The 51683-nt window shown below is 37.2% G+C and carries 45 protein-coding genes; 20 read left to right on the forward strand and 25 right to left on the reverse strand.

From position 1 onward, the window contains the following. Window positions 1-77: 77 nt before the first annotated feature. Window positions 78-1907 carry a malto-oligosyltrehalose trehalohydrolase gene (treZ, locus tag CY0110_RS18340; protein ID WP_008277014.1) on the reverse strand — a complete coding sequence of 610 codons (1830 nt, stop codon included), beginning with the start codon at window positions 1905-1907 and terminating at the stop codon, window positions 78-80. Window positions 1908-2609: 702 nt separating this feature from the next. Between treZ and CY0110_RS18345 the strand changes: the two genes are divergently transcribed. From CY0110_RS18345 to CY0110_RS18355, 3 genes are all read left to right on the forward strand, one after another. Then, a complete protein-coding gene (locus tag CY0110_RS18345; RefSeq protein WP_008277015.1) occupies window positions 2610-3071 on the forward strand; it encodes an NfeD family protein in 462 nt (153 codons plus the stop codon). A 51-nt stretch (window positions 3072-3122) separates the two neighbouring features. Beyond that, complete coding sequence (locus tag CY0110_RS18350; protein ID WP_008277016.1) at window positions 3123-4094, forward strand: SPFH domain-containing protein; 972 nt, start codon at window positions 3123-3125, stop codon at window positions 4092-4094. A 192-nt stretch (window positions 4095-4286) separates the two neighbouring features. Next, window positions 4287-5234: an NAD(P)-dependent oxidoreductase gene (locus tag CY0110_RS18355; protein ID WP_008277017.1), complete on the forward strand. Its 948-nt coding sequence runs from the start codon at window positions 4287-4289 to the stop codon at window positions 5232-5234. A gap of 32 nt (window positions 5235-5266) precedes the next feature. On the opposite strand, the gene CY0110_RS18360 is transcribed toward CY0110_RS18355, so the two are convergent. Then, window positions 5267-6118, reverse strand: coding sequence for a tetratricopeptide repeat protein (locus CY0110_RS18360; protein WP_008277018.1), 852 nt, complete (start codon window positions 6116-6118; stop codon window positions 5267-5269). Between the two features lie 157 nt (window positions 6119-6275). Between CY0110_RS18360 and CY0110_RS18365 the strand changes: the two genes are divergently transcribed. Next, on the forward strand, window positions 6276-7496 hold the full coding sequence (locus CY0110_RS18365; RefSeq protein WP_008277019.1) for a DUF790 family protein: 1221 nt from the start codon (window positions 6276-6278) through the stop codon (window positions 7494-7496). A 63-nt stretch (window positions 7497-7559) separates the two neighbouring features. Here the strand turns inward: CY0110_RS18365 and CY0110_RS18370 are convergent, their stop codons facing one another. From CY0110_RS18370 to CY0110_RS18380, 3 genes are all read right to left on the reverse strand, one after another. Continuing rightward, window positions 7560-8213 (reverse strand): hypothetical protein, encoded by a 654-nt coding sequence (locus CY0110_RS18370; protein ID WP_008277020.1) that lies wholly within the window; start codon window positions 8211-8213, stop codon window positions 7560-7562. Between the two features lie 12 nt (window positions 8214-8225). Further along, window positions 8226-8996, reverse strand: a complete 771-nt coding sequence (locus CY0110_RS28025; protein WP_008277021.1) for a hypothetical protein — start codon at window positions 8994-8996, stop codon at window positions 8226-8228. 112 nt (window positions 8997-9108) lie between these two features. Then, window positions 9109-10509, reverse strand: coding sequence for an ABC transporter substrate-binding protein (locus CY0110_RS18380; protein WP_008277022.1), 1401 nt, complete (start codon window positions 10507-10509; stop codon window positions 9109-9111). A 138-nt stretch (window positions 10510-10647) separates the two neighbouring features. On the opposite strand from CY0110_RS18380, the gene CY0110_RS18385 reads away from it, so the two are divergent. Together CY0110_RS18385 and CY0110_RS18390 are read left to right on the forward strand one after the other, a co-directional pair. After that, window positions 10648-13014 carry an ATP-dependent helicase gene (locus CY0110_RS18385; protein WP_008277023.1) on the forward strand — a complete coding sequence of 789 codons (2367 nt, stop codon included), beginning with the start codon at window positions 10648-10650 and terminating at the stop codon, window positions 13012-13014. Between the two features lie 121 nt (window positions 13015-13135). Next, the gene (locus CY0110_RS18390; RefSeq protein WP_035799939.1) at window positions 13136-13483 is read left to right on the forward strand and encodes a hypothetical protein; all 348 of its coding nucleotides are present in this window, start codon (window positions 13136-13138) and stop codon (window positions 13481-13483) included. 65 nt (window positions 13484-13548) lie between these two features. Here the strand turns inward: CY0110_RS18390 and CY0110_RS18395 are convergent, their stop codons facing one another. The 11 genes from CY0110_RS18395 to CY0110_RS18450 all read right to left on the reverse strand — a co-directional run bounded on the left by CY0110_RS18395 (window position 13549) and on the right by CY0110_RS18450 (window position 27533). Then, window positions 13549-14763 (reverse strand): homocysteine biosynthesis protein, encoded by a 1215-nt coding sequence (locus CY0110_RS18395; RefSeq protein ID WP_008277025.1) that lies wholly within the window; start codon window positions 14761-14763, stop codon window positions 13549-13551. Between the two features lie 115 nt (window positions 14764-14878). Next, on the reverse strand, window positions 14879-15916 hold the full coding sequence (locus CY0110_RS18400) for an AI-2E family transporter (protein WP_008277026.1): 1038 nt from the start codon (window positions 15914-15916) through the stop codon (window positions 14879-14881). Window positions 15917-16168: 252 nt separating this feature from the next. Next, a complete protein-coding gene (locus CY0110_RS18410) occupies window positions 16169-17347 on the reverse strand; it encodes an amino acid ABC transporter permease (RefSeq protein WP_008277027.1) in 1179 nt (392 codons plus the stop codon). Window positions 17348-17566: 219 nt separating this feature from the next. Beyond that, window positions 17567-18616, reverse strand: coding sequence for an amino acid ABC transporter substrate-binding protein (locus CY0110_RS18415; protein WP_035799944.1), 1050 nt, complete (start codon window positions 18614-18616; stop codon window positions 17567-17569). 202 nt (window positions 18617-18818) lie between these two features. Then, the gene (locus tag CY0110_RS18420) at window positions 18819-20327 is read right to left on the reverse strand and encodes a site-2 protease family protein (RefSeq protein ID WP_008277029.1); all 1509 of its coding nucleotides are present in this window, start codon (window positions 20325-20327) and stop codon (window positions 18819-18821) included. 53 nt (window positions 20328-20380) lie between these two features. Next, window positions 20381-21298: an N-acetylmuramic acid 6-phosphate etherase gene (gene murQ / locus CY0110_RS18425; RefSeq protein WP_008277030.1), complete on the reverse strand. Its 918-nt coding sequence runs from the start codon at window positions 21296-21298 to the stop codon at window positions 20381-20383. Between the two features lie 5 nt (window positions 21299-21303). After that, window positions 21304-21699, reverse strand: a complete 396-nt coding sequence (locus CY0110_RS18430; protein WP_008277031.1) for a DUF3110 domain-containing protein — start codon at window positions 21697-21699, stop codon at window positions 21304-21306. 188 nt (window positions 21700-21887) lie between these two features. After that, entirely contained in the window at window positions 21888-22703 is an 816-nt protein-coding gene (locus CY0110_RS18435; protein ID WP_008277032.1) for a hypothetical protein, read from the reverse strand. Between the two features lie 108 nt (window positions 22704-22811). Further along, the gene (locus CY0110_RS18440) at window positions 22812-24374 is read right to left on the reverse strand and encodes a CPBP family intramembrane glutamic endopeptidase (RefSeq protein ID WP_008277033.1); all 1563 of its coding nucleotides are present in this window, start codon (window positions 24372-24374) and stop codon (window positions 22812-22814) included. 23 nt (window positions 24375-24397) lie between these two features. Then, entirely contained in the window at window positions 24398-25945 is a 1548-nt protein-coding gene (locus tag CY0110_RS18445) for an ArnT family glycosyltransferase (protein WP_008277034.1), read from the reverse strand. Window positions 25946-25958: 13 nt separating this feature from the next. Beyond that, on the reverse strand, window positions 25959-27533 hold the full coding sequence (locus tag CY0110_RS18450) for a hypothetical protein (protein WP_008277035.1): 1575 nt from the start codon (window positions 27531-27533) through the stop codon (window positions 25959-25961). Window positions 27534-27655: 122 nt separating this feature from the next. On the opposite strand from CY0110_RS18450, the gene CY0110_RS18455 reads away from it, so the two are divergent. The 4 genes from CY0110_RS18455 (at window position 27656) to CY0110_RS18470 (ending at window position 32713) form a co-directional block, all read left to right on the forward strand. Continuing rightward, window positions 27656-28999, forward strand: coding sequence for a histidine phosphatase family protein (locus CY0110_RS18455; RefSeq protein ID WP_035799946.1), 1344 nt, complete (start codon window positions 27656-27658; stop codon window positions 28997-28999). A gap of 283 nt (window positions 29000-29282) precedes the next feature. Then, on the forward strand, window positions 29283-31223 hold the full coding sequence (locus CY0110_RS18460; RefSeq protein WP_008277037.1) for a transglycosylase domain-containing protein: 1941 nt from the start codon (window positions 29283-29285) through the stop codon (window positions 31221-31223). Between the two features lie 9 nt (window positions 31224-31232). Continuing rightward, a complete protein-coding gene (locus CY0110_RS18465; protein ID WP_008277038.1) occupies window positions 31233-32165 on the forward strand; it encodes a bestrophin family protein in 933 nt (310 codons plus the stop codon). A gap of 20 nt (window positions 32166-32185) precedes the next feature. Then, window positions 32186-32713: a hypothetical protein gene (locus tag CY0110_RS18470; protein ID WP_008277039.1), complete on the forward strand. Its 528-nt coding sequence runs from the start codon at window positions 32186-32188 to the stop codon at window positions 32711-32713. A gap of 182 nt (window positions 32714-32895) precedes the next feature. Here the strand turns inward: CY0110_RS18470 and CY0110_RS28030 are convergent, their stop codons facing one another. Then, the gene (locus CY0110_RS28030) at window positions 32896-34419 is read right to left on the reverse strand and encodes a diguanylate cyclase domain-containing protein (protein WP_008277040.1); all 1524 of its coding nucleotides are present in this window, start codon (window positions 34417-34419) and stop codon (window positions 32896-32898) included. 301 nt (window positions 34420-34720) lie between these two features. Then, window positions 34721-35533 carry an SDR family NAD(P)-dependent oxidoreductase gene (locus tag CY0110_RS18480; protein WP_035799958.1) on the reverse strand — a complete coding sequence of 271 codons (813 nt, stop codon included), beginning with the start codon at window positions 35531-35533 and terminating at the stop codon, window positions 34721-34723. A gap of 532 nt (window positions 35534-36065) precedes the next feature. Between CY0110_RS18480 and CY0110_RS18485 the strand changes: the two genes are divergently transcribed. Continuing rightward, window positions 36066-37070 carry a zinc-dependent alcohol dehydrogenase family protein gene (locus tag CY0110_RS18485; RefSeq protein ID WP_008277042.1) on the forward strand — a complete coding sequence of 335 codons (1005 nt, stop codon included), beginning with the start codon at window positions 36066-36068 and terminating at the stop codon, window positions 37068-37070. Here CY0110_RS18485 and CY0110_RS18490 read toward each other — a convergent pair whose 3' ends face one another. Beyond that, entirely contained in the window at window positions 37071-37853 is a 783-nt protein-coding gene (locus tag CY0110_RS18490; RefSeq protein ID WP_035799949.1) for an RNA polymerase sigma factor SigF, read from the reverse strand. Between the two features lie 469 nt (window positions 37854-38322). On the opposite strand from CY0110_RS18490, the gene CY0110_RS18495 reads away from it, so the two are divergent. From CY0110_RS18495 to feoB, 8 genes are all read left to right on the forward strand, one after another. Further along, window positions 38323-39051 (forward strand): Bax inhibitor-1/YccA family protein, encoded by a 729-nt coding sequence (locus CY0110_RS18495; protein WP_008277044.1) that lies wholly within the window; start codon window positions 38323-38325, stop codon window positions 39049-39051. A 116-nt stretch (window positions 39052-39167) separates the two neighbouring features. Next, window positions 39168-39344, forward strand: coding sequence for a chlorophyll a/b-binding protein (locus CY0110_RS29635; RefSeq protein WP_008277045.1), 177 nt, complete (start codon window positions 39168-39170; stop codon window positions 39342-39344). A 258-nt stretch (window positions 39345-39602) separates the two neighbouring features. Further along, entirely contained in the window at window positions 39603-39890 is a 288-nt protein-coding gene (locus CY0110_RS18505) for a hypothetical protein (protein WP_008277046.1), read from the forward strand. Window positions 39891-39957: 67 nt separating this feature from the next. Then, window positions 39958-41046, forward strand: a complete 1089-nt coding sequence (locus tag CY0110_RS18510) for a WD40 repeat domain-containing protein (protein ID WP_008277047.1) — start codon at window positions 39958-39960, stop codon at window positions 41044-41046. A gap of 14 nt (window positions 41047-41060) precedes the next feature. Next, window positions 41061-41342: a DUF3288 family protein gene (locus tag CY0110_RS18515; RefSeq protein WP_008277048.1), complete on the forward strand. Its 282-nt coding sequence runs from the start codon at window positions 41061-41063 to the stop codon at window positions 41340-41342. A 52-nt stretch (window positions 41343-41394) separates the two neighbouring features. After that, window positions 41395-42168, forward strand: a complete 774-nt coding sequence (larB, locus tag CY0110_RS18520; protein WP_008277049.1) for a nickel pincer cofactor biosynthesis protein LarB — start codon at window positions 41395-41397, stop codon at window positions 42166-42168. A gap of 428 nt (window positions 42169-42596) precedes the next feature. Beyond that, window positions 42597-42833: a FeoA family protein gene (locus CY0110_RS18525; protein ID WP_008277050.1), complete on the forward strand. Its 237-nt coding sequence runs from the start codon at window positions 42597-42599 to the stop codon at window positions 42831-42833. A 21-nt stretch (window positions 42834-42854) separates the two neighbouring features. Beyond that, window positions 42855-44861: a ferrous iron transporter B gene (feoB, locus tag CY0110_RS18530; protein ID WP_008277051.1), complete on the forward strand. Its 2007-nt coding sequence runs from the start codon at window positions 42855-42857 to the stop codon at window positions 44859-44861. 294 nt (window positions 44862-45155) lie between these two features. Here the strand turns inward: feoB and CY0110_RS31720 are convergent, their stop codons facing one another. From CY0110_RS31720 to CY0110_RS18560, 6 genes are all read right to left on the reverse strand, one after another. After that, window positions 45156-45662 carry a (R)-mandelonitrile lyase gene (locus CY0110_RS31720; protein WP_008277052.1) on the reverse strand — a complete coding sequence of 169 codons (507 nt, stop codon included), beginning with the start codon at window positions 45660-45662 and terminating at the stop codon, window positions 45156-45158. 40 nt (window positions 45663-45702) lie between these two features. Then, the gene (locus tag CY0110_RS18540) at window positions 45703-46446 is read right to left on the reverse strand and encodes an SDR family oxidoreductase (RefSeq protein ID WP_008277053.1); all 744 of its coding nucleotides are present in this window, start codon (window positions 46444-46446) and stop codon (window positions 45703-45705) included. A gap of 46 nt (window positions 46447-46492) precedes the next feature. Further along, window positions 46493-47260, reverse strand: coding sequence for an SDR family oxidoreductase (locus CY0110_RS18545; protein ID WP_008277054.1), 768 nt, complete (start codon window positions 47258-47260; stop codon window positions 46493-46495). 337 nt (window positions 47261-47597) lie between these two features. Next, complete coding sequence (locus CY0110_RS18550) at window positions 47598-48764, reverse strand: zinc-dependent alcohol dehydrogenase (RefSeq protein WP_008277055.1); 1167 nt, start codon at window positions 48762-48764, stop codon at window positions 47598-47600. Between the two features lie 291 nt (window positions 48765-49055). Further along, on the reverse strand, window positions 49056-49463 hold the full coding sequence (locus CY0110_RS18555) for a hypothetical protein (RefSeq protein WP_008277056.1): 408 nt from the start codon (window positions 49461-49463) through the stop codon (window positions 49056-49058). Between the two features lie 32 nt (window positions 49464-49495). Next, window positions 49496-50188 (reverse strand): SRPBCC family protein, encoded by a 693-nt coding sequence (locus CY0110_RS18560; protein ID WP_008277057.1) that lies wholly within the window; start codon window positions 50186-50188, stop codon window positions 49496-49498. Between the two features lie 743 nt (window positions 50189-50931). Here CY0110_RS18560 and CY0110_RS18565 point away from each other — a divergent pair. Beyond that, window positions 50932-51683 (forward strand): transposase family protein (locus CY0110_RS18565; protein WP_008277058.1); only part of this gene is annotated, 752 nt, incomplete at its 3' end.

Below are 51683 nucleotides of genomic sequence, written 5' to 3' on the forward strand. Positions count from 1 at the left end.
TGAAAGCGGTAAGTTGCTGAAGGAATACGCATATTTTTTTTGAGTTCAATAGTTAATAGAGTTAGTTTGAATTAGTTTTATTTAGTCTCATAAAGAGATAAACTGCAAGCAGGAATTTCTAGAGTTGATGATTGAGATAATTTTGTTGGTAGTGTTGAGCCTTTTCCTAGCCATTTTTCTTCTGAGGAATCTAACTGCTTTTCCCAGTTTTTTTGAGAAGGATTAAACTCATAAGAAATTGCATTGAAATCAAAGTTAACCAAACAAATGATTTGATTATCTTTTTGATAACGAGTGATAACAAGAAGATTGCCTTTAGGGTTAACTTCAACCTCTAGATTTCTGTCTTTCCTATAAGCTAAGGCTGGAATTTGACGACGTAACTTAATTAAAGTTTGGTAAAATTGATATAAAGTTTTATGTTTTTCTTCTTTTCGTTTTTGCCAGTTAAGGGTTGATTTTCTAAACGTTTCTACACTAGCTGCATCTGGTGGCTCACCTACTTCGTGAAACGCTTTAAATTCTTGCTTTCTTCCTTCCCTTACTGCTTTAACTAAATCTGGATCTCCATGATCAATAAAGTATAAGAAGGGAGCATCTTCGCCATATTCTTCACCCATAAATAACAAGGGAATATAAGGGGAAAGCAAAGTTAATCCTGCTGCTATTTTTAACTGTTCAAAGGATACTAATTGAGAAAGCCTTTCTCCTAACATTCGGTTTCCAACCTGATCGTGATTTTGATTACATACAACAAATTGATAAGGAGGACAATGACTGGCGGAGTTACCGTGATATCGCTGTCGAAATTCTGAATAATCCCAACTGTAAGCAAACCCTTCTTTTAATACTTTTGCTAATGATTTTAGCTCAGTAAAATCTTGATAATATCCTTTATTTTCTTGAGTTAATAAGGTGTGTAAGCAATGATGAAAATCATCACTCCACTGAGCATCAATTTCATAACCTCCCTGTTCACTTTGATCAATGATTTTAGCATCATTTAGATCACTTTCTGCAATTAAATAAAATTTTCTATTTTTCTTTTTAGATAGCTGATCAACTACCTCAGCTAATTCTTTTAAAATATGCTTAGCTCCAAAATCATAAATAGCATGAATAGCATCTAATCTTAGTCCATCGATATGATAATAATCTAACCAATAAAGAGCATTTTGAATAACAAAATTACGTACACCATCACTATAAGAATCATCATAATTTATGGCACTTCCCCAAGGTGTTTTATATTTTTCTGTAAAATAGGGAGCAAAGTCTCGAATATAGTTTCCTTCTGGTCCAAAATGATTATAAATGACATCAAGAATGACCCCAATTCCCTGCTGATGACAAGCATTTACTAATTTTTTTAATTCTTCTGGGCCGCCATAAGAATTTTGTACAGCAAACCAATAAGCTCCATCATAACCCCAGTTTCGTTCCCCTGGAAATTGTCCCACTGGCATTAATTCAATTATATTAACGCCCAAATCTTTTAAATCAGGTAAACGATCGATAATAGCTTCAAAAGTCCCTTCTGGTGTAAAAGTTCCTACGTGTAATTCATATATAATTAAATCTTCTAAATTAATATTTTCCCACCCTTGATCTTGCCAATTGAACTCATTATGAGCAACGACTTGAGACGCTTCATGGACACCATTGGGTTGAAAATGAGAAGCAGGATCAGGACGTAAAACTTCACCATCAAGTTCATATAAATAATGAGTTTCTGAGGTTACATTATCAACAGTCGCTTGCCAATATCCTCGCTCTTGTTTTTCTAGCTTAATTAGTCTTTTTTCAGGGAAAACTATTTGTAAGTTAACCTGTTTTCTTAAAGGAGACCAAACAGTAAATTGACCAACATTATTATCTAAATATGTAGCTCCAATGGTTCGATACATTGCTTTTTCTGATCTATATTTTCTTAATAGGAATATTTGACTTTATTTCTTATAAGTAGAAACAAGTGATTTCTCTTATAAAAATCATAATAAAATTTAGTAAAGCAATAATTTTTAATTTCTTTACAAAACCTTACATAATGAACTATTTTTATACTTTATTAGTGGTTTGTCAAGTTTACGTTGTGTTGTAAAAATAGAGAGAGCTTATGTAGTGTAATGTATGAAGTCTAAAACTAGCTTTAATTGACAAAAAAGAGACTATTATACTTAGATATTAAAATCTTTAGTAATAGCGGAAAGAGTATCGATATTGACGTAAATATTATAGGTACTAAGGAATAGGCAATAGGGAATAGGCAATAGGGAATAGTAAGCAATCAAAAGTGTATTTTTCAGAGTTGGAAACGTTCTAAAATATAGTTAAAAAAATAAAAGACAGATAAGAAGATATAATTTTGTGAGTCACTACCCATTTGAGTAAAATAACCGTGAACAGTCAAAAGGGTAAAGCGTCAATGTTTGCAATGTTGAATAATAGACTTAAAGTAATCATTTTAAATTTTCCTTAAGAAAGGTGAATTTTAACTTTTTGGTGTAACCTATTCAGGTTAATAGAGTTATCATAAGAAAAGATGTAAAAGTTGATAATTTTATCAATGATCTAGGTAAAGACCTAAAATTTAGTATGTCAATTTTGTTATGTCTTCTAGCTATATTCCTATGGTAAGTCCAGCCTTACTTTGGTTAATCGCCGGTGCTATTTTGTGTTTTTCTGAAGCAGTTTTTCCCGTTGCTTTTGTCGCTTTTATGATGGGAATTAGTGCTATTATCGTAGCAGCGATCGCTTTAGTGATTCCTTCGTTTCCTGTACAAGTCGTCTTATGGTTAAGTTTATCAACCATTTCAATTGTAGGATCAAGACGTTTTATTCCCAAGAAAAAATCATTAAACTCAATAGTAGGTGATGCACAAGAAGGGGAAACATTAACAGAAATTCCTCCAGGTAAAATAGGAAGAGTTTTATACGAAGGTAATTCTTGGCAAGCCATTTGTGCCGATCATACTATATCAATCTCATCTAATCAAAAAGTCTATATTATTAATAGAAAAGGCAATACTTTAGTGGTTTTACCAGAATTTTTGCCCAGTTCTTTAGATTAGTTGACTTTGGTTTGTTAAACTTAAAATAATTATTATCAAGGAGCGATTAAAATGGGTCAATTTTTCTTTTTTGTGATTCTAATTTTGGGCGGTTCGACGGTTTTCGGAAGTGTAAAAATTGTGAATGAGAAAAATGAGTATTTAATAGAGAGATTAGGGAGTTATAATAAGAAACTTAGTCCGGGATTAAACTTCGTTGTTCCTTTCGTAGATCGAGTGGTTTATAAAGAAACGATACGAGAAAAAGTTATCGATATTCCGCCCCAATCTTGTATTACCAAAGACAATGTTTCTATTACCGTTGATGCCGTGGTTTACTGGCGAATCATGGATATGGAGAAAGCTTATTATAAAGTTGAAAACCTGCAATCGGCTATGGTTAACCTAGTGTTAACACAAATTCGCTCAGAAATTGGTAAACTCGAACTTGATCAAACTTTCACCGCCAGAACCGAAATTAACGAGATATTATTAAGGGAATTAGACATATCTACTGATCCTTGGGGCGTGAAAGTAACCAGGGTAGAATTAAGGGATATTATGCCCTCAAAAGCAGTGCAAGATTCTATGGAATTACAGATGGCAGCAGAACGAAGAAAACGGGCTGCTATTTTAACCTCTGAAGGGGAAAGAGACTCCGCTATTAACTCAGCCCAAGGTAATGCAGAATCAAGAATTTTAGAAGCAGAAGCACAGAAAAAAGCGGAAATCTTAAAAGCAGAAGCCGAACGTCAACAGCAAATATTAAAAGCAGAAGCGATCGCCAAAGCCATTGATATTTTAACTGAAAAAATCAAAACTGATCCCAACGCCCGCGAAGCCTTACAATTCCTGTTAGCACAAAACTATCTTGATATGGGGGTCAAAATTGGTAGCAGTGACAGCAGTAAAGTCATGTTTATGGACCCAAGAAACATCATGTCAACCTTAGAAGGAGTGCGATCGGTGGTAGGATTTCAATCTGATGAATACCAACAATTAACTCAAGACTTAGATAATATTGATCGTCATTTATCTGAGTAATTTATCAATGAATAATGAATAATTAACAATTAATAATTGTGTGATTGTATTTTCAAGAATCAGTAAAGGGAATTAAAAATATAGAATTAATTTCTACATTTTTAACAACTGATGACTGGTAACTGCTTTAAGAAAAACTAATGATTAGTTATTCACGACTCATTATTAATCAATACAATTATCCCATTAAATATGAAATCTAATTCAGTTCATCCTATTATCGGTCTGATTGGTTGTGGCAACATTGGAGGAAAACAGGCAAGAAACTTTCTTGCTCATGGTTATCAAATGTATGTTTACGATATCAACCCCGATAGGATGATTGAGTTAGAGGGACTAGGAGCGAATATAACTCACAGTTGCACTGAGGTGGGTCAACGTTGTGATATTGTTTTTACCGCCTTACCAACGCCTGCGGATGTCATGGAAGTTGTACTGGATGGTAAAAAAAACCTCAGCCAAGGGTTGCAACCTCACACCATTTATATTGACATGACCACCAATGACCCAGACGTGGTAATAAGAGTATATCAAGTCTTAAAAAAGCAAGGAATCAAGATGTTAGATGCTCCTTTTAATGATAGTCCTGTAGGGAGTCAAACATCGGAAGGAGTCGGACTAGCTTTATTGTGTAGCGGTTCAGAAGAAACATTTAAACAAGTTGAACCCGTATTACAATTAATGGCCGATGATCTCATTTATTGTGGACATATTGGCCAAGCTACCCAATGCAAACTTATTCATAATGCTGTTAATGCTGTTGCTGTACAAGCGGTTAGCGAGGGTATTACTTTAGCTTTAGCTCAGGGTATTGACCTATCAACCATTTGGGAGGTTTTACGGATGGGTGCATTTGGTCAAAATGCTGGAGATATTCACGGACTCCCTTATTATTGGTTTTCACGACGGTGCGATGATATAAGCCAACACCCTGCTTTTACAGTTAAACTACTGCATAAAGATTTGAAACTGACGTTAGCGATGGCCGCACACAAGAATATTCCTGTCCCTCAAATGAGTTTAATGATGAAAGACTATGAAGAAGCTATGCGCCGAGGTTGGTCTAACTATGCAGCGACTAAAGTGCGTTGTCTTCAAGAAGAAAGAGCTTCAGTTGTAGCTGATACAAATATCCCCTAGACATTTCTAGGGGAATAAGTATTCTAAATAATTTATTCGCCTAAGAACTCTTTTAAGCGATCGCTTTGCCAATAACTATTAAAAATCTCGTTATTTTTAGCCAGTTCTAGTATCGTATTAGGGGCGATATCAAGGGCTTCTAATAAGCAGTTAATGGCTTCATCTTGGTTATTTAAAGCTGCATGACAATGACCTTGATAATACCAAGCATATTGATCATTAGGTTCGGCTTCTAAGGCTTTTTGATAACAATTAATGCCTTCATCAAAACGGTTCAATTGTTGTAAAATTTGTCCTTGTTGATACCATCCCCAATAATCATGAGGTTTGACTAATAAAGCTTTTTCGTAGTTTCCTAAAGCTTCTTCTAAGTTGCCTTGATGGCGTAAACAGTCTCCTCTACGATACCATGACCAATAATCATTGGGTCTAATGGTTAACGCTTGATCATAAGCTGCGATCGCCTCAGAATAGTTTTCCCATAAACGATAAGCTTCTGCGATACGATATTGCGCCCAATAATCCTCTGGATAGATTAATAAAGCATTTTTAAAGCAGTTAATAGCGTTTTCGTACTCTTTTAACTCTTCAAGATGGATACAGCCTTTATCATACCAAGACCAATAATTGTTTGGTTCGATTTTAGCTGCATTTTCGTAGCTGACGACAGCTTCTTCGTAGCGGCCTAACTCTTCTAATGTCATACCCTTTTTATACCAAGCCCAATAGTCATTTGGATAATATTCTAAAGCTTTTTCGTAACACATTAACGCTTCTGGATAAAGTTGATCCATACGCAGTCTATTTCCCTGTTGATACCAATTTTGATAACTATCGGGACGACATTCTAAAGGGCGGTAAACGGTCGTTTTAGTCTGTTCCATCGCTATGAAAGAAGATAGTATTTATACTGTATAACAATTTATTAAGTCTCTAATGTAAAATTTGCATTTAAGGATTCAAAAATAACACAATAGTTGATCAGTGAGCAGTTAGTTAGTCATCAGTTCATTTTGTAGAACAAATTAGATAGAATTTATTATGTTACCTTCCGATTTATTAATGTATCGTTATAGTGGAGACACTATTATCCCCAAACGTTTACCTCTAAATGATAGCACAATTAATTTAGCTGCTGAACAAATTGATTGTTTTTTAAACTGTGTTGATCAGACGCAAAAACAGTTAAATGAAAAATTATCAGAATTAGAAGGCGATAACCCAAATTATCGGGTAAAACGAGGATTAGCTCATTTATTAAAAAATCATTTTTCTACTTTTGAAATTGTTAGTCCCCTCGAACCGAAAGAATTAAGACAAAAAGTATTTAGTTGTTCTGCCGAATCTTTTCCTATTCCTCAAAATAGACCAAAATTATTAGATAAAGTAGCCAGTTTACTAACAGAAGAATTACAACGAGAAGTGTTACCCAGTGAAATTGAACTGGGTTTATATGCTGATTTACAAGAAAATAGAATATTAACCAGTTTTGAACCACCCGAACCAGAAACGTTAATCCATCGTTATAATTTATCGCAAATTCAAGGGGTTTTTTACCGTTCCAATTATATTGTCATTAACGCTCATCGCAATGATCCAGGAGAATATAAACTATTATTTCGTTATTTAAAATTGTTTCAATTAATGGCATATATTGAAGGCGATGCAGACACCGGTTTTACCATTACTATTGATGGTCCAACCAGTTTATTTAAAGCCAGTACCCGTTACGGTTTATCTTTAGCCAAGATGATTCCTGCGTTACTTCATGTGAGTAAATGGAGTCTGAAAAGCAAGTTACAAACCAAAGATTCTTATACAGGAGGCACTAAAAACAGTTATTTTAATTTAGATGATCATTGTGGTCTAGTTACTCATTATTCTAGGGGCAAAACCTATGACAGTATGCTAGAAGAATCCTTTGTTAAACGCTGGAATAAATTAAAAACTGAGTGGCAATTAGAAAGAGAAGTTGACTTAATTCCGATTCCTGGAAGTGTCATGATTCCTGACTTTAGATTAGTGCATCCTGACGGGAGGGATTATTTATTAGAAATTGTGGGTTATTGGCGACCTGAGTATTTAAGAAAGAAGTTTTATCAAGTAAAAAATGCTGATAATGATAATATTATTTTAGCCATTTCTGAGCGCTTAAATTTAGATAAAGCAGGGGTCAATTTCAATGAAACGCCAGCAAAAGTTATCTGGTTTAAAGATAAGTTAAATCCTAAAACTGTGTTATCTTTATTGGAGGATACTTGATACTATTCCCTGAAAAGATAATCTATGACAATAGTAATTTAGTAACATACAACTAACTACTATTTAACGTGAACTTGTACGTTCGATAGTTTCATCATCTATTGTTTCTTCTAAATATTTAATCACCTTTTCAAACGCTTTTTCAGTTTCAGAATTATATTTTGTGTGTGAAGTATAAGATTGCTTAGTAACTTGGTTACTTCTTATATTGTCTAATTCTTCTTTCAAAATTACTACAATCTGTTGGGGCGTAAAGGAAGCTGGAAAAAGATCAGATTGATTTACTAGGTATGGGTTTTTTATAATAGTTTCCCTATCTGGTAAAATACGCTGTATCTGGCATAGACTCATGTCGTATAGTCCGATTGCTTTGAGAAGGTTCCTCTGCTTATTCTTCCTAATCATAGCATTGGCAACTAAAGCATCTAGTTGAAATCCTGTAACAGTTTCCTTATCTTTATTCTCCTTCATGATGACATCTTCATCTTGGAAAAAACCAACCAGTGGTTTAGTTAGTGTTACAGTTTCCTTATCTTTATTTGCCTCCGTAGCAACATCTGGGATAGCAGTCTTTTTCTGTTGCTGTATGTAGTCTCGCATATTTCTAACAGTTTCCCTATCCTTGTCACTGGCTTTTTTTATTTTTGATCCTAAATCCCAAATAGTTACACCAAGGGTTGCCGAGAGGAGTATAATAGACAGAGTCAAGGGTTCCATAATTGATACCTCTTAGGGGCTATATGATATTATAGCTTGAGCTACAAGAAGAATTAAAAAAATTATAACGAAAGGTAAAAAAGTAAAGGATATTTGTCTTTCATAAACATTATCAAATTGATCTTCTAATCTCTTTATCTCATTACTGTCATTATCCATTTCAGCTTTCTTTAGTTCCACGAAGCCATCATTCAGTTCTGAAACTGCTTGTTTAGCATTGCCAAAATAAAACATTGCAAAAATAACAAGCCATATTATCTGTAATATTCCTAAACTGAGTATTATTGCCAATATATTACCAATAGACTGAAAATCTTGAGAACTTTCCAGACTTGACCATTTATCAACTACAAAATTAACTTCATCACCTATAGTATCAAAAACTAGGATAATTCCAATAAAAATTAACTCGCTATCTACCACTAAAGACTTCCAACGGTATTTTCTCCAGAAGTAAGTTCTTGGGTCTTCAGGTTGACCATTCAGGTTAATTTTATTTAAGAGAGATTGAATATTAAAAAATTTATAAATAATTGGGAATGCTGAGGATATTAAAACTGAAAAAAATAGCCAAAAGAAAACAGTTTTTTCATAATTAAAAGACCCTATAGTAGCACTCAAAAATATCAAAATAATCATGAATTCATATTGTTTTAAAAAACCAGCACCTGAAATAAGAAATGAGGTAAGACTAATAAACAAAGCTAAATTATCAGAGCTATATATCGAATATATTATAATACACAAGGAAAAAGCAATAATCAATCCATAAACTTTTGACATGATTACAAATACGAATTATTTGGGATTAGTTATGAAACACCCGAAAATAATATATCACAATATAATCTAATTAAAACTTATTCTTTTAGAATATAAAACTAAAGAACTTAGTTTATTTTAAAGGAACAAAATCAAAACCTGTACGACTTTTTGATCCAGGAACAATCGTAATTAAAATAGAACCCCCATTACGATCGCCGGAGGGTAAAAATTTCACTGCTTCTGCAGCCCCTTGAACGGAAAAATTACCATTAGATAAAGCAGTTTGAATACTTAAGCGATCGCTATTTCCCTCTTCCAACGCCTCAACAATAGCCATAGTTGCATCATAAGCAGCCGCCGTGCGCCAGTTGACATCCCCTCCCCATATTTGTCTGGCTTGAGTAACAAAACCATTGTCTCCTACCACTTCCGGATGCCAAGGAACCGCTAACACCATTCCCTCTACACTCTTTTGTCCGTCTTTGAGAGTTTCAAAGGTATAAAGGGCAGAACTTCCTAATAATAATAAACGATTTTGATTAGCTTGAGCAACATCAATGGCAGCCTGAATATTATTCACGGTTGGAATTAATAATAAACTATCTGCTCCTTGATCAATAGCCTGGGAAACTTTATCTAAAGGATTTAAACTTTTATCCGCTAAGTCGCAACTAATTTCTATTACTTTGCCACCATCAGCAAAAATAGCTGAAGTAAATTCTTCTTTTAAGGAAATACTATATTCTGCACTGGAATCAAAACAGATAGCAACATTGGATTTATTTGCTGTGTTAATGAGGTAACGAGACAGTTGATCCCCTTGAAAACGAATACTCGGAACGGTGCGAAAAATATAGTCCCCTAATGTCGATATTTTCTTCGCATCACTGGTGGGTGAAATCATCACTAACCCACTATTTTGATACACAGGACCGGCAGCTAATGTGGCATCACTGGAATTATGGCCAACCACCGCTAAAATACTATTATCTTGTACTAATTGTTGGGCAACGTTTGCAGCGATTTCGGGATTATTATTATCATTAACAATGGCAACTTGTAGCAATTGTCCATTAATTCCACCCCCTTCATTTACCTTTTCTTGTACTTGAGCAACCCCTCTTAACATTTCTTTGGCAATGTTTAAATTACCGCCAATGGGAACCACCACAGCAATTTTTAAAGGGTTCCCCATCGCTGCTTTAGCATTGTTTAAATAGATGAGAGTTTCGGGATCATTACCTTGGAGTTGTAAGGAGGTTTTAAACTGTGCGATCGCTTCTGAATAATTCCCCTTTTCAAAGGCAGCAATTCCTGCTTTTTTTTGTGGGGTACTGTCAGCAGAAATTAATAATTCACCTCCTGTACTGATACTGGATTGATTATTATTTGTTTGCTCTTGATTGCTACCATTATTAATGTTTATATTGCTATCTTTTTTTTGTGTAAAATACCAATAACCTCCGCCTAAAATAGCAGCCGTAATAATTAACGATAAAATCAGAATTGGGGTTTCGTTTTTTTGGTTCATAGAATAATAAAAGTTATTAGTCGCTACTCAAACTAAATTATAGCAGTTGAAATCTAAATTTGCTTTATTAACTCATATTTCTTATTTTTTAGTATAATATAAAATATGAATTGTTGCTTTAATTGACTAGATTAATCCTTGGAAAATAACCTTAATTCAACATCAAATGCTTCCCTTGCAACCTTCTCAATAAAATTAGATCAACTCCGAGATAGTTTACGTCCTGGACAACAACAATTAGCGACTTGGGAGGGTGGAAAAATGGCTATTTCTGCTGTACCAGGTGCGGGTAAATCCCATAGTCTTGCAGTGGCTGCTGCGATGATAATCGCTCGTTATCAACTCCATCCCAGAAAGCAGTTAATTATTGTTACTTATACCCGCTCTGCTGCTGCTGGAATTAAAGCCAAAATTAAAGAACGTCTTAAGGAGTTAAAGATACCTCAAACGGGATTTATGGTGCAAACTTTACACGGTTTAGCCTTGAATATTGCTACTCGTCATCCTGAGTTATCTCAACTCAATTTAGAGACATCAACGGTGATTATTCCTACCCCTAGCCATCGGGTCATTCGTCGTGCTGTCGAAAATTGGATTAGTCGGAATCCTCAACGTTATCAACTATTATTAGAAGGGATTGAGTTTGATGGAGAAGAAACGGAAAGATTACGTCGTCAATCTGTGTTAAGAACAGAAGTTTTACCTAAACTTGCTCATACTATTATACGAGAGGCAAAAAGTTCAGGATTAAACGCAGAAAAAGTCTGGGAATTAAGTCATTATGCTCAGGAAAGTTATGATATTTTAGCCGTTGGTGCCGGATTATATGAACAGTATCAAACCGTCATGCGATCGCTAGATTTTATTGATTATGATGACATGATTTTAGGAGCCTTAAATGTCTTAGAAAATGCAAAAATTAGACAAGTTTGGCAACAACAAATCTTTGCCGTATTTGAAGACGAAGCACAAGATTCAAGTCCCTTACAAGAGCAACTCATTTCTGCTTTAGCAACAAATGAAACCGACTGTAATTTAATTCGTGTGGGTGATCCCAATCAAGCCATTAATTCTACTTTTACCCCGGCTGATCCTGTTTATTTTAATTGGTTTTGTGAGACGTGTAAAGAAAATAATAAACTGGCAGAAATGACCCAAGCAGGGCGCAGTAGTAAGATAATTATAGAAGCAGCTAACTTTGTTTTGCAATGGGTTAATCATCAATGGAAATATGAAGCCCAAAAACAACAAGAAAAACAATTAACATCGGGTAGTGAAGAAGATAAAAAAGAAGTCATTCCCTTTCGCTTACAAACCATTGAAACCGTAAGTAAAAATGACCCTCAACCTGATGCTAATCCTGAACCTATTGGGGAAGGATTAGAACTCTATCGTCCTGACGATATTTATCATACAGTTGATTTAATTCGTCAAAGAATTATTGAATTATTAACCAAAAATCCTCACCATAATGCAGCTATTTTAGTCAGAGAAAATCGTCAAGGTCGTTTCTTAGCAGAAAACCTCAAAGACTTACCTAAAAAACATAAAATTAGGGTCTATGAAGTCGGAGAATCAGAAAGATTTTCCCAAATTCCTTATGAAATTTTAACCCTCTTACAATTCATCGATAGACCCCATTCTCCTGACTATTTAAAAAACGCCTTAGAAATATTAGAAAAGCGTAATTTAATTCCTTCACAAGACCTCAATGCTTTAGCTACCTATCCTGAAAACTTTCTTTATCCTAGTCCTCTCATTACTGAGCAAAAAAAACCAGTCTTAGAAGCGCGTCGTTATTGTTGTAATCTCCTACAAGCAAAGTTAGAATTACCTGATTATCAACTCATTCCCTTCTTAGGAATGACCTTAAAATACACTGGTTCAGAATTAGCAACCGTACAGAAACTATCAGAAAGAATTAGTCAAGAATTAATCGGTAAATTTTCCTTAAAAAGTGTTTTAAATGTTCTTAGAGAAATCATCAATTCAGAACAGTTTGAACCCGTAGAAGAAGACAGCGAAGAACGTTACACTAGAGCCAACCAAGTGACCATTATTACTATGCACAAATCAAAAGGATTAGACTGGGATTATGTATTTCTTCCTTTCCTGCATGAAGACGTTTTACCTGGTAGTCCTTGGGTTCCCACTTCGGCACAATTTTTAGGTAACTTTACCTTAGCAGAAGTGTCTCGCGCGCAGATTCGTGCTGCCGTTCACCATAACTATATTAACCCAAATGATTCCTTAATTATTCCTAACCCAGAAGATGCGTGGGAAGAAGCACAACAGCTAAAAAAAGCAGAAGAATATCGATTATTATATGTTGCCATGACTCGACCAAAACGTCTTTTATGGATGTCTGCAGCCAAACAAGGTCCCTTTCGTTGGAGTATTTTTAAAGCAGACGGAAACAGCAATTTACAAGCAAAAACCCCTTGTCCCATTTTGCCTATTTTGATGAATGAATTTCCTAATTCTGTAATGGAATATTTGTTTTAATATTTTTTCTTTATTTATATAAATCTTTAGTAAGCTTGATCGTCAAGACAATTAATATTCTAATTCTTAAAATGCACGGTAAAATATAATTACCATTGTAGAATTGAAACTCTTATAAACAATGAAAAAAATAATTTTGTTTCTACGTTGGTTATTGGCTTGTATAATGTATGGATTTTATGTGCTTTTATCAATTAGAAAAAACTTATCCAAGCCAAACATGACTTGTAATAGAGGTAATAAAGAGGAATTTCGTGATTGTTTGAACCAAAACATTCCTATCGGATCGAGTTATGAAGAATTAAGATTGTTTTTATCTGAACATGGCTTTGGTTATACTCCTAATCAACCAGACAAAAATAATCGCTTTAATTTTTTTTGGTCTGCTAATGATTTAGGCAACTATAAAATTGCTGTTATAGGTCTTTTTGACAGCGAACTTAAAGTCATTGAGATGGAAGTTATTTAATTAATATTTAATGAAAAAATTACAAAACGATAGAAATTCTCAAAATAATTAATAACTGATAACTGTTATTCTAACGTCATTTGAGATCCCCATAAATCTTGGGCCATAAACGCCCGATCTTTGGGTAAAGGTGCAACCGGATCAGTTAAGGTAAACTCTCCTTTTTCTATCCAACTTTTTAACTCTTCAGCAACTTTTCGAGACAAGGCAATACTCGCTAAAGGTGCAACCCGAACACTTTTCCCTTCTATAGTCATGCGGCCTGTTTTTAATTGAGCATAACTCACTAAACCGAACGTCGGACGAACCCGACGGGGAATAGAAAAATCAACCACCGGCGCAACCACATCCTTATCCCCAACGGCACAATGTTCAATCACTTTGCGATCCAATACCGGAAACGGAATACCCACCCCCAACATTAAAGACGGGCCATAATGATTAAAATAACAGCCTCTCACCCATTGAGGGGACATAGTTTTTGCATCCCCCATTAATGCTAAGGTGGCCGCAGGTCCAATAGGGGTGCGGTTCGATAAGCGTTTCTGGAGGGGGAAATGTTGGGTTCCTTCCCAAGCAACGTAACCGACACCTCCTCCGAGGAAAATGCGACTGCCGATGCCAATTAATTCTAAGTCAGGATCGTTAAATAATGGTGCGATCGCTCCTGGGTTAGAATAGACAGCATTTCCTAACGTGGGTTGTAGAGGACCAAGATAAGTATAAAGAAAGCGATCGCTACTATTAACCCCGACAATAAAGTTTTGATAGAGGTTACGGGGATTATATAAATAAAATTGATTGATAGTTTTTCGGGTGATGTTAGTTTCAAAAGAGGCCCGAGGATAACAGTCGGTGACTTGGCCTATAGCTTTGAGACTGACGGGTTTACCTGCGATCAAGTCTTCTATGACATGACCACCACCTCGTTCTACATTGACATTTCCTGAACGATTATCTCCTTCATTAACTTCAGCGATCGCTTTATAATCTACCATAGCAGTCGCCCCAAGGTAGAGATCCACGGCCCCGAAACCAGCGTAAGCAGGAACCCCATCTAACCAACATTGACGAATTTTGATGGGGGGATCAGTATGACCTAAATTAAAAATAGCTCCGGATGACTCCATTGGTTCAAAGGTTCCAGTACAGATAACATCAACGGTTTTAAACGCTTGGTCAACTCCTATCTCTTGAACCCTTTTTTTTAGTTCTTCTACGGTCCACACTACTGCTTTTTTATCTAGAATTTTTTCGTTAATTTCTGCTAAGGTTCGCATGGTTATTAATAATGTCTAATTTAAGTTGATCGAAAACTTATTGGTAAAAGGCTGCATGGACGATTTTAAAGGCCATCAATTCCTACAACTCTGAATTTCCCCCACACCCTACACCCTATTGAAGGTGCCATCGATCTAAAATATCTTTGACTAATACTTCATGTAACCATACTTGACTAACTAGAGCTAGGGGTAAGGCTAAAAAGAACCCTAGCACACCAAATAAACTAGCAAAAAAGACTTGAGATAGTAAAGTGAATGCAGGTAATAATGATTTTCTATTTTCTATGACTAATGGAGCTAGTAATTTATGTTCTGTAATTCTAATGATAATGTAAAAGATGACATAAAGAATAAAAATTGTGATGGACTTCCATTGACTTTCTAATAAAGCGATAGCCACGGGAGGAATAAAGCTCAAAACAATTCCAATATTAGGGATAAAGGTTAAGATTCCTGTTAACATGGCTTGTGCTAAAGTTAAGGGCATTTTTAAAAGAGATAGACCAATAAAACTTAACAAGGAGATCATCACCATTTGACATAAAATCATGGTTAACCCTCCTTGTAATGAGCGATCGCATTCTTTCAAGACATAATCTATTTTTTTTCGATAAAATGAGGGAAACAAACGAATGAATCCTCGACGGTAAGCATCAGGATTTGCTAATAACATTAAAGTTAAAGCTAATAATAATAATAAGGTTAAAGGAATACCTAATGTTGTATAAAATACGGATAATCCTTGACCAGCTATTCTTTCTAAGATAGGTTGTAATTGTTCTATAAACTTTTGATTACTTGGTAACGCATTAATCAACTCTGGATCAAGACGGGAAATAAAATATCTGATCATTATAATCAACTGATCAATTCCTTGGGGAACTAGCTTAAATAATTCCGATAGTTGTTGAGCAAAGGGAGGAACAATAAGCCAAAAAAATCCAGATATTATTGCGACTAATAAGAGGATAGATAATAAAACTGCATAGCCTCGTTTTATCCTAAACTTTTGAAAAAATTGAACCCCATGATTGAGAAAGTTTGCAATAATAACCGCAGTAAATAATAAAAGTAATAACTGTTTAATATTCCAGAGAATGTAAATACAAACTGCTATAACAATAAAACCAACCCATTGAGAAAACTTCATTCCCCTTTTATCCTCCTTGAGATTTTAGCCTTAACTTTAAGAATTAGAATTGTTATTCCATAATTTTTTACTTAAAAATATAGTTATAATTAAAGGTAGTATCATTACTATAATTAGCGCATTAATATTACTAGAAGAAATAGATAAGTAAGGCGCTAAATATTTAATAACTAGAGAAAGAAGAAAAGAACTGATAATGATTTTAATTAAAAAACTACTTTTTTCATTCATTTTGATATGTGTAACTCCTAATTACTTTTCTTTGAGTTGTACTAAATGGTTTAATTGATTCATTCCAGAGGAAATAATGAGATTAAAAATCAAATAAGTTGCCATCACGATTAATAACATCTCAATAGATTTTCCCGTTTGATTAGAAATGGTATTAGAGACAGCATAAATGTCATTATATCCAATAGCAACCGCTAAACTAGAATTTTTAGCTAAGTTTAAAAATTCGCTGGTTAAAGGAGGAATCATTACCCGTAATGCTTGGGGAAAAATGACTAAACGCATAGCTAAACCTGAGTTTAATCCTAATGCTTTGGCTGCTTCCCATTGTCCTTTAGAAACCGATTGGATACCGGATCTAACAACCTCAGCAATAAAAGCTGCTGTATAAATAGTTAATCCCGTTAATAAAGTAGCAAATTCAGGGGAAAGATTCAAGCCGTTTTGAATCTGTTGTAATTGAGTGTCATAGTTAGGAAACTGCCAATATAAACCGAAGAAAATAATTAAAATCGATAGAATTAAAATACTAATTAAACTAATGTTATAAGCTTTTCCTGTTGTTCCTTGTTGAATGATAACTTTAGTTTGTTTGCGCCAAATCAAAAAAGCCATAATTCCTCCTAAAAATAAAGCTAAAATGGCTAATAAAGTTTGTAAATTACTCAAAGGAAAGGGAAGATAAACACCTTGATTAGACAGAAAAATAGTATTAAAGACAATTAAAGGATCGTTAATTTTAGGAAATTTCAGGAAAACAGCAAAATACCAAAAAAATAGCTGTAATAATAAAGGAGTATTGCGTATTATTTCTACGTAAATTGTTGCAATTTTCTGGACTAACCAGTTATCTGATAATCTTCCCAGTCCAACAATTACCCCCAAAAAAAAGGCTAAAATAATCCCAGTAATCATAACTCGTAATGAGTTTAATAAACCCACTAAAATTGCTCTGTAATAGGGATCTGTTGGCTGATACGGAATCGGACTATCTCCTAGATTGAAACGGGAATTTAAGTCAGGATCAAAAATAAAACCGAAACCAAAGGTTAAGCCTAATTGTCTAAAATTATTAATAAGATTATTACTAAATATAATTAAACCTACGATAATAACACTGATAATTAAAACTTGTATGATAATTTTAATAATTCTTGAATCACGCCAAAACGGTATTTTTTCTTCATTTATATTAGACATGATATGTAATAATTGTGATATAAAATTTTTATATAGCGTTTCTCGGAATGGCAATTTAAGATACAAAAAATATCATAACTGATTTTTGTACTGCTATAGTTTTTATAAAAAATAATAGCAGAAAAATTTACTTTAGCTACGATATAAATAAAACTAACGTTAGCTTTTAGGGGATTTTATAATCTACCCTAAAAGCCTGAATTATCTCATTGATTCATGTTATCTAAACGGTGGAGAATATAATAAACCGCCTTCTGTCCATAGGTTATTCTGGCCACGATCTAATCCTAAAGGTTCGCCAATATTTCGTTCATAAACCTCCCCATAATTACCCACGTGCTTAACCGCACGAGCAGCGAAATCATTAGGTAATCCCATTCCTTCCCCTAATTTATCATCTAATCCTAAAAAGCGTCTGACATTGGGATCTTCGCTGGTTTCAAACGTTTCTATATTTTCGGAATTAATGCCCAATTCTTCGGCTTGAATTAAAGAAAAAGTAATCCATTTAACTGCATCAAACCAAGCAGAATCATTATTTTTAACGGCTGGTCCGAGGGGTTCTTTTGATAAGACTACATTTAAGATAGCATGGTCATTCCGATTTGGTAAAATAGAACGACGAGCCACTAATTGAGAGCGATCGGCAGTTACCCCTTCACAACGCCCTTCTTGATAAGCAGCATATAGCGCATCCACATCTTCAAAGGTAACAGGATTATAGTCTTCTATACCCCGTTTCCGCATTTGATCGGCTAAATTCTGCTCTGTAGTAGTTCCTGCCAAGACACAGATAGATTTACCAGCTAATCCTTCCATATTGGCTACACCACTAGCGGTTGTCACCATAATCCCTTGACCATCATAAAACACCGTTGGCGCAAATTCCATGCCGTTAGTGGTATCTCGACTAATGGTCCAGGTGGTATTACGATTGAGAACATCCACTTCTCCTGATTGTACCGCCGGAAACCGTTCTTGTGCGCTGAGTTTACGATATTCCACCTTCTCAGGATCATCAAACAAAGCAGCAGCGATCGCTCGACAAATATCTACATCTAACCCTGAATATTGACCATTTTCGTCCACAAAACTGAACCCTGGTACTTCCCCATTTACCCCACAGATCAGGGTTCCCCGTTGTTTAATGGTATCGAGACGACTGGTACTTGCAGTGGTGGGATCTGACGTTTCACTACCCCCTCCACAAGCGGTTAATGGCATGGTCAACAATAGTGTTATTAAAATTAAATAAGCTTTCTTCAACATAGATATTTCGTAAAAATTGCAGATGAATAAGGACTTTTGTTTAGTTTAGACTACAAAGTGTTAAATTATCAATTATTAATTATTTACCGATTCATTAAACTACTTATTACTAAAATTGATAAAAAGTCTATAATCCTCTTTCATTTTAAATTTTTATTTTTGAGTTTTTCTTTGCTAAAAAGCATGAAAAATGCTTTTTAGCTTATCCTCCTATGCCTAATCTTCCTGCTAACCCTGGACTTAAAGGAATCAAGGTTGCTAACATTAAAAACAAGGCTAATAAACCCCATCCGGCGCGAGTATCATCGGGTTCAGTTAATTCATTAAGACTTGGTCTTTCTAAATCTCTTTGTAAGAAGACAATAATCACCGCCCAGTATAAAGGAATAGGATTGGCTGGACTAAAAATGGTAACAATACCTAAAATAACCAAAGTAATAATAGTGGTTCTTCTGGCGGTTTTCCTACCATAAATAGCTTGAATAATTCTACCGCCGTCTAATTGTCCTGCTGGCATTAAATTTAAAGCCGTAATCACTAATCCTAACCAACCAACAACCGTCAAAGGATGAACATCAACAATAGAATTTTGTAACTGTTCTCCGATAATAACTTTCGCTAAACTTCCCACTAAAATTGACCCTTGAAAAAATTGAGTGGGTACTTGAAATAGACTACCTTCATGGGATAAACTTAAACCAACAATTAACATAATAAACGAAAGAATTCCCCCACAAGCAGGACCCGCTAAAGCAACATCAAACAAAGCATTACGACTAGGAATTAAAGATTCAAACCGAGTAATTGCACCAAAAGAGCCTATCTGCCAAGTGGGTAAGAAAAAAGGTAAACTCATATTAATATTATACTGTTTTGCCACAATTCTGTGTCCTATTTCATGAGAAAGCAAGACTCCCCAAAGAGCTAAACTAATAGGTATAGTTTCTTGATAACGATTCCAGTTACTAAATAAATCAAAGCCTAATAATATACTTGCTGCTTCTAAAGTTGTCACCACTGTTGCTACAAAAAGCACTAAAGCTAGATTTTTTTGTAATAGGGTGGTAGGTTGAGGGTCATCGGTACTGGGTAGAATAATAACCACTGGTTTGCCTTCAGTTCCTTCTACTAAAAAGAGACGATATTTCTCGCCAAAATTAGCCTTAAGCTTTTCAGACAATTTGTGGTAAGATTCATCAGGATCTCCTCGCAAATTACCTCTAAAAATTGCCCCTTCTTGATAAGAAATCGTTTCTGTAGCAAAGAAGGTATCAATGCCAAAAATCCCTTTAATCACCTGTAAATCTTCATCAGGGATAGGAATGACATCCCCCACATTTTTAGGTTCTGCGCCAGGAGATGAATTATCATTATCTTTTTCAGCTTTTTGGGCTTCTTCCTCTTGAATTCGTTGTGCTGCTTTCTCTCGCAACATAACATCTTGTCCCTCTGCCCTAAGCCGTTTTCCTAAGTAAATATAGAGGATAACAGAAGTGACTAATAAAAAGAGAATACCGACGATATTAAGATAAATGCCTAAAGCGAATAAACCAAAAAAGATTAACCAGGGAGCCATCAAACTCACTGATTGTAACCAGGCTAATGTGCCTAATTTTCCATAGCCTTTTGCTCGATTATAGCCCCAAGCTAATAAGCCTAATGCTACAAAAATAATGACAAAAATAGTTGTAGTTTCTGATGTATTTAACATAGTTTTATTAACAATAAGTGCGACTATAGTAACGGCTTAATTGTATGAAACTGTTACGAATTTCGACTGGTTTCAAGGGCTGTTCGTAAATTTCCTTGATGGTTATCCAGTAATAATTGCCCTCCTTCGGCATCAACTCCCGTCCAGTGCATTAGTAAAGCTAGTTTAACCCGTTTACCACTGCGATCAAGTAACTCAACAGCCTCCTGACGGCTTAACTCTGTCAATTCTTCTAAAATACGCAAAGCACGATCATAAAGCTTGCTATTAGTTACGGAAACATCGATCATGCGGTTGCCATAAACTTTACCTAGTTTGACCATTACTCCCGTCGAGAGGATATTTAACGCCATTTTCGTTACGGTTCCTGCTTTGAGACGAGTCGAACCAGCTAATACTTCAGGACCGGTTAAGAGGCGAATATCAATATCAACGATGATAGGAACTTGTTCAGCCGGAACGCAACTCATAGCAATAGTCGTTGCACCCCTTTGTTTAGCTGCATTTAAAGCCCCGTGAACATAAGGCGTAGTTCCTCCAGCACTAATACCGACAACCACATCCTTTTCTGTAACTTTTCGCCCGGCGATCGCCTCTGCCCCGTCTTGGGGACGATCTTCTAAATTTTCCGAACTCCTCACCAGTGCGGCCGCTCCCCCTGCAATAATGCCCTGTACCATGTCCGGATGGGTGCAGAAGGTAGGGGGACATTCAGCAGCATCTAAGACCCCTAAACGCCCACTTGTGCCGGCTCCGACGTAAAATAAGCGGCCTCCTTTCCCTAATGCTTTGCTTGTGACATCAATCGCCTGAGCTAATTCTATCCTTGCTTGGGCGATCGCTTTTAGAGTTTGGGCATCTTCAGTATTAAACAGATCAACTAATTCAACGGTACTGAGTTGATCTAAATTTTGACTATTAGGGTTGATCTGTTCGGTTAACAGATGACCTCTTTGTTGTATATTTTCCATAAGGGTTATAGTAAGCCTTCTAATTTACGGCGAATTTGCTCTAATTCTTCTGAGGACATTTCCGAGGATGTTGGTTCAGTTTCCGCCGATTTTTGCGGTTCTTCTTCTTCTTCTCCCCAGACAATGTCTTCGACGTTTTGTTCTGGAGGAATTGCTAATTCTCCCTCCCCGATCAATTCCCAATCATAGTCCGCTTGACGGCAAAATTCTTCAATTTCGTCCGAGTCAAAGGATTCGACGGTAGGAGTAGGAAAGTCTTGAGCTTCGAGTAGTAAGGCATAACGGGTAGCATCGTCTTCTGACTCAAACATCAAGATTTTATTGCGATCGCCCATTTGCACGGTATGAATGCCTTCATTTTCGGTGCGGGCGTTAAAGAGTAGGACATAAATTTTACTCATAACTGCGCTTTCTCCTCATTTTGGCGTGACAGCATGGCTGATGAATTCACCGATACATTCAGATCATTGTTACTTAGAATATCTGATTTGCGCTTTTTTCACCAAGATTAAGAGGGGTTCAGAGTTCGCAGGTTGTACGAAAGGGTAGGATAGAGTTAAATTCTAGAAAGTCGTCGATGATGTTTTCTTCAATCAATCCATTCAGGAACACGAACCCTAATATTGCCATCAGGAGTAACATAAATTTCACCCCCTAAAGCTTGAATTTCTCCTAACGCTCGCTCAACCGTTTCTTGGTTTACAGCACTATTTAAAATCTGTGACCATGCCCCAATTTGAGCAGCACGACTGTCAGGATTTTCTTCTAAAAATTGAACAGTTTGTCGTCTCCTTTGGGCGACAGCTTTACTATTATATTTATCATCTTCAGGATAAGTATCAGCCCAGTTAGCAGCCATTGTATTTGAGTTTTTAGCTGCTTCAGCATCCCCTAAAAATAGTAATTCATCAACCCCTTTATAAATCCATAAATAATAAGGAGGATACACAGGAGAGGTTACTTGACTAGGAGTTTGTTCTAAGCTTTTTTCTAACAATTTAACACTGGTTTGAGGTAAACCTGCAAAAATAGAAGTGGATACCGCTAGTTTAAGATTAGCATCTACAAAACGGGGATCGTTATCAACGACTAACTCGAAATAGTCTGGACTTAGGGGATACCCCGTCTGTTTACGAGCGTCTCCATCACCAAAATATTGAATAAACCTCAAATAAAACCAATCAGCAAGCAAGTTACCATATCCTAAACTAGGTAAACCTTTGTAAACATTTAATTGTAATTTTTCTAGTTGTTGTTGTTTTTTATATTCCTCTGTCGTTAATTGTTCTTTGGTAGGATTGATTAGAGATTTTTGTAGGCCAATTACCCCAGTTAAGCTGAGGGCAATAATAGCTACTGTTCCTATCATTTTTCCTAACTGTTTTTGCGGTAATGTGCTATTCATTGATGATTTAATCTACTACTGTGTTGAGGTCATATCATCTTTATTATTCCCTGAAAAAGTTACTTTATTATCACTCCTCAATATTTTGTTAACTTTTGCTCAAATCTATTAGTTAGCACCACTACCTAATAGGAAAAGACTAATCAAAGTGCCACTATTCCAGAGGCTATGTAGCAGCATAGAAGAGAGAAGATTACGGGACTTCGTATAAACAATTCCTAAAACAATTCCTAGAACCGTTAATGGCAAAACTTCTGAAAGATTCAGATGAGCAACAGCAAAGATTAAACTACTAATTCCGATAGCTGCCCATAAGGGAATATACCGAGTTAAAGACGGTAATAAAAAGCCACGAAACATGATTTCTTCATAAAAAGGAGCAGCGATCGCTGCAGTAAAGTAAAAGATAGCTAAAACCACGATATCTTGCCCTTCTAAAGCTAAAGAGAGTAATGGGTTACTTCCTCCTTGTCCATCCCAAATATTTTGGTTAATTAATGAAATAATGACGACCAAAGGTAAAGCGACTAAATAACCCCCAACTCCCCAAACTATCCAGTTACTTAACCAATTAAAATTAAACCAGTCTTTAGGTAAAGGAAAAAAAGGTTTGATAGATAAATAAAGAACGCCTATACCTCCTACAGACATGGCAACATAACTACCTAAAACATAAAAAGCTTTTCCTCGAAGGGTTAATTCAGTTAAATTAATATTCAGAAAACTAACAAGAATAGGTAAAATAATTTGTCCAAAAAATAGAAATCCAACTACTAAAACTTGCCAAGTAATTTCTAATTTCCAAGGAGTTTTCCATTTGAATCTTTCATCTATAGCTAAAATAGCAGATTCTTTCTTAATGGCTAATTGAACCAGAGAAAAGATAATAATTCCGATACCTATTAATCCTCCCAACACAGGAATAATAGCAATAATGGTTAATTTAATAATGGCTTTTTGGGCTGCTTCTTGTTCTTTTTCTTGTAAACTAACTAAATCATTTTTTCGATCTTGTATTTGATAAAGTTGATTGAGAGAATAATAGCGAAACCATCCATTGAGTTCATTTTTAAGGGTTAATTCTGATTCAGATAAAACGGAAGGATTATCATCCCATAAATGACTAAGAATATCAGCAGTATTCTGTACAGAAGGAGAAAACGATAAGGGTTGTATGTTATCTAAGTTTGTTAAACCCTGTGTTCGGTTTCCTTGGACAATTTCTAATAGTCCTATTTTAATTTTTATAGTTTCAATTTCTTTTTTCTGTCGATTAACTTCTATTTGTAATCTTTGTTGTTCATTACCTTCTGAAAAAATAGGAATAGAATTAACAGTCCTGTCTGATTCTTTTATAAGATCAGATTTTTGATTAATTATTTCTAAATTATTTTCTAATTGATTTAAGTTTTTTTGTGATAGATTTAGGGCTTCTTTATATTGTTTGATAGCAGCTTGATAAGGGTTTTTTCCTAAAATAGATTCACGAATTTTATCAAACTCACTAACATTATTTCCTGAAAATTCTGAGGCTTGCAGCACCAAGTTAGTTTGATAAAGTTGTAAATTAGACTGAACTTGGGGTTGATTAATACTACCAATAAGTGATAAGATTACTGGAATTAATGAAATAATAGTTAAAACAATTAATATTATTCTTTTAGTTGTCATTAAACTCTCTCTAATAATTTCGACTATGGCTTATTGGTTGAAATCAAAATAAATTGATCAGCTTCTCCTAGTATTTTAACATTAGTTAACTTTAAATTGTCAAAAGCTTCCTCATCTAATAATAGATAAGATGAAGTTGTGGCTAGTGTTTCTAATGTAGTATTATCTTTAGCAAGTATCTGGCGATCGCTATAAAAATCTAAACTCGGACGACTATAGTCAAATGAAGTATAAATAATTGTATTAGGAGGTGTATTTTCTCTAATTAAAGTGGCAACCGGTTTCACTGCAAATGATTCATTAAGTTCCCATACCCAAGATTTAGACATTACAAATAAACTCAAACTAACATATAACCCAATCATAAGAATAATAATAAACTGAGGAGAATTATCTTTTAATTTTTTTGCAGTTAATAAAAAAGTAATACCAAGAACAAGAGACATAATAAAAAGTAACAATTCTTTAGTTTCTTGCCATAAATAAATACTTCCTATAATAATTAAAGCACTAAGAAAGAAAAGACTAAAAATTAACCATTTAGGATAATAGTTTTCTTTTTCATATAACTTAAATAAATAATAACCAATACTGAGAGCAAAAAAAGGATAAATTGGCATAATATACCAAGGTAGTTTTGTTCCCATTAGGGTAATAACGACTAAGAAAACAATCAACCCTGTTAATACTAATTTTGCCCAAGAACGCTGACGTTGCTTCCAGGCTAAAATTAAGCTACCAGGTAAAAATAGTAACCAAGGTAAACTATATTTAATCAATTCAAGCAAATAATACCACGGCGAACCACTATTTCCCTCTACTGCAGTAGATAAGCGATCAAAATTTTGTTGGAGAAAATGAACTTGAATAAATTGTTCTCCATAATAATCAATTTGTAAATAATACCAACTAATTACAGGTAAAAATCCAATTAATAACCCTAACCATAATAGAGAATTTTTTAGTAAAATTTTTGGATTATCCCAAAGGATATAAATGCCTAAAATTCCTCCTAATGCTAGGACTAAGATACCTTTACTGAGTGCAATTAATCCTAATCCAATACCGAAACCAATTCCCCATAGAGGATATTTTTTTGACTTCACTAAACAGAAAATAGAAAAGATAAAAAAAGTGTTTATCATACCATCTATCATGGCTAAACGTCCATGACGTACTATGGGTAATAAAGTTAAATAAACTAAACTACTCAAGATTGCTGGTAATGGTTTATAAAAGATATTTTTTCCGACTAAATAGAGTAAAGGAACACCTAAAGCGGTTAATAAAGCACAAGGGAAACGAGTAGAAAACTCACTTATTCCGATTAGATGGTAACTAATATTAATTAGCCAAATAATTAAAGGTGGTTTTAATAAAAATGGCTGATCTGCGTAGGTTAAATAAAGCCAATTTTCTGACTGAAACATATCTTGTGAAACTTTAGCATAATATCCTTCATCCCAGTCTCTTAAAGGTACATTGCCTAAATTTATAAGCCATAAAAACAAAGCTAAAATCAACAGTATTAAAAACCAAATATTATTATTTTTTGTATTAATTTTCATCATATTTTTGATTTAATTAAGAAGATGATTTTACTAAATAAAGATAATATTTTTCATTATAGATAAAAGATTGAGTAAATTTTTTTATAAATTGAATGCTTAAGTCAGGAGATGAACCTAAAAACTCTCGATTCATAATGAGCAAAATATCCTTATTTTCATTAGCTATAATTTTACTCATTTGATTAATGATATCAATATTATCAACTATTTTTCTCTCATTATTAAAGAGGACATAACTTCCTAATTGTTGAGTCTCTGGGTAATATATTTTATGGTTAAGATAACCACTAATCGGTGCAATAGTAAAATCTTCGCTACCCATAATAAAATGCTCAGCCAAATCATTATGTTGGATAAATTCTGAGGTCACTTTACTACTAGAATATGGAGTAATTAAGTCTCGACTAAACGCAACAATTCCTGCGATCACTTGTAACCATAATATAATTAATAAAAAAGTTTTTTTATGATGATGAACAAAATTTGCCCAATGAGAAATTTTTTTTGATAATTGACGAGAGATACTTTGTAAGAATTTGATAACCAGTTTAGAATTAGTATAATAACTTCCTATCCATAAAGAAGCAATAAGAATAATATATAAATGTCCATAATGTCTCTGAGATCCTAAAAATTTAGCATAAGTAAAAGCCAGTATTTCTAAACTTCCTACCCAATAGAATAATAAAGCTATGGGTTTTTTAATCAGCATCAATATAGAAAAACCGAATAAACCTAGAGAAAAAAACGAAAATATGAGTAAATCTAGAGGTTTAGAATCACTAGGAATAATGATTAAAATATAACTCCGCCAAACTCTGGTAATGGTTTGAGTTAAACGATTAAAATCAAAGTAAAAAAACCATTGACTTGCACCTCCTTGTAAGGTACTATTAGAAGGAGGTAATAACATGAATACTGATATAACTATTCCCAATAAAAAAGCAATTAGAGCAATAATGATATCATATTTGTTTGCTTTTGTTTCATACTGAAAATAATGACTAAAGAGATACTCAATAGTTAAGGTAAATCCTAACCCTAAGGATATTAATAAACAATAAGCATTCGTATTAGCCATGATAGCTAAAATAAATCCCAGAGGAAGATAAGATTTATAGCGAGTCTTAAAACAAGCGCAAAAGAAAAAAATTGATAAAACTCCAATCCCATAATTACGACTAATTAAAGAATATTCATAGATAGGTAAATAACCGAAAGTAAATAAAGCTTTTTGAGTTTTAGTAAAAGGAGAACAAAGAATAAAAATAGAAACAGTAGTAACAGCAATCAACCAATGAAAAAGCTGCATAGCTATGGGATTAGCGGTTATCTGATTTAAAACCCATAAACAAACATACCAAATTACAGGATGTCCCTCATATTTAATATTTTCAAAAAAATGAATTAAAGAATAACTATCCCTAGCAATTAACCAGCCATTTAACTCATCACGCCACATAGCATGGTTCAAAATACCAATGAGAGTAATAATTGCAAAACTAATAATTAAAAATATTTCAAACCTGTTATTTTCATAATAGTATTCAGAATGAAATTGAGATAAAAACTTTTGTTTTAAAACCATAGATTATAAAAAATACTTCAGAAGTATTAATAAGAAATCTGACAAATATCAAAACAAGTTTAGTATAAACACCCAAGAACCTGTAATCTAGAAATTGATAATTCCGAGAGAGGATAAGAAGATTGACTACTCGCGTTATTATAGTGCGTCATGGACAAAGCAGCTACAACGCTAAACGATTAATTCAAGGGCGTAGCGATGAATCTGTAGTAACAGAAAAAGGTCGCCAGGATGCACAAAAAGTTGGTAATACCTTAAGTTCTTTGCCTATTGATGCTATTTATTCTAGTCCTTTGCAACGGGCAAAAACCACCGCAGAAATTATACAGAATTGCTTCAAAGAACCTCCTACTTTATCCCCAACCGAACAACTCAGAGAAGTAGACCTTCCTTTGTGGGAAAAGTTGCATAAAGACGAAGTAGCCAAGAAATTTCCCGATGAGTATCAATGCTGGAAAGAACGTCCCCATGAATTTAAAATGGTTTTGTCAACTTCTGAAGGACAACGGGAACATTTCCCAGTGCTTTCTCTGTATGAACAAGCACAAGAATTTTGGCAAACCTTACTAGAAAAGCATCAAAATCAAACCATTTTAATTGTGGCTCATAACGGCATTAATCGCTGTTTAATTATGAGTGCCATCGGGGTTCCTCCCTCCCATTATCACCGAATTCAACAGTCAAATTGTTGTATTAATGTCTTAAATTTTACAGGGAATTGGGGAGAAACAGTACAACTTGAATCCCTTAATCAAACCTCTCATTTAGGCATTTCTATTCCTCCCCCTCGTTCAACGGATAATGTACTCAGATTACTCTTTATTCGTCATGGGGAAACCCAATGGAATCGTGAATCTAGATTTCAAGGAATTCGAGATATTCCCCTCAACGAAAACGGCAAAAATCAGGCACAAAAAGCAGCCAATTTTCTCAAAAACATTCCCATCGCTTTTGGTGTCAGTAGTCCCCTATTACGACCTAAAGAAACCGCCGAAATTATCTTACAATATCATCCAGATATTACCCTAGACTTACGACCTGCCTTAACCGAAATTTGTCATGGACTCTGGGAAGGCAAACTAGAATCAGAAATAGAAGCCAACTTTCCTGGAATGCTCAAACAGTGGAAAGAAGCACCAGAAACGGTACAAATGCCAGAAGGAGAAACTTTACAACAGGTTTGGGATAGAGCAGTTGCTTGCTGGCAAGAAATTGTTAAAGATTATAGCCATGACCCCAACCCCAAAACTGGCATTGTTGTCGCCCATGATGCTATTAACAAAGTAATTTTATGTGAATTATTGGGATTAAATCCTGCTAATTTTTGGAACATTAAACAGGGGAATGGCTGTGTTAGCGTCATTGATTATCCCAAAGGAGTCAACGGACACCCAGTTTTACAAGCCATTAATTTAACCAGTCATTTAGGGGGGGTTCTCGATAAAACCGCAGCCGGAGCCTTGTAATATGAAATCTTTTTGAAGACCATACGTTAAGGTACGGTGAGGCAGAGGAGGCAGGGGGAGCAGAGGAGGAAAAGATTAACATTCTTTTTACACTTTCCACACTCCCCATACGCTTCTAACTACCCAATCACAAGAAAAACCGCCATAATGTAAAAATGCAAGGGATTGACTCTTAGCAAAATTCTAGTAAGCTACTATATCAACAACTAAAAAAATCATAAACTTGTAAATCCCTGTTTATATAAAACTATATTGATGTTTCGGAGTGAGGAAATTAAACATCGTGTCGTTTAGCACTATTCGACAAAAACAAAACCCTAAGAATTCCCCTAAGGCTAAACCTTCTTTCGCCCAAGGGGTTCTTCGCGTTGCTGGGGGGACTGTTCTTGGCACAAGTCTTTTAGCGAGTTCCATTCTCGCGGGGGGTCTAGTCGGTTTAGCCATTAGTTTCCGCAACCTTCCTGATGTGCGAACCTTAAATAACTATTCCCCTTCGGAAACCAGCTATGTCTATGATATCAAAGGACGGCTCTTATCTCGACTCCACGGAGAAGCGAACCGAGAAGCTGTTCAACTCGAAAAAATTGCCCCTGAATTGAAACGGGCTGTATTAGCCATTGAAGACAGCCATTTTTACTTACATCATGGCATCAACCCCACCAGTATCGGGCGGGCTTTTTGGGTTAACTGGAAAAGTGGCGGTGTAGTCGAAGGGGCCTCTACGCTGACTATGCAGTTAGTGAAAAATATTTTTCTCACCAGAGACAGAACCTTTAGCCGAAAACTCTCAGAAGCAGTTCTCGCCATTCGCGTTGAACAAGTTTTTGATAAAGACCAAATTATGGAAATGTACCTCAATAATATTTATTGGGGTCATAATAACTACGGAGTTCAAACTGCAGCCCAAAGTTATTTTAATAAGTCAGCTTCTAAGTTAAACCTATCCGAAGCTGCCATGATGGCCGGGTTAATTCAAGCCCCAGAAACCTATAGTCCCTTCAACAATTACGCCAACGCTAAGCAACGGCAGAAGGTGGTTCTAGACCGTATGGCCGATTTAGGTTGGATTACTCCAGAAGAAGCCCAAACAGCCTATAAAGCCCCTCTAGGCGTAGGAAAACCCACTTCTTGGCAAGGGAGTAAACTTCCTTACGTCACCGATACTGTGATGCAGGAATTACAAGAAACCTTTAGCAAAGAGGTAATCGTTAAAGGAGGAATGCGTATTCAAACCTCCGTTGATTACTTCATGCAGCAAAAAGCAGAAGAAACTGTTAAACAAGGTTATCGCAACTTAAGGGGTCGGGGAATTTATGCCAAAGATTTACAAGTTGCCCTAGTGGCTGTTGACCCACGAACCCATTTTATCAAAGCCATTGTTGGTGGCGTAGACTACGATAAAAGTCAGTTAAATCGGGCTGTTCAGTCCCGTCGTCAACCTGGTTCCTCCTTCAAACCCTTTGTTTACTACACCGCCTTTGCCAGTGGAAAATATGCTCCCGGTTCAGTGGTTAATGATAGTCCCGTTAGTTATCGAGATGGTAGTGGACTCTACAGTCCCAAAAACTACGGGGGTGGCTTTTCTGGGGCTATGTCTATTCAAGCTGCTTTAATTCAATCGCGCAACGTTCCGGCGGTCGTTCTGGGGCAAAAAGTTGGGGTTAGTAAGGTCATTGAAGTGTGTCGTCGTTTGGGCATAGAAAGCCCGATGCGTCCCGTCATTTCCCTTCCCTTGGGTGCTGGTGACATCACTCCTTTGGAAATGGCCAACGCTTACGCTACCTTTGCTAGTAACGGGTGGTATTCTGATCCCACCATTATTGTCCAAATTACAGACAGTCGGGGTAATACCCTGTTAGATAATACCCCTAAACCTCAATTAGTGCTTGATCCTTGGGCAACCGCATCCTTAACTACGGTGTTGCAAGGGGTAATTAATAGTGGAACTGGTCGCGCTGCCAATATTGGTCGTCCGGCTGCCGGCAAAACGGGAACCACCGATAATGAACGGAACGTTTGGTTTGTTGGTTATGTTCCCCAATTATCTACTGCCGTGTGGGTTGGAGACGACGCTAACCGCGCTATGGGTAAGGGAGTCACTGGAGGCGGCCATGCTGCACCCATTTGGCGTAGTTTTATGACAGAAGCCCTCAAAAATGAACCCGTTTTGCAATTCCATGCTGCGTCTAAGTTCCCCCGTCCTAAAGTTAAAGAGAAAAAATAGGCCATTGAGATGAACAGGGGAAAACTCCAAAAAAACCTTAATCACCGCCCCTGGTTTCGTCTTATTTGGCAGTGGCAAGGTTCGGTAATTCCGTCCATTTTGCCTCGTGTTTTTGCTTGTGCTGTTTTTGCCTTGGGAATTACGATTGTCTATGATTTTGGGATTAATATAGCTTTACCCTTAGAAAGTGGTTTAGTTCCTAGTATTGTTTTAGGGTTACTATTAGTTTTTCGCACCAATACCGCTTACGAAAGATATTGGGAAGGGCGAAAGCTTTGGGGGACTTTGATTAATACAGTTCGTAATTTATCTCGCAGTTTATGGATAACAATTAAAGAAAATGATAGCAGCGATCGCACTCAAAAAATAGCCACGTTACGATTGTTAGTTGCCTTCGCTATTGCCACTAAGCTACATTTACGTTCTGAACCAGTCAATGAAGAATTAGCTAGGTTTTTACCCGAAAAATGTTACGATAAGCTATTCACTATGAATCATCCCCCCTTAGAAATAGCTTTTTGGATTGGTGATTATTTACAACAACAATATGAAAAAAAATGTATTAATTCTTATCAACTAACTGCCATGTTTAAATTATTAGATACCATGGTAGATGTGTTGGGAGCTTGCGAAAGAATTCTTAAAACTCCAATTCCCCTAGCTTATACTATTCATTTACAACAATTAGTCTTACTTTATTGTTTAACTTTACCCTTTCAATTTGTTGATGAATTAGGTTGGATGACTGCCCCAATTGTTGCCTTAATTAGTTTTACTATATTAGGGATTGAAGCCATTGGTATCGAAATAGAAAATCCCTTCGGTTATGATGCTAATGATTTACCCTTAGATCAAATTTGTTATACTATGGAAAGAAATATAGAAGATTTAATCACCCTTGCCCCTTGTGTAAGATATTTAAAAAATAATTTAAGTCAATAGTTTTTTTATTATTAATTAAAATGAACTGGCATATTCCTAATAATCTTTCTTTTGAAAACGCATTGCAATTGACTGAAACCCTTATAGACGCAATGGCAAAAAAACAGTTGAAAGACTATGAAATTGAAGAAATAATTACTACTTTAGTAAGTAGCAAAAATGGAGGGAGAGGCTTTTTTGTTATCTATTTAACCACCGATCTTTCAATAGCTGATAATCCTAGCGAGGGAGTTATTAATGCTTTAAAAACATCCTCGGATAATGTTAGCGAACTATTAGTTAAAAATCTAGCAATGTCTTCAGCAATGGTCATTACTCATCGTCGTAATAATGATGAACAAAAAGCCCAAGGATCAGATCGAGTTTGTAAGAGAACTATCAACCTTATTAAACAAATGAATTTAGAATTAACTCAGCAACAATTACAAGAATTAAACCAAACAATTATTAATAATGAGGGAAGTTATCAAATTTTTTTAGAAAAATGGGGCTATGATCAAGAACAAAAACACACAATTAAAAATAAAATAGAACAATTATTATCTTAAGTCACAATTAATCATTAGTTTAACTATTTTAGGTCTTCTGGTTTAATTAGGTTAAAAAAGTAGTCAAATAGGGAAAAAGGCAACAGTGTATTATGCCACTAATAGCAGTTACAAGATTTGGGAAATTGGAGATAAATATGAAGCAACGCGCAATTCTACAGTTATATTAATCACTCTTAATTCTAATAAACTCGCTCTTGATCTGGATCAAATAAATAATAGGAGCCTTTACCTGTTTTTTTCGCACAATACATAGCAGTGTCAGCATGGCGAATTAAGGTTTTAATATCACTGTTATCTTGAGGATAAAGAGTGAATCCAATACTTACTGATACAGATGCGATTTGAGAATCGATTAAAACTGGTTCATTAGCCACATCGATAATTCGCTGTAAAATCTCATAACACTGTTGTTCACCTGATAATGACGATAGTATGATCACAAATTCATCTCCACCCATACGGGCTACACTATCCCCAGATCTTAGACAAGCTTTTAATCGAGCAGCTATTTCAATCAATAATCGATCACCAACTTCATGACCGAGTGTATCGTTAACTTTCTTAAAACCATCTAAATCCAAGTAACAGATAGCAATTAAATGATTGTTTCGAGAAGCTTTATACATCTCCTGAGTTAATCGATCGCACATTAAACGACGATTGGGTAAACCAGTAAGTGGATCGAATAAAGCCATCTGCAATAGTTTTTCTTCATTTTTTGTATAGCCAGTAATTTCGATAAATGAGTGGTTAACATCAACGATCTCACGCTCGCTATTCAAAATAACAATCGCCTCTTGAACATGATCGAAAACGCTAGTGGATAAGCGTTGTAACTGGTTTTCTCTGTCCTTAAGCTCTGAAAAAAGCGCGGCCACAAATTGTGCTGTCATGATGGCACCAAGGAGAAAGATGTTAAGATCAACTAATTGCGCTTTCCCATTAATGACAAATGGACCCATAGATTTATGGGTAGCATAAAGTGTTATGGAAGCAATCAAAAAAGTTCCTAGTGTAACCATTGCCATTCCTTGTCTTACGGCCATGAAGACTAACAACGGCATAAAAATCGCAAAAGTTGTCGAGACACTATCAATTTCAGTAACAAAAAAGACTAACCAAGCAAGACCAACAAGTGGAAGCAGGGTTAAAAATCCTTTGAAAAGCTGATTATTTTTAACTTGGAATTGACTGAAGAGGGATAATAATACGGGGGTCAGTAAAATTTGACCCAGAGCGTTACCAAACCACCAAGAGAACCAAGCATTAGCATATTCTGAAGTGGGTAGTATTCCCCCCATCCAGAGAATAAATGTTCCACAAGTGGCACTGAAAGGTTGTAATCCTAAAAAAATTAGTATTTGCAAACCCGAAATATCGCGTATCGAAGCTAAATTGGGATCTAAATGAAAACCCTTGAACAACTTTAAACCAATGATTGCTTCTAGACTATTAACTGTTGAAATTCCTAATGCTAATATCAACGGAAGTCCATTGTTAACAGCAAGTAGTAGTTGTCCTAAAAAAATTCCTGGCCAAATACTTACACCACATAAGATAATGGCAGCTAAAGCCCACCCTTCTGCGGTGAACACCACTAAGGTAACAATGCTGTGAGAAACAGAGAAGAAGAAACTAGCTTTTCCAGAGAGAAAATAAAGTAGAGCGACAATTAGTATTTGTGTGATCTTACCCCAAGACATTTGTTAGTGATAGTATTTTGCTATTAGGAGAAATTGTACGACAAGGCAATAAGATGGAAAACTTTGTTTTACTACCCTCTCAACCTATTATCACTTAATTATACGGCTGTATTTTATTCCAGAAAAATCCACAATGGAAACAATTAGTTAATCTAACTATTTTGAGTCCTAAAAATCGCACTTTATAGTATTGATACAGGCGAATTTCCCTATATTATTGAAAATAACAACTAATATTAAAGGCAACAAACAAGGTTGAAACAATTATCTAATTAACCATTGCCTGTTGCCTATTCCTTAGTTAACTTAACCAAAAAGGAATTAATTTAGATAAACGAGATTTTTGAGATAAAGGAGCGGCCATTGTGGTAAATTGTTCTGTTAATCTCGGTGCTAACCTTTGTCCCCAAATCGCTAGATAACTTTGCCATCCCACTAATATTTCTGGTTTGTTTTTTTGCAGTCCCTTAATTAAACTTTGGGCAACTTTTTTAGGAGAAACCGGTTTGACAAAGCGAAACCAGTCTAACCCTTGTATCATATCCGTATCCGTTAAAGAAGGTAATAAGGCAATCACGCGAATATTATAAGGGGCAAGTTCCCCCCGTAAAGCTTGAGTGAAGCCTAATAGGGCGAATTTAGTGGCAGAATAGGTGGCCATGGTTGGGGCTGCAATTTTCCCCATTAAACTAGAGACATTGACGATCGTCCCTTGTTTACGATAAGCCATCCGTCTTGCAATTAATCGAGTCATCTGATAAGTTGCCATCAGATTAACCGATAATTCTGCTTGGACTTGGGATAAACTAGCACGAAGAAAAGAGGTTTGATGAGCAACCCCGGCACAGTTGACTAAAAGATCAATAGGACCATGATTTCGCCAAGCTTGAGCGATCGCTGTGTTAACGGCGACAACATCCGTGAGATCCAAGGGTAAAATAATCACCTCTACCCCTAAGGGTTCCATATCTGCGGACAGATTAATTAACCTGTGTTCGTTACGGGCTACTAATAAGAGGCGTTTAATCCCATTTTTAGCTAATTCTAAGGCGATCGCACGACCGATCCCACGGGATGCCCCAGTAACTAAGGCCGTTTTTCCTTGTATATTCATAAAAAACACCTCCATGATGTCCTGTTTTGTAGTTAAGGTGCATGAATGGTTGCATCCTTATCCTTAAACAAGACAAGATTAAAATATTGAACAATAAGCCACACAAAACCGCTTTCTTCCTCAATTAAGGACAGAATTAACCTAAACTCTGACTTTTAGTACATTGTTTGTACAATTTAGAGTAAGCAAGTCAATATATATAACCATTCCCCCGATTCGACCCAATGGGAAAGGATTACAATGACTTAAGTTAAGAAGCGTTTTGTAATAAAATTAATAAAAAAATCTGTGACTACTCGGCAGATAGCAAGAATAATAAAGGTTTACAATTGTAGAGCATTGATAGTACGTCTCCTTTACGAGCGTTGACTAAGCCGAAACCCATCATTCATAGTCTAGCAATTAATTCAAGTAACCGCAACAAATCTTTACTTATCAATAATTCAACTAGGCTCAAACTCTGATGTAGTAATGCTTTTCAAGAAACAACAGCTTACTTTAGAATGGACATATAGTGGTTAACCAGTGAACTATGAAAGCTATTTTAATGAAAACATCCGGTGAGCCTGATGTTTTAACCTTAACAGAAATTTCTCAACCAACTATTAATAGTCCCACCACAATTCTAATTAAGCTCAAAGCAGCCGGTATTAACCCCATTGATACCAAATTACGGCAAAGAGGGACATTTTATCCTGAGGAAATGCCCGCCGTTTTGGGCTGTGACGGTGCTGGTATTGTTGAAGCGATTGGATCAGAAGTAACACGGTTTCAACCAGGGGACGAGGTTTATTTTTGCGCTGGTGGGCTAGGCAAAATAGGAACAGGTAATTATGCTGAGTATGCTGTTGTCGAAGAACATCGTGTGGCGTTAAAACCTACAACCCTATCCTTTCCTGAAGCAGCGGCCGCCCCTTTAGTTTTGATTACCGCTTGGGAGGCACTTTATGATCGAGCCAGATTAACCCCAGGACAAACCGTATTAATACATGGAGGTGCAGGTGGTGTAGGTCATGTAGCCATTCAATTAGCGAAACTGAAAGGTGCTAAAGTTTGCACTACTGTCGGATCAACAGATAAAGCCCGATTAGTGCGTCAATTTGGTGCTGATGAACCCATTTTGTACAAAAAAACAGATTTTGTAGAATCTGTGTTAAGTTGGACCGATGGACAAGGAGTAGATGTGGCCTTTGATACCGTTGGCGGTCAAACCTTTTTCGATACTTGTGGTGCCGTTAAAGTGTATGGGGATATTGTTACCATTTTGCAACCGGATTCAAGCATCGGTAACTTAAAAGTTGCTCGGACGCGCAACTTGCGCTTAGGCTTAGAATTAATGTTGACCCCGGCCTTGATGGGATTAAAAGAGGGTCAAACCCATCAGATGTCTATTCTCGAACAATGTGCCACTTTTATTGATGAGGGGAAATTGACCCTACATTTGAGCCAAACTTTTCCCCTAGAAGAAACTGTCACTGCCCACAAAGCCTTAGAAGCAGGGTCAAACACAGGAAAAATAGCCCTAACCATAGTCTAACTAGGCCACTTGGGTTTCTAACAGCGATCCTAACTGTTGAATCCCTTTTTTGAGGTGGCGTGTTACCGTCATGGGACTAATCCCGATTTGTTTGGCTGCTTCCTTGCGAGGCAATTCGTTTAAAAAGACACATTCGATCGCTGCTTTGGTTTTCTCTTCGAGTTGACCTAAAGCCCGTTGTAATTGTAAGCGATCTTCTTCTAATTTTTGTTTAGCTTGATAGTCTTGATCCGGTAACGTATCCCCAAAACTAATCGAACAATCCACATTCTGACTAATCGTTGCATCTAAACTAACTAAAAGGCGATTTTGCAGAGCCAGTTGACATTCATTCCATTCTTTGAGGGGAACCTCTAAAGCGTTAGCGATTTCCTGATCGGTCGGAGGACGTTTGAGACTTACGGTTAATTGTTTGCGTATTTTTTTGGCTTTGTTATGAAGTTCTTGCCAACGTCTAGGAATTCTCATCACACTACCTTTATCACGAAGATAATGGAGCATTTCTCCACGAATATAGGGAATAGCAAAAGAACTAAAGGCGCAACCCTGCTGAGGATCAAACCGTTCAATTGCACGAATAAGCCCTAAATAACCAATTTGTTCTAAATCTTCATAAGGTTCTGAACATTGCCGACTAATTCGGTGAGCCACTTGACGTACTAACCCTAAATTACGTTCTACTAATCGATTGCGTAATTCTAAAGAAGGATTACGAGCATAAGCAATTAAAAGCTCCATGCTGTCTATATATTTCTTCTTAGTTGCTTGATTATAGTGGGTCATAGTTTTACATCCAAAATGGTTTTTAAAGGGCAAAATAATAAGGAGATTAGGTAAAATTCCCTTGCTAACAAAACAGTGTTTGACTCATCTCGATTAATTAGATAGCTGTGAACTACTGTTTTTAGGTTTAAAATCCAACTAGGGAATCTTCTCTATATGTTCTTATTGTCCTTCTCAGAGAAATTCCCTACTATCGGCATTACACGGAAATCTTGAGCATCGTCCTAAAATTACTCTGCATAAATACGTAAATTAACCCCGTGGTACTTTACTAACTATTAATTTCGGCCATAGAAAATCCAAAAGTATCGAAGACCGCCTAGAAAATTTTGCCTACATAAGGAGTCCAACAGTCAAACTACCACACTGTCGGTATTCGGTATTCTTTACTAGCCAATTGCTGCGAATGTTAGCTATAAAATGTAAGTAGTTATTCAAGTTATCTGTTTAATCAGTAGAGAAAAATCATATGAGTAATACCAGTAACTTTCGTAATGCCATTAGGGAAGCCAAGGGTCAATCCCTTGTAGGTCCTAATGTGATCGCCAATGCTTTACCCTTTGTGGGTGGTGGCTTAGTTTTAACGGCTGTGGGAACTTATGGAGGGTTAGGAGTTCTTCGATCTTTCCCCAATCTCTTTTTCCCCACTTTTTTCGTGGCTATTGTTTTAGAATTAGGTCTCTTTTTCGTTGCTCGCAATATCGCTGAGAAAGGGAATAACAGCACTGCTTTACCTTTATTAGCTTTATATAGTCTCTTATCAGGCTATACTCTGAGCGGTTTAGTTTTTCTGGCTTTAAGAACCCAAGGAGTAGGCATACAAGGAATTGCGATCGCTGCTTTGGGTTGTGGGATCACGTTTGTATTTGCCCGTAGCGTGGGGTCAAATCTATCGGATGAAGACGGGATGGCCTTAACTAAAACCATCGGCTTAGGGATCATCGCTCTATTGGTGGTGGTCTTTGGCCAGTTCATTTTTGCCTTATTCGGAGTTTATACCCCTAGCTGGCTTGAAATCGCTATTTCTGGCTTAGGAGTTCTCCTATTTGTCGGGGCTGCAGTGGTTGATTTTTATATTCTTCCTCGTACCTATCGGGATGAACAGTATCTTCCTGCTGCTTTGTCGATGTATTTAACCTACATCAATCTCTTTATCTTCATTTTACGCTTGCTCATTGCCATTAATGGCCGTGACTAACTCAGTGTAGATTACTAATTAAGGAAGCAGGGGAGAAAAGTTGGTCGCAATTTCTCCCCTTTGCGTTAAATTAGTAAAGTAAAGAAATGTAAATAAAATCAGTAAAGAGAAAATCTATGAGTGATCCTTCTACCCAACCCAGTCAAACCCCTGACCTCGAAGAACCTAAATTTGGTTTTAACGATTATGCAGAGCGGTTAAATGGTCGTGCTGCTATGGTTGGTTTCTTATTAATTTTGGTCATTGAATACTTGACAGGACAAGGTTTATTATCTTGGTTAGGGTTACAATAAACAAAAGTTCTAGAACTTGTAAGCTTTTGAAACCTTCAAGGGAAAAACGTTGGTAAGGGAGACTGAAAACTTTAACTCCCTCACCCTCTCACTCTCAGTTTATTCTTTACTGTTTATATAAAGATTCGATAATATACGGAGACTTAACCTAAGTAAGCTACCGTAAAAGTTACTCTAATCTCCGCAATTTTTACAGTCTATTTTGTAGTAAGTAAGATAAGCTGAAATTAGATTGGATATTTTATAGATATAATTACCATGAACATTTTATTACCTCGTGTTCTGAAAACCCTTTACCGCAAAGAACCTATCTCTAGTTTTATTCTTGTGGTTGGGGCTGTGGATGCAGTGATGGGAGGAGTCGGCCAACGATGGTCATTATTCTCTTTTGGGTTACTCATTGTCTCTCTGTCGATTATTTTAAGGTGGTGGCAAGTACAGAAAGCCCAACCCATTACGACAGAAGATAAGCCAAGACGTTATTTGCCTCCGAGTTCTTCAACCATGCCGTTACCTTTGTTGACTCATGATAAATCCCGTCGTTAAGCAAAAAGCTCTCAAAGTAGATACAATAGGCATAAAAAAATAAGCTAAGAAGACCCCCTATTGTGCCATGAAGTATCAACACGGACAGAAATCAACAGTCATACCCTTGGGACTGATGTTAATGACTTTAGTTCTTGTAGGTCAGGGATGGGTACTTCCTAGTTATGGTCAATTAATTCGTCAACAAAGAGAAGCCTTAGAAGAACAGCAAATTGAATCGGTTAACTTGGGTATTCGGTTAAAACATCGTTTAGCTGGTCATACGACTCCTATTCGCTCTTTGGCGTTTAGCCCAAATGGTAAAACCGTGATCAGTGGTGGGGGAACGAATGAACCCTTTTTAAAATTTTGGTCTATTGAAGATGGGGACGAAGTCGATACCCTTCGCGCGCAAAGTTCAGCTATTTTAACCTTAAAGGTATCTCCCAACGGAAAAACCTTGGTAAGTAGTGGAGAAGATGCGGATCTCCATTTCTGGGTTTGGCCCGACAAAAATAGTAAAGTTAGTTTTTTTGACCACTACAGCTATGTTTTAGATTTAGTGGTTACTCCCGATAGTCAATTGGTAATTACAGGCGCTTTAGATGGTCTTCGGGTTTGGACATTAGACCCGCCTCACTTTCTCTATCAACTCGAAGATTTTGGCACTCCAGCTTATGCTTTAGCTGTTCACCCCAATGGGTATTTAGTAGCCAGTGGTGATGATAAAGGGATGGTAAGATTTTGGAATTTAAGAGATAAAACTATCGTCTCAAAATTCCAGGCACACTCTCAAACCATTTCTGGTTTAGTGGTGACTCCCGATCAAAGAAGATTGATTACCTCTAGTTATGATAGCACCATTAAAATTTGGGATTTAGCAAGTGGTGATTTGTTGGATACTTGGAGGGGACATAAAGGAAAAATTCAGTCCATTGCCCTTAGTCCTAACGGTAAAGTGTTAGCGAGTGCTAGTATTGACGGGGTAAGGCTGTGGAATGTAGACACAGGGCGATTATTACGTCATTTTAAAGATCATGCAGATTGGGTTAATGTAGTCGCTTTTAGTCCCGATGGGCAATATTTAGCTTCTGGTGGATTTGATAAAGTGGTTAATCTCTGGGAAATTTCCCCCACTTTTTACGAATCATTAACGTTACCCAGATTTTCTAGATAGATTATTGCTATTCTATGGCTCAAGATCAAAAGCATCCCCAAGAACAACGCGATCGCCAAATCGTTAATGAGTTATTAATGGGCGATCCCAATGACCACAACTTAGCAGAATTGGCTCGGCTTCGTATCCGTTATTGTAATTTTCCAGGAGCTAGACAATTAAGCCAAGATTTAGATTTAATTCTAGAACAATGGCAATTAGCAGAAGCAGATTTATTCGAGAAAACTCGTCAACTTCATGAAAAAGGAAAGGTTTATAAACGTGCTTCTAATGAAGATGTGCAAGATTGGACTTAGGTCGAACTCAATTGATGAGTTATTATGATAAAGCATAAATCATAGAGATTGAATGAACCCTGATGCCCTGCAACAACTCCTCAACGCTATCGCCACAGGAGAGATAAGCCCTGATACCGCCCTTGAAACGCTCAAACACCTCAATTTTGAACCAGTGGCGGACTTTGCTAAAGTTGACCATCATCGTCATCTAAGGACAGGATTTCCTGAAGTCATTTGGGGACCAGGAAAAACCCCAGAACAGATAATACAAATTATGACCACCATGGCCCGCCATTCTCCGGTGGTGATGGCCACTCGCATTGAACCTGCGATCGCAGAACAACTTGAAGCGGAAATTTCTTCTTTAATCTACTATCCCACGGCTCGTATTTGTGTCCTACAAACCGGTGAACTGCCCTCTCAAGGCACAGGTGTCGTTTCTATCTTAACCGCAGGTACAGCGGATTTACCAGTAGCAGAAGAAGCAGCGATTACAGCGCAATTCTGTGGCTTTCAAACCCAACGTCTCTGGGATGTGGGAGTTGCCGGTATTCATCGCTTATTAAGTCACCGAGACTTATTGAGTAAAGCAGATGTCATTATTGTAGTAGCAGGAATGGAAGGAGCCTTACCTAGTGTGGTAGCGGGTATGGTAGATTGTCCTGTGATCGGTGTCCCTACCAGTGTGGGTTACGGAACCAGTTTCGGAGGAGTCGCACCTTTATTAACCATGTTAAATTCCTGTGCAACGGGTATCGGTGTTGTTAATATTGATAACGGTTTTGGGGCGGCCATTTTAGCCGGGCAAATTATACGCACCGCTAGGCGTATTAGTTCTCGTTGAACAGGGTGTAGGGTGTAGGGTGTAGGGAGCAGAGGAGCAGAGGAGCAGGGAGCAGGGCTTTAACTTGCGTTGCCTATTGCCTAAAGTTAAGAAATGGTAAAAAGTTGCTGAGCAACAATTCTCAATCTCAAAGTTATTATAGAATACTATTGAGAATAGTTATTATTAGCTTCAGGACAATAATTAATTGATGAGGTTAACTATCCTCAAGCCTCTGAAAAAATAGTGAGGTTAAGACTGTGAACATCGCTATTTTAATTAATTAAACAACATTTACCTTGTTTAATTCGAGTTTTCTCTGGCGGACAATTGATTACTAAACATTACCTTTCTCAATCTTGAGAAAAACGTCGATGATTCGACCTCATTAAACTCAGTTAATGAAAGAAATTATTGATTAAAACTGTGTCAATTTTTGAGAATTCACCATGAAATTATTAAACCTCAAACCAGGACATTCAGGAATTATCCGTACCCTCAATATCGATGATCCTGGATTGTCTCGTCGTCTAGAAGCAATGGGTTTCATTGCCGGTCAAGAAGTCAAACTATTGCGTAAAGCCTGGTGGAATGGCCCTCTTCATGTGCGTGTAGGCATAACCACAGAAGTTGCCATGCGACGGCATGAAGCCGAAGGCATAGAAATAGAACCCAGTGTCAACTAATCGTAGAGGAGAAACAAATCAATGACCCATTGTCATAGTCCGGGAAGAGCAACCTTATCCCCAGAACTAACCACCAAGCGCGTCAGTGTGATGGGAATGCCCAATGTAGGGAAATCTACCCTATTTAACCAGATTACTGGAGCCAGTGCTTTTGTGGGCAACTGGCCAGGGGTAACAGTGGACTTATTAGAAGCAGAGGTTGAGCTTAACGGGAAAACCGTTGAGTTTGTGGACTTACCGGGAATTTATGATTTAGAAGGCTACTCGGAAGATGAACGGGTAGTACAAGGTTTTTTTGAACGCTTTCCAATTAACCTTGTCTTAGTGGTGCTGAATGCAGGACAGATTGATCGTCAGATTAGATTAGCCCTACAGGTGAAAGCGTTAGGCATACCTGGAATGTTGATCCTCAACATGGCAGACGAAGCTGAACATTTTAACATCAAGATCAATGCTGAGAAACTCGAAGAAAAGCTAGGAATGCCCGTCGTCTTAGTAAGTGCCAAATATAATCGGGGCATTATCCAAGCTAAACATAGGATTAGTCATGTTTTAAGTCAAAGTCAAGAAGTTACCTCTCCCGACGATCTGACAATCAAAATAGAAGCCCATGAACCAATTGCCCCCTCTGCGATCGCAGAGGTGTTAGAAGAAACCGTTGAGATGCCCTCTCAATTGTATCGAACCTTTACCCAACGTCTCGATAGTTTATTATTGCATCCTATTATTGGTTTACCCTTATTTTTCCTGACCATTTACCTAATGTTTCAGTTTGTCTGGGAGGTTGGACTACCGTCTCAAGATTTTGCTGATGCGTTCACCAGTTGGTTACAAGCGATCGCTATTGAGCCGTTAACCGCAGGATTACCCGATTTTTTACGAGGATTTATCGTTGACGGACTCTATGGAGGATTAGCCACCGTTATTTCTTTCGTTCCCTTGGTGGTGGTGTTTTTCTTCATGATGGCCATTATTGAAGACAGTGGTTACTTTTCTCGTGCTGCTTATATGATGGACTCGATCATGTACCGTTTAGGGTTAGATGGTCGCAGTTTTGTGCTATTAATTATGGGCTTTGGTTGTAATATTCCTGCTGTCATGGGTGCCAGGGTAATGCGATCGCGATCTTTGCGTTTTTTAACTATTTTAATCATGCCCTTTGCCTTGTGTTCAGCGCGGTTAACGGTGTTTGTCTTTATCATCGATGCCTTATTTGATCGCACCTGGGGGCCATTGGTGTTACTGTCCCTCTACATGATCAGCTTTTTAGTGGCATTGGCCACAGGTTTTTTAATGAAGGGACAGTTTGCTAGTCAAGAACCCTTTGTTATCGAGTTGCCTCCTTATCGCTTCCCCACTTTAAAACAAATTTGGTTAAGAGGTTGGGGCGAATTAAGAGTATTTCTGCGCCGAGCTACCGGGTTTATTACCGCCGGAGTTGTGGGGGTTTGGTTGATGTCCAACTTACCCCAAGGAACAGCTAATCCCATTGGTAACGCAGGGTTAACGTTAGCAGTGGGGGTTCCCTTAATTTTTGGTATGGTGACAGGAGGCGACGCAGTGAAAGCGTTTCTCCAGCAAGCCGGCGTTTGGATCGTTGTTGGGGTTTTAGCTGTGTTATTATTAACCAACTTACCCGGTACCGGAGATCAAAGTTATGCCGTGCGGTTAGGGGAGTTTTTTGCTCCGGTTCTCAGTCCTATTGGTATTCCTGAAGAATTGACCATTGCTTTAGTTTTTGGCTTTATTGCTAAAGAGATTGTGGTGGGATCGTTAGCAACCATTTACAGTTTATCTGAGCCAAGTGCCATTCAAGCCACTATTGCTCAAACCATTTCACCCATTCAAGCCTATAGTTTCATGTTATTTTGTTTGCTCTATAGTCCTTGTGTGGCAACCTTAGCCACCATTCGCAGTGAAGCCAAAAATGTCAGTTTTACCTTTTTCTCTGTGGTTTATGGCTTGGTGTTGGCTTGGATAGTTAGTTTCATGTTTTATCAAGGTGCTAATTTACTCAGTAATGTTTAATTCTTGATGACTAACAAGGGTAGGCTCACATCTTGCACCAGTACAAATAGACTCAATAGAAAAACAAAAAAAATCAATTCTAAGACAGTTAAAGTCAAAATAAATCCCTATACCCTACACCCTTTCACTACTAGCCAATTTTAAACAAGATGCAAGATGTGAGTAGGGATAACTTACCCCCTTCAGTGATTATTAAGTATAAACTTTTAAACATGGTCAGGATGAGGGCCTACATCCAGCATTTTCTTTTGGCCGTTTTTTCCCTAGGGCGAGAACCTGTCAAACGCATTAAGATCATCTTCCATACTGCTCATCACTGACTGGTTCCATCCAATCCACCACCCTACCGTCAAGCTGTTCTTGAATCGCAATGTGTGTCATTGCTGTGGTTGGGGTTGCCCCGTGCCAGTGTTTTTGTCCTGACGGAATACGAACAACATCACCAGATTTGATTTCTTTAACCTGGCCGTCCCAAGACTGAACCCAACCCACACCAGAAGTCACGATGAGGATCTGACCTAATGGGTGGCTGTGCCAAGCTGTACGCGCACCAGGGGCAAAGGTGACGCTAGCACTACTCACCCGTGATGGTTCGCGCACCTCGACCAACGGGTCAATCAGCGCAAAACCCGTAAAATATTCGGTGGAACCGACTTGTGAAGACTGCGAGCCGTTTCGGATGACCTCGATCGCCTGTTCGGGTTCAGCATCGCTCGATGAAACTTGTGCCTGACCCGGTTGGGCAAGTCCTAAACTCAGCATCAGAGCCAATGACAAAATTGCTACTGTCAGTAATTTCATTTTTGTTCTCCGTAATTTTGGATTGAGTCGCAGAGATTCTTCACCAAGGCTGCGTCGTTGGGCCAATGGTAAATTCGCTGAGGTTGGTGTCTTCTGGCTGGTCAATGGCAAACGCTACAACACTAGCGATGCGATCGGCTGAAATACCATGTTTTTCATACAACGCTGTCATCTTTTCAGCCGTATCTGAGTCAGTAATCTCATCTAACAACTCAGTGTTGATGGCAGCCGGATAAAGGGTCGCAGTCCGAATATTAGTCCCCTCTTGAGCAGACTCCATACGTAGAACTTCCATTAACTCGCGCACGAACCATTTTGTCCCCCCATAGACTGCATTCGCTGGATAAGCTTTTAATCCAGCAACTGACGAAGTTGCGATGACATGGCCAGATTTTTGGTTGATAAACGTTGGCAAGACAGCAGCGAGACCATTGAGAACGCCCTTGATATTAATATCAACCGTTTGATTCCATTCCTGCGTTTTCAAGGCAGATAGGGGAGAACTGGGCATGATGCCAGCGTTCAAGAAAATTGCATCGATGCCTCCAAAAGTTTCCTTGGCAAGCTTGGCGATCGCCTCGTTATCCGATGAGTTAACTACATCCATCACCTGATAAACAGCTTGTCCGCCAGCATTTTGAATGTCATCAACTAGCTGTTTTAGTTTTTGCTCACGCCGTGCGCCCAACACGACTTTAGCACCTTTGCTGGCCAGCAATTTCGCAGTAGCTTCACCAATTCCGGATGATGCACCAGTAATAATCACAACTTTGTCTTTAATCATTGTATTCCTCTTTTTGTTGAGTAACTGTCTTTTGCTTCTATCATCACTACACCGTTTGACCACCATCGACCACCAGAGCGTGTCCGACGACAAAAGAAGACGCATCTGAACACAGCCAGACAACAGCATTGGCGATCTCTTCGGGCTGTCCGACCCTGCCAATTGGCTCTTGGGAAACCACTTTGTGACGGCCTTCGGCAGTACCGCCAGTGAAGCGATCCATCATTGATGTGTTAATGTAACCGGGTGCAACGGCGTTAATGCGGATGTTCTGTGAGGCATAGTCGAGGGCTGCTGCTTTGGTGAGACCAATCAAGCCGTGCTTGGCAGCCGTGTATGCGGCTCCGCTCTTGATGCCTATAACCCCGGCACCCGATGATGTATTCACAATCGCTCCGCCACCTTGCTTGAGTAGTAAAGGGATTTCATATTTCATGCACAGAAAAACGCCACGCAGATTGGTATCGACGATCCGATCCCACTCTTGCTCTTCAATTTCGGCGGTTGCGGCCTTCTTCTGCTCCACCCCTGCGTTGTTAAAGGCGAAGTCCAACCGTCCGAAGCTTTCAATCGTCTTGTCTAGAGCGGACTTCACGGACTCAGTTTGAGTCACATCACACTTGACGGCGATCGCTTGTCCCCCCATTTCCTCAATCAAACGGGTTGTTTCTTGATTGCCTTGTTCTGAAATGTCAGCGACTACTACGTTAACCCCCTCACGGGCAAACGCCAGTGCTGTAGCTCGACCGATGCCACTTGCTGCTCCAGTCACAAATGCAACTTTTCCTCTGTCGTCTTCGCTCTCATTCATCATCACTATTTTTCTCCTTTGTCGGTGGATAGCTTGCAGACGAATCCTGTTCTAATTGAACAGATTTTCTAATTGACTAAAAATCCAGAACGCCTACAAAAAGCTATAATTCTATTTTGTTGTCATAGCTTTATTCTAGGAATCTTGAAAGAAAAGCAATAGGCTAATCCTCTGAGATTATTAAACAATCCTGCAAACTTATGGTAATTTTGATCAAAGCCACGCTAGATTTTCATAGAGAACTGGTATAACTTAAAAGACTATAGATCACGGTTACAAAAGAAACAGTTACCGCAAGAAATCGTAAAATGTTAATTCTAGAAAAGTCGGTTAAATAGCTTTAAGGTTTAAGGACAACTTTAATACAATTATCTTTCTTATCCCGAAAGATTTTATAAGCGTCGGGTGCTTCTTCTAGGGACAAACGATGAGTAATCACAAAAGTTGGATCAATGTCACCTTTCTCAATACGTTCCAATAAAGGACGCAAATATTTATGAACATGAGTTTGACCCGAACGCATGGTTAATCCTTTGTTAACAAAAGCTCCCATCGGCATTTTATCGATAAATCCCCCATAAACCCCAGGAACTGATACTTTGCCTCCTTTTCGACAAGCTGCGATCGCCTGTCTTAACACTAAAGGTCGTCCTGTTTCCATGCGAATCGCTTGTTTAACCGTGTCGTACATGGCCATCACCCCTGTACCATGGGCTTCCATCCCCACTGCATCAATGCAACAATCAGGGCCTCGTCCCCCTGTCATTTCTTTGAGGGCAACACCGGCATCCATTTCTTCATAATTGAGAATTTCAGCACCTCCTGCCTCAGCTAATGCTAAACGTTCAGGGATACGGTCAATAGCAATCACCCGTTCTGCCCCTAACATCAGTGCGCTACGGATGGCAAACTGACCCACTGGGCCACACCCCCAAACCGCGACAATTTCTCCTGGTTGAATATCACAGTTTTCGGCGGCCATATAACCGGTAGGGAAAATATCCGTTAAAAAGAGAACCTGTTCATCGCTTAAGCTTTCTGGTACTTTGAGGGGGCCAATATCAGCAAAAGGAACTCTAACATATTCAGCTTGTCCTCCGGCGTAACCCCCTAAGAGGTGAGAGTAACCAAACAACCCAGAAGGAGAATGACCATAAAATTTTTCGGCCATCCAAGCATTGGGATTAGAATTATCGCACAACGACCACAGATCACGGTTACAGAAGAAACAGTTACCGCAAGAAATGGTAAAAGGAACCACCACGCGATCGCCTTTTTTTAAATTCTTGACCTCCGAACCTGTTTCGACCACTTCACCCATAAATTCATGACCGAGGATATCCCCTGACTGCATTGTGGGAATATAGCCATCATACAGATGTAAATCAGAACCACAAATGGCAGTAGAGGTAACTTTAATAATGGCATCACGGGGATTCAAAATTTTGGGGTCTGGAACATTATCAACCCGAACATCTTGGCTTCCGTGCCAGCATACGGCTTTCATGGTAAATTCTCCTGGTGTTTATTAATTTTCCGAAGATGTCAGCTTTTAAGCTTTTACTTGAGTTTGAGTTAGCAATTGATATAGCAATTCTCGGACTCATGAGGCACACGTAACTCCTGCCTTCTGCCTCAAAGCGATAACCTTTGTACCTTACAAGCAAGGGAACTGCTATACTTTATACTCCCCACAAGTTTCAATAAAAATGTTAATTCTAGAAAAGAATGGAAGCTTTCTGCTAATCTCAAACTCAGATAACATTGATTGTTATTCTTTGTTATAACGGTTCAAACTTTAATTTTTCTGATTTTTCTTATCAATAGGTGCAGTATTGGGTGATGTTTCGCTCAATTGATCTCTAAGCTGTTTCATCTTACTTTTACTACTTTTTTTCGGTTGTGGTGTATTTTTTCCATCTTTTAAAATAGCTGATTCAACGCCACCGGGTAAATTTTCAGTACCGACAGAATTACGAGTTTGATTAACAGTGTTATTTTGACCAGTTTCAGAATGACTAGAGTTAACTGCGTGAGCCAGTTGAATCGGATAAATAGCAAGGCTACACAGTAAAATAACAGTGACTATGCCAACTTTTAACCAACGTTGGAATAAATTGTTTGTCAAAAAAACAAGCAACTGGGGGTTATTTTTTGTTTTATTAGGGTTTAAATGAGAAAAAATTAAACCAAAAATCTTATACATAATGATTCGCTCCAAAATTTTAGATAATAACTTTACTTTCCTTGAGATTGTCCTTCAATGGTTGCAATTTCTCCTGCTTCCATTAACTGTTTAAAGCGGTTAAGTTCATCTCCAATCTGTTGTTCAGGTTCTTCTCCAAACAGTTTGGCGATCGCTGCTGAGATCGCACCCCCAGGAGGCTGATATTCCATAACCACTTTGACCTCTGTTCCTCGTCCACCTGTTGCTGGTTGAAAGCGGACAAAGCCAGAATTTTCGATATTTGCCCCTTCATCCGATGTCCAAGCAATAAGATGATTGGGTTCATCGTTGATAACTATGGCATCCCATTCAATCGTTTCATTAAGTGGGGCGTTAGCTACCCAATGGGAATGACGTTCATCTTTGACCATAACGGATTGTAGATGAGTCATAAAACGGGGTAAATTTTCAAAGTTGCGCCAGAAATGATACAAATCTTCGGCAGAGCGGTTAATTGTTACCGTTTTTTCCACACGAATAGCATGATCAAGCCCGATAGCATCTTCTACCTGCTTCAAGGTGCTTTTTTTCTGGACTCCTTGATAAACTAAGCCACCTCCGGCCACGGCGGTTAAAATACCTTTTAGCGATCGCTGTTGCAAACCAGCGAGAACCAACGCACCACCGCCAATAATTGAAGTCCACCGTTCCAAGTCTGTAGCCTCTTGCTCAGTTGAAGTCTGGGTACTCAAAGACTTTTCCATATTGACTAATCCTCCTAGGAGTGGTTTTTCCTATGTAGTCACATTAACAGGCAAAAAGAAGCTCTTCTTCTCTCTAAGGAAAGAAACTTGATCGCAATTTTATAGGTTGAGTTGAAGTATGAAACCCAACAATATTAAGGACTTTTCCTTAAACGTCAAGGAGTCAAAAAATTAACATTTTCTTGGAGTAACTTTCAAATACAATGAAAATGGGACAATGACATCAATCACAAAGCGGATGGACTCAGACGGAGGTTTCCTCGCACTGGAAAGCGCACCAAGAGGGTGTTTTTGCATTACTCTATAAAATGAATCTCTTAATAAAATTATATTTTTTTTCTTACAAAGAATTGAGCGTTGATTATTAGTAATTAAGGTAAAAAAATAGCTGCTTTGATTTTTTTTTGCTCGACAACATTGCATAAATAAATGATAATCAAGATTGTATGAGTTGGGTAGAGGAACAAAAACCAACCTATCTACTGTTTAGACCTTTTAAAATTTTACATTGTCTTTACAGAAAATATTTAGCTTGATTGATAGATTTAAGTAAATTAACTATTGAAAAATCTTCTATGAAAAAAACCTTACTCATATTAAGTAGTATAACTCTATTGACTTTAAGCACGAAACCAGCCAAAGCTGGATTAATTGGTTTATACGAATTTAATAGACATCTCCATAATTTAATAAAATCAAAAAAATAGTATAATTAAATACATAATAAATTTCTAAAAGAGGACATGAAAAGTTATACTTGGGCTTATATTCAAAAATATTCTAAACAAACAAAAAGATTATTAGGAATCGACTATCAACAACTCAAACAACTAATCGCTCTAGGAAAGCTTCTCAATCAGAACAATAAAGAAAAAATTGAAAAAACAAAAACCCGAATTAATCAATCAGGAAGTGGAAATCATCCTAAATTATCAGAAGAAGAACAAATAATTCTCATGTTAATTTATCTTCGTCATAATGTAAGCTTTCAATTCTTAGGACTTGTCTTCCAAGTGAGTGAATCAACGGCTCATAATATTTTTACATATTGGCAAAAACTTTTTGAGGGAGAGTTACCTCCAAGTTTGTTAGAACAAGTAAAAAAGTCCCAAGACGAAGAAAAACTTGTGATTGAACAATTAAAAGATTATGAATTGATTGTAGATAGTGCAGAACAGCCTATTGAAAGACCTTTAAACTACCAAGAGCAAAAAAGATACTTTTCAGGAAAGCAAAAAAGACATACTCTTAAAAGTCAGTTTATTGTATTACCAAAAGCTGAGGATATTGTTGATGTAGTTATTGGAAAACCTGGACCAATAAGTGACATAAAAATATGTAGGCAAACTTTAAATAAATTTAAGATAAATCAAACTTTTAGTGGGGACAAAGCCTACATTGGAGAAACTCAAATTACGACTCCGCATAAAAGAGCGAAAAATGGAGAATTAACAGAAAATCAAATAGAAGAAAATAAAGCTTTATCATCTAATCG

This window comes from Crocosphaera chwakensis CCY0110 (assembly GCF_000169335.1).
Classification (GTDB): Bacteria; Cyanobacteriota; Cyanobacteriia; order Cyanobacteriales; family Microcystaceae; genus Crocosphaera; species Crocosphaera chwakensis.

Excerpts from the sequence above, each read along its gene's own strand:
- treZ (WP_008277014.1), bottom strand. The coding sequence starts at position 1,907 with ATGTATCGAACCATTGGAGCTACATATTTAGATAATAATGTTGGTCAA.
- CY0110_RS18345 (WP_008277015.1), top strand. The coding sequence starts at position 2,610 with ATGTCTTCTAGCTATATTCCTATGGTAAGTCCAGCCTTACTTTGGTTA.
- CY0110_RS18350 (WP_008277016.1), top strand. The coding sequence starts at position 3,123 with ATGGGTCAATTTTTCTTTTTTGTGATTCTAATTTTGGGCGGTTCGACG.
- CY0110_RS18355 (WP_008277017.1), top strand. The coding sequence starts at position 4,287 with ATGAAATCTAATTCAGTTCATCCTATTATCGGTCTGATTGGTTGTGGC.
- CY0110_RS18360 (WP_008277018.1), bottom strand. The coding sequence starts at position 6,118 with ATGGAACAGACTAAAACGACCGTTTACCGCCCTTTAGAATGTCGTCCC.
- CY0110_RS18365 (WP_008277019.1), top strand. The coding sequence starts at position 6,276 with ATGTTACCTTCCGATTTATTAATGTATCGTTATAGTGGAGACACTATT.
- CY0110_RS18370 (WP_008277020.1), bottom strand. The coding sequence starts at position 8,213 with ATGGAACCCTTGACTCTGTCTATTATACTCCTCTCGGCAACCCTTGGT.
- CY0110_RS28025 (WP_008277021.1), bottom strand. The coding sequence starts at position 8,996 with ATGTCAAAAGTTTATGGATTGATTATTGCTTTTTCCTTGTGTATTATA.
- CY0110_RS18380 (WP_008277022.1), bottom strand. The coding sequence starts at position 10,509 with ATGAACCAAAAAAACGAAACCCCAATTCTGATTTTATCGTTAATTATT.
- CY0110_RS18390 (WP_035799939.1), top strand. The coding sequence starts at position 13,136 with ATGAAAAAAATAATTTTGTTTCTACGTTGGTTATTGGCTTGTATAATG.
- CY0110_RS18395 (WP_008277025.1), bottom strand. The coding sequence starts at position 14,763 with ATGCGAACCTTAGCAGAAATTAACGAAAAAATTCTAGATAAAAAAGCA.
- CY0110_RS18400 (WP_008277026.1), bottom strand. The coding sequence starts at position 15,916 with ATGAAGTTTTCTCAATGGGTTGGTTTTATTGTTATAGCAGTTTGTATT.
- CY0110_RS18410 (WP_008277027.1), bottom strand. The coding sequence starts at position 17,347 with ATGTCTAATATAAATGAAGAAAAAATACCGTTTTGGCGTGATTCAAGA.
- CY0110_RS18415 (WP_035799944.1), bottom strand. The coding sequence starts at position 18,616 with ATGTTGAAGAAAGCTTATTTAATTTTAATAACACTATTGTTGACCATG.
- CY0110_RS18420 (WP_008277029.1), bottom strand. The coding sequence starts at position 20,327 with ATGTTAAATACATCAGAAACTACAACTATTTTTGTCATTATTTTTGTA.
- murQ (WP_008277030.1), bottom strand. The coding sequence starts at position 21,298 with ATGGAAAATATACAACAAAGAGGTCATCTGTTAACCGAACAGATCAAC.
- CY0110_RS18430 (WP_008277031.1), bottom strand. The coding sequence starts at position 21,699 with ATGAGTAAAATTTATGTCCTACTCTTTAACGCCCGCACCGAAAATGAA.
- CY0110_RS18435 (WP_008277032.1), bottom strand. The coding sequence starts at position 22,703 with ATGAATAGCACATTACCGCAAAAACAGTTAGGAAAAATGATAGGAACA.
- CY0110_RS18440 (WP_008277033.1), bottom strand. The coding sequence starts at position 24,374 with ATGACAACTAAAAGAATAATATTAATTGTTTTAACTATTATTTCATTA.
- CY0110_RS18445 (WP_008277034.1), bottom strand. The coding sequence starts at position 25,945 with ATGATGAAAATTAATACAAAAAATAATAATATTTGGTTTTTAATACTG.
- CY0110_RS18450 (WP_008277035.1), bottom strand. The coding sequence starts at position 27,533 with ATGGTTTTAAAACAAAAGTTTTTATCTCAATTTCATTCTGAATACTAT.
- CY0110_RS18465 (WP_008277038.1), top strand. The coding sequence starts at position 31,233 with ATGAACAGGGGAAAACTCCAAAAAAACCTTAATCACCGCCCCTGGTTT.
- CY0110_RS18470 (WP_008277039.1), top strand. The coding sequence starts at position 32,186 with ATGAACTGGCATATTCCTAATAATCTTTCTTTTGAAAACGCATTGCAA.
- CY0110_RS28030 (WP_008277040.1), bottom strand. The coding sequence starts at position 34,419 with ATGTCTTGGGGTAAGATCACACAAATACTAATTGTCGCTCTACTTTAT.
- CY0110_RS18480 (WP_035799958.1), bottom strand. The coding sequence starts at position 35,533 with ATGAATATACAAGGAAAAACGGCCTTAGTTACTGGGGCATCCCGTGGG.
- CY0110_RS18485 (WP_008277042.1), top strand. The coding sequence starts at position 36,066 with ATGAAAGCTATTTTAATGAAAACATCCGGTGAGCCTGATGTTTTAACC.
- CY0110_RS18490 (WP_035799949.1), bottom strand. The coding sequence starts at position 37,853 with ATGACCCACTATAATCAAGCAACTAAGAAGAAATATATAGACAGCATG.
- CY0110_RS18495 (WP_008277044.1), top strand. The coding sequence starts at position 38,323 with ATGAGTAATACCAGTAACTTTCGTAATGCCATTAGGGAAGCCAAGGGT.
- CY0110_RS29635 (WP_008277045.1), top strand. The coding sequence starts at position 39,168 with ATGAGTGATCCTTCTACCCAACCCAGTCAAACCCCTGACCTCGAAGAA.
- CY0110_RS18505 (WP_008277046.1), top strand. The coding sequence starts at position 39,603 with ATGAACATTTTATTACCTCGTGTTCTGAAAACCCTTTACCGCAAAGAA.
- CY0110_RS18510 (WP_008277047.1), top strand. The coding sequence starts at position 39,958 with ATGAAGTATCAACACGGACAGAAATCAACAGTCATACCCTTGGGACTG.
- CY0110_RS18515 (WP_008277048.1), top strand. The coding sequence starts at position 41,061 with ATGGCTCAAGATCAAAAGCATCCCCAAGAACAACGCGATCGCCAAATC.
- larB (WP_008277049.1), top strand. The coding sequence starts at position 41,395 with ATGAACCCTGATGCCCTGCAACAACTCCTCAACGCTATCGCCACAGGA.
- CY0110_RS18525 (WP_008277050.1), top strand. The coding sequence starts at position 42,597 with ATGAAATTATTAAACCTCAAACCAGGACATTCAGGAATTATCCGTACC.
- feoB (WP_008277051.1), top strand. The coding sequence starts at position 42,855 with ATGACCCATTGTCATAGTCCGGGAAGAGCAACCTTATCCCCAGAACTA.
- CY0110_RS31720 (WP_008277052.1), bottom strand. The coding sequence starts at position 45,662 with ATGAAATTACTGACAGTAGCAATTTTGTCATTGGCTCTGATGCTGAGT.
- CY0110_RS18540 (WP_008277053.1), bottom strand. The coding sequence starts at position 46,446 with ATGATTAAAGACAAAGTTGTGATTATTACTGGTGCATCATCCGGAATT.
- CY0110_RS18545 (WP_008277054.1), bottom strand. The coding sequence starts at position 47,260 with ATGATGAATGAGAGCGAAGACGACAGAGGAAAAGTTGCATTTGTGACT.
- CY0110_RS18550 (WP_008277055.1), bottom strand. The coding sequence starts at position 48,764 with ATGAAAGCCGTATGCTGGCACGGAAGCCAAGATGTTCGGGTTGATAAT.
- CY0110_RS18555 (WP_008277056.1), bottom strand. The coding sequence starts at position 49,463 with ATGTATAAGATTTTTGGTTTAATTTTTTCTCATTTAAACCCTAATAAA.
- CY0110_RS18560 (WP_008277057.1), bottom strand. The coding sequence starts at position 50,188 with ATGGAAAAGTCTTTGAGTACCCAGACTTCAACTGAGCAAGAGGCTACA.